The 56,315-nt window shown below is 60.8% G+C and carries 54 protein-coding genes (2 of these 54 cut by a window edge); 33 read left to right on the forward strand and 21 right to left on the reverse strand.

Translation table 11 applies throughout. The features are described 5' to 3' along the window. On the forward strand, window positions 1-533 hold the final stretch of the coding sequence (locus tag ACTJJ6_RS17140; RefSeq protein ID WP_028127421.1) for a pyridoxal phosphate-dependent decarboxylase family protein. The gene continues 937 nt to the left of window position 1, outside the view; the window shows 533 of its 1,470 coding nt (coding positions 938-1,470); its start codon lies off the left edge, out of view; the stop codon is at window positions 531-533. A gap of 76 nt (window positions 534-609) precedes the next feature. Here the strand turns inward: ACTJJ6_RS17140 and ACTJJ6_RS17145 are convergent, their stop codons facing one another. Together ACTJJ6_RS17145 and ACTJJ6_RS17150 are read right to left on the reverse strand one after the other, a co-directional pair. Then, the gene (locus ACTJJ6_RS17145) at window positions 610-1,137 is read right to left on the reverse strand and encodes a carboxymuconolactone decarboxylase family protein (protein ID WP_049299212.1); all 528 of its coding nucleotides are present in this window, start codon (window positions 1,135-1,137) and stop codon (window positions 610-612) included. Between the two features lie 3 nt (window positions 1,138-1,140). Beyond that, window positions 1,141-2,058, reverse strand: a complete 918-nt coding sequence (locus ACTJJ6_RS17150) for a cyclase family protein (protein WP_350024619.1) — start codon at window positions 2,056-2,058, stop codon at window positions 1,141-1,143. On the opposite strand from ACTJJ6_RS17150, the gene ACTJJ6_RS17155 reads away from it, so the two are divergent. Beyond that, window positions 2,057-2,863, forward strand: a complete 807-nt coding sequence (locus ACTJJ6_RS17155; protein ID WP_100225605.1) for a helix-turn-helix domain-containing protein — start codon at window positions 2,057-2,059, stop codon at window positions 2,861-2,863. The two genes, ACTJJ6_RS17150 and ACTJJ6_RS17155, sit on opposite strands and share 2 nt — an antisense overlap. Window positions 2,864-2,932: 69 nt before the next feature. Further along, window positions 2,933-3,865: a LysR family transcriptional regulator gene (locus ACTJJ6_RS17160; protein WP_079452142.1), complete on the forward strand. Its 933-nt coding sequence runs from the start codon at window positions 2,933-2,935 to the stop codon at window positions 3,863-3,865. Between the two features lie 7 nt (window positions 3,866-3,872). Here ACTJJ6_RS17160 and ACTJJ6_RS17165 read toward each other — a convergent pair whose 3' ends face one another. Then, the gene (locus ACTJJ6_RS17165; protein WP_193842777.1) at window positions 3,873-4,514 is read right to left on the reverse strand and encodes a TetR family transcriptional regulator; all 642 of its coding nucleotides are present in this window, start codon (window positions 4,512-4,514) and stop codon (window positions 3,873-3,875) included. A gap of 93 nt (window positions 4,515-4,607) precedes the next feature. On the opposite strand from ACTJJ6_RS17165, the gene ACTJJ6_RS17170 reads away from it, so the two are divergent. The 8 genes from ACTJJ6_RS17170 (at window position 4,608) to pqqF (ending at window position 12,056) form a co-directional block, all read left to right on the forward strand. After that, entirely contained in the window at window positions 4,608-5,270 is a 663-nt protein-coding gene (locus ACTJJ6_RS17170) for an O-methyltransferase (protein WP_016927746.1), read from the forward strand. A gap of 81 nt (window positions 5,271-5,351) precedes the next feature. After that, entirely contained in the window at window positions 5,352-6,401 is a 1,050-nt protein-coding gene (locus ACTJJ6_RS17175; protein WP_117286805.1) for a dipeptidase, read from the forward strand. Window positions 6,402-6,518: 117 nt separating this feature from the next. Then, window positions 6,519-6,596, forward strand: a complete 78-nt coding sequence (gene pqqA / locus ACTJJ6_RS17180; protein WP_004937827.1) for a pyrroloquinoline quinone precursor peptide PqqA — start codon at window positions 6,519-6,521, stop codon at window positions 6,594-6,596. A 58-nt stretch (window positions 6,597-6,654) separates the two neighbouring features. Next, window positions 6,655-7,566, forward strand: coding sequence for a pyrroloquinoline quinone biosynthesis protein PqqB (gene pqqB / locus ACTJJ6_RS17185; protein ID WP_234214254.1), 912 nt, complete (start codon window positions 6,655-6,657; stop codon window positions 7,564-7,566). Between the two features lie 9 nt (window positions 7,567-7,575). After that, window positions 7,576-8,331 carry a pyrroloquinoline-quinone synthase PqqC gene (gene pqqC, locus ACTJJ6_RS17190; RefSeq protein ID WP_015376769.1) on the forward strand — a complete coding sequence of 252 codons (756 nt, stop codon included), beginning with the start codon at window positions 7,576-7,578 and terminating at the stop codon, window positions 8,329-8,331. Then, window positions 8,331-8,609 carry a pyrroloquinoline quinone biosynthesis peptide chaperone PqqD gene (pqqD, locus tag ACTJJ6_RS17195; protein WP_016927749.1) on the forward strand — a complete coding sequence of 93 codons (279 nt, stop codon included), beginning with the start codon at window positions 8,331-8,333 and terminating at the stop codon, window positions 8,607-8,609. Before pqqC ends, pqqD begins: the two co-directional genes overlap by 1 nt. Continuing rightward, complete coding sequence (gene pqqE, locus ACTJJ6_RS17200) at window positions 8,602-9,738, forward strand: pyrroloquinoline quinone biosynthesis protein PqqE (protein ID WP_049299205.1); 1,137 nt, start codon at window positions 8,602-8,604, stop codon at window positions 9,736-9,738. Before pqqD ends, pqqE begins: the two co-directional genes overlap by 8 nt. A gap of 2 nt (window positions 9,739-9,740) precedes the next feature. Next, window positions 9,741-12,056 (forward strand): pyrroloquinoline quinone biosynthesis protein PqqF, encoded by a 2,316-nt coding sequence (gene pqqF / locus ACTJJ6_RS17205; RefSeq protein ID WP_440827415.1) that lies wholly within the window; start codon window positions 9,741-9,743, stop codon window positions 12,054-12,056. Window positions 12,057-12,196: 140 nt separating this feature from the next. On the opposite strand, the gene ACTJJ6_RS17210 is transcribed toward pqqF, so the two are convergent. Beyond that, entirely contained in the window at window positions 12,197-15,232 is a 3,036-nt protein-coding gene (locus ACTJJ6_RS17210; RefSeq protein WP_143778986.1) for an autotransporter domain-containing protein, read from the reverse strand. Between the two features lie 907 nt (window positions 15,233-16,139). Here ACTJJ6_RS17210 and ACTJJ6_RS17215 point away from each other — a divergent pair. Then, window positions 16,140-18,233 (forward strand): putative bifunctional diguanylate cyclase/phosphodiesterase, encoded by a 2,094-nt coding sequence (locus ACTJJ6_RS17215; RefSeq protein WP_440802304.1) that lies wholly within the window; start codon window positions 16,140-16,142, stop codon window positions 18,231-18,233. On the opposite strand, the gene ACTJJ6_RS17220 is transcribed toward ACTJJ6_RS17215, so the two are convergent. Next, complete coding sequence (locus ACTJJ6_RS17220; RefSeq protein WP_176063187.1) at window positions 18,230-19,426, reverse strand: MFS transporter; 1,197 nt, start codon at window positions 19,424-19,426, stop codon at window positions 18,230-18,232. The two genes, ACTJJ6_RS17215 and ACTJJ6_RS17220, sit on opposite strands and share 4 nt — an antisense overlap. Before the next feature lie 149 nt (window positions 19,427-19,575). On the opposite strand from ACTJJ6_RS17220, the gene ACTJJ6_RS17225 reads away from it, so the two are divergent. After that, entirely contained in the window at window positions 19,576-20,493 is a 918-nt protein-coding gene (locus ACTJJ6_RS17225; protein ID WP_021504584.1) for an ABC transporter substrate-binding protein, read from the forward strand. 55 nt (window positions 20,494-20,548) lie between these two features. Here ACTJJ6_RS17225 and ACTJJ6_RS17230 read toward each other — a convergent pair whose 3' ends face one another. After that, window positions 20,549-22,324, reverse strand: coding sequence for a sigma-54-dependent Fis family transcriptional regulator (locus ACTJJ6_RS17230; RefSeq protein ID WP_049299201.1), 1,776 nt, complete (start codon window positions 22,322-22,324; stop codon window positions 20,549-20,551). A 277-nt stretch (window positions 22,325-22,601) separates the two neighbouring features. Here ACTJJ6_RS17230 and exaC point away from each other — a divergent pair, with 277 nt between their 5' ends. Beyond that, entirely contained in the window at window positions 22,602-24,122 is a 1,521-nt protein-coding gene (exaC, locus tag ACTJJ6_RS17235) for an acetaldehyde dehydrogenase ExaC (protein WP_049299200.1), read from the forward strand. Window positions 24,123-24,177: 55 nt separating this feature from the next. Here exaC and adhP read toward each other — a convergent pair whose 3' ends face one another. The 3 genes from adhP to ACTJJ6_RS17250 form a co-directional block, all read right to left on the reverse strand. Next, on the reverse strand, window positions 24,178-25,194 hold the full coding sequence (gene adhP / locus ACTJJ6_RS17240; protein WP_016927758.1) for an alcohol dehydrogenase AdhP: 1,017 nt from the start codon (window positions 25,192-25,194) through the stop codon (window positions 24,178-24,180). Window positions 25,195-25,391: 197 nt separating this feature from the next. Then, the gene (blh, locus tag ACTJJ6_RS17245) at window positions 25,392-26,681 is read right to left on the reverse strand and encodes a bifunctional sulfur transferase/dioxygenase Blh (protein WP_440802299.1); all 1,290 of its coding nucleotides are present in this window, start codon (window positions 26,679-26,681) and stop codon (window positions 25,392-25,394) included. Window positions 26,682-26,697: 16 nt separating this feature from the next. After that, window positions 26,698-27,483, reverse strand: a complete 786-nt coding sequence (locus tag ACTJJ6_RS17250) for a sulfite exporter TauE/SafE family protein (RefSeq protein ID WP_033640363.1) — start codon at window positions 27,481-27,483, stop codon at window positions 26,698-26,700. 191 nt (window positions 27,484-27,674) lie between these two features. On the opposite strand from ACTJJ6_RS17250, the gene ACTJJ6_RS17255 reads away from it, so the two are divergent. Both ACTJJ6_RS17255 and ACTJJ6_RS17260 read left to right on the forward strand, forming a co-directional pair. Further along, complete coding sequence (locus ACTJJ6_RS17255) at window positions 27,675-28,910, forward strand: NAD(P)/FAD-dependent oxidoreductase (RefSeq protein WP_049299198.1); 1,236 nt, start codon at window positions 27,675-27,677, stop codon at window positions 28,908-28,910. A gap of 127 nt (window positions 28,911-29,037) precedes the next feature. Next, window positions 29,038-29,331 carry a SelT/SelW/SelH family protein gene (locus ACTJJ6_RS17260; protein WP_004928553.1) on the forward strand — a complete coding sequence of 98 codons (294 nt, stop codon included), beginning with the start codon at window positions 29,038-29,040 and terminating at the stop codon, window positions 29,329-29,331. A 6-nt stretch (window positions 29,332-29,337) separates the two neighbouring features. Here ACTJJ6_RS17260 and ACTJJ6_RS17265 read toward each other — a convergent pair whose 3' ends face one another. Continuing rightward, on the reverse strand, window positions 29,338-30,279 hold the full coding sequence (locus ACTJJ6_RS17265) for a LysR family transcriptional regulator (protein ID WP_015377850.1): 942 nt from the start codon (window positions 30,277-30,279) through the stop codon (window positions 29,338-29,340). Window positions 30,280-30,376: 97 nt separating this feature from the next. Here ACTJJ6_RS17265 and ACTJJ6_RS17270 point away from each other — a divergent pair, with 97 nt between their 5' ends. From ACTJJ6_RS17270 to ACTJJ6_RS17300, 7 genes are all read left to right on the forward strand, one after another. Further along, a complete protein-coding gene (locus tag ACTJJ6_RS17270; RefSeq protein WP_337055318.1) occupies window positions 30,377-31,576 on the forward strand; it encodes an MFS transporter in 1,200 nt (399 codons plus the stop codon). A 94-nt stretch (window positions 31,577-31,670) separates the two neighbouring features. After that, the gene (locus ACTJJ6_RS17275) at window positions 31,671-32,165 is read left to right on the forward strand and encodes a TIGR00645 family protein (protein WP_025302805.1); all 495 of its coding nucleotides are present in this window, start codon (window positions 31,671-31,673) and stop codon (window positions 32,163-32,165) included. A gap of 188 nt (window positions 32,166-32,353) precedes the next feature. Then, a complete protein-coding gene (fabZ, locus tag ACTJJ6_RS17280) occupies window positions 32,354-32,809 on the forward strand; it encodes a 3-hydroxyacyl-ACP dehydratase FabZ (RefSeq protein ID WP_004928563.1) in 456 nt (151 codons plus the stop codon). Between the two features lie 30 nt (window positions 32,810-32,839). Then, a complete protein-coding gene (locus tag ACTJJ6_RS17285) occupies window positions 32,840-33,628 on the forward strand; it encodes a spermidine synthase (protein ID WP_049299196.1) in 789 nt (262 codons plus the stop codon). An 80-nt stretch (window positions 33,629-33,708) separates the two neighbouring features. Next, window positions 33,709-33,903 (forward strand): ribbon-helix-helix protein, CopG family, encoded by a 195-nt coding sequence (locus ACTJJ6_RS17290; protein WP_004928567.1) that lies wholly within the window; start codon window positions 33,709-33,711, stop codon window positions 33,901-33,903. Window positions 33,904-34,049: 146 nt separating this feature from the next. Beyond that, the gene (locus ACTJJ6_RS17295) at window positions 34,050-34,451 is read left to right on the forward strand and encodes a VOC family protein (RefSeq protein WP_015377846.1); all 402 of its coding nucleotides are present in this window, start codon (window positions 34,050-34,052) and stop codon (window positions 34,449-34,451) included. Then, complete coding sequence (locus ACTJJ6_RS17300; protein WP_185976516.1) at window positions 34,451-34,987, forward strand: dihydrofolate reductase family protein; 537 nt, start codon at window positions 34,451-34,453, stop codon at window positions 34,985-34,987. The genes ACTJJ6_RS17295 and ACTJJ6_RS17300 overlap by 1 nt, the downstream gene beginning before the upstream one ends. Here the strand turns inward: ACTJJ6_RS17300 and ACTJJ6_RS17305 are convergent. From ACTJJ6_RS17305 to ACTJJ6_RS17315, 3 genes are all read right to left on the reverse strand, one after another. Then, window positions 34,972-36,366, reverse strand: a complete 1,395-nt coding sequence (locus ACTJJ6_RS17305; protein ID WP_016927768.1) for an MFS transporter — start codon at window positions 36,364-36,366, stop codon at window positions 34,972-34,974. The genes ACTJJ6_RS17300 and ACTJJ6_RS17305 overlap by 16 nt on opposite strands. A 113-nt stretch (window positions 36,367-36,479) precedes the next feature. Continuing rightward, window positions 36,480-37,547, reverse strand: coding sequence for an oxidoreductase (locus tag ACTJJ6_RS17310; RefSeq protein ID WP_016927769.1), 1,068 nt, complete (start codon window positions 37,545-37,547; stop codon window positions 36,480-36,482). A gap of 12 nt (window positions 37,548-37,559) precedes the next feature. Further along, window positions 37,560-38,309 (reverse strand): DeoR/GlpR family DNA-binding transcription regulator, encoded by a 750-nt coding sequence (locus tag ACTJJ6_RS17315; protein WP_440802288.1) that lies wholly within the window; start codon window positions 38,307-38,309, stop codon window positions 37,560-37,562. 149 nt (window positions 38,310-38,458) lie between these two features. Between ACTJJ6_RS17315 and ACTJJ6_RS17320 the strand changes: the two genes are divergently transcribed. Further along, entirely contained in the window at window positions 38,459-39,334 is an 876-nt protein-coding gene (locus ACTJJ6_RS17320; protein ID WP_164053824.1) for an alpha/beta hydrolase, read from the forward strand. Here ACTJJ6_RS17320 and ACTJJ6_RS17325 read toward each other — a convergent pair. Then, the gene (locus tag ACTJJ6_RS17325; protein ID WP_049299193.1) at window positions 39,261-40,478 is read right to left on the reverse strand and encodes an MFS transporter; all 1,218 of its coding nucleotides are present in this window, start codon (window positions 40,476-40,478) and stop codon (window positions 39,261-39,263) included. The two genes, ACTJJ6_RS17320 and ACTJJ6_RS17325, sit on opposite strands and share 74 nt — an antisense overlap. Beyond that, a complete protein-coding gene (locus ACTJJ6_RS17330) occupies window positions 40,469-41,635 on the reverse strand; it encodes a serine hydrolase domain-containing protein (RefSeq protein WP_440802284.1) in 1,167 nt (388 codons plus the stop codon). Before ACTJJ6_RS17330 ends, ACTJJ6_RS17325 begins: the two co-directional genes overlap by 10 nt. A gap of 121 nt (window positions 41,636-41,756) precedes the next feature. Between ACTJJ6_RS17330 and ACTJJ6_RS17335 the strand changes: the two genes are divergently transcribed. From ACTJJ6_RS17335 to ACTJJ6_RS17360, 6 genes are all read left to right on the forward strand, one after another. Continuing rightward, window positions 41,757-42,644: a LysR family transcriptional regulator gene (locus tag ACTJJ6_RS17335; RefSeq protein WP_060445175.1), complete on the forward strand. Its 888-nt coding sequence runs from the start codon at window positions 41,757-41,759 to the stop codon at window positions 42,642-42,644. Between the two features lie 225 nt (window positions 42,645-42,869). Further along, a complete protein-coding gene (locus tag ACTJJ6_RS17340) occupies window positions 42,870-44,174 on the forward strand; it encodes an MmgE/PrpD family protein (protein WP_060445176.1) in 1,305 nt (434 codons plus the stop codon). Between the two features lie 19 nt (window positions 44,175-44,193). Continuing rightward, entirely contained in the window at window positions 44,194-45,531 is a 1,338-nt protein-coding gene (locus ACTJJ6_RS17345) for an LLM class flavin-dependent oxidoreductase (protein ID WP_016927776.1), read from the forward strand. A 17-nt stretch (window positions 45,532-45,548) separates the two neighbouring features. Beyond that, window positions 45,549-46,463 (forward strand): ABC transporter substrate-binding protein, encoded by a 915-nt coding sequence (locus tag ACTJJ6_RS17350; protein WP_016927777.1) that lies wholly within the window; start codon window positions 45,549-45,551, stop codon window positions 46,461-46,463. After that, window positions 46,460-47,365: an amino acid ABC transporter permease gene (locus ACTJJ6_RS17355; RefSeq protein ID WP_049299026.1), complete on the forward strand. Its 906-nt coding sequence runs from the start codon at window positions 46,460-46,462 to the stop codon at window positions 47,363-47,365. The genes ACTJJ6_RS17350 and ACTJJ6_RS17355 overlap by 4 nt, the downstream gene beginning before the upstream one ends. After that, window positions 47,362-48,123 carry an amino acid ABC transporter ATP-binding protein gene (locus tag ACTJJ6_RS17360; protein ID WP_049299024.1) on the forward strand — a complete coding sequence of 254 codons (762 nt, stop codon included), beginning with the start codon at window positions 47,362-47,364 and terminating at the stop codon, window positions 48,121-48,123. The genes ACTJJ6_RS17355 and ACTJJ6_RS17360 overlap by 4 nt, the downstream gene beginning before the upstream one ends. A gap of 39 nt (window positions 48,124-48,162) precedes the next feature. Here ACTJJ6_RS17360 and ACTJJ6_RS17365 read toward each other — a convergent pair whose 3' ends face one another. From ACTJJ6_RS17365 to ACTJJ6_RS17375, 3 genes are all read right to left on the reverse strand, one after another. After that, the gene (locus ACTJJ6_RS17365; protein ID WP_016927779.1) at window positions 48,163-48,300 is read right to left on the reverse strand and encodes an AcrZ family multidrug efflux pump-associated protein; all 138 of its coding nucleotides are present in this window, start codon (window positions 48,298-48,300) and stop codon (window positions 48,163-48,165) included. Window positions 48,301-48,493: 193 nt separating this feature from the next. Beyond that, complete coding sequence (locus ACTJJ6_RS17370) at window positions 48,494-48,964, reverse strand: Rrf2 family transcriptional regulator (RefSeq protein WP_016927780.1); 471 nt, start codon at window positions 48,962-48,964, stop codon at window positions 48,494-48,496. Window positions 48,965-49,095: 131 nt separating this feature from the next. Next, complete coding sequence (locus ACTJJ6_RS17375; protein WP_016927781.1) at window positions 49,096-49,491, reverse strand: DUF427 domain-containing protein; 396 nt, start codon at window positions 49,489-49,491, stop codon at window positions 49,096-49,098. Between the two features lie 230 nt (window positions 49,492-49,721). Here ACTJJ6_RS17375 and osmB point away from each other — a divergent pair, with 230 nt between their 5' ends. Continuing rightward, window positions 49,722-49,934: an osmotically-inducible lipoprotein OsmB gene (osmB, locus tag ACTJJ6_RS17380; RefSeq protein WP_004940700.1), complete on the forward strand. Its 213-nt coding sequence runs from the start codon at window positions 49,722-49,724 to the stop codon at window positions 49,932-49,934. A 154-nt stretch (window positions 49,935-50,088) separates the two neighbouring features. Here the strand turns inward: osmB and ACTJJ6_RS17385 are convergent, their stop codons facing one another. Then, window positions 50,089-51,714, reverse strand: coding sequence for a methyl-accepting chemotaxis protein (locus ACTJJ6_RS17385; protein ID WP_440802278.1), 1,626 nt, complete (start codon window positions 51,712-51,714; stop codon window positions 50,089-50,091). Window positions 51,715-52,052: 338 nt separating this feature from the next. Here ACTJJ6_RS17385 and ACTJJ6_RS17390 point away from each other — a divergent pair, with 338 nt between their 5' ends. Together ACTJJ6_RS17390 and ACTJJ6_RS17395 are read left to right on the forward strand one after the other, a co-directional pair. Then, window positions 52,053-53,291, forward strand: a complete 1,239-nt coding sequence (locus ACTJJ6_RS17390) for a hypothetical protein (protein WP_440802276.1) — start codon at window positions 52,053-52,055, stop codon at window positions 53,289-53,291. A 46-nt stretch (window positions 53,292-53,337) separates the two neighbouring features. Continuing rightward, window positions 53,338-53,736, forward strand: coding sequence for a hypothetical protein (locus tag ACTJJ6_RS17395; protein WP_016927784.1), 399 nt, complete (start codon window positions 53,338-53,340; stop codon window positions 53,734-53,736). A 6-nt stretch (window positions 53,737-53,742) separates the two neighbouring features. On the opposite strand, the gene ACTJJ6_RS17400 is transcribed toward ACTJJ6_RS17395, so the two are convergent. Then, entirely contained in the window at window positions 53,743-55,461 is a 1,719-nt protein-coding gene (locus tag ACTJJ6_RS17400) for a penicillin-binding transpeptidase domain-containing protein (RefSeq protein WP_016927785.1), read from the reverse strand. A 107-nt stretch (window positions 55,462-55,568) separates the two neighbouring features. Further along, a protein-coding gene (mrdA, locus tag ACTJJ6_RS17405) for a penicillin-binding protein 2 (protein WP_049299020.1) crosses the window boundary here: on the reverse strand, window positions 55,569-56,315 show its 3' end. Its footprint extends 1,179 nt past the window's final position; 747 of the gene's 1,926 nt are visible here — the last part of the coding sequence; its start codon lies beyond the right edge, outside the window; its stop codon occupies window positions 55,569-55,571.

Raw genomic sequence — 56,315 nt, forward strand, 5'->3', positions numbered from 1 at the left:
TCAGCTGCGGCGCCTTCCTGCTGAAAGACGCGCGCCACTACGAGCTGATGCGCTATCAGGCGGCCTACCTGAACTCCGAGTTCGACGAGGCGCAAGGCGTGCCGAACCTGGTGTCCAAATCGCTGCAGACCACCCGCCGCTTCGATGCGTTGAAGCTGTGGATGGGGCTGGAAGCGCTGGGGCAGAAGCAATACGCCGAGATCATCGATCATGGCGTCACGCTGGCGCAACAGGTGGCGCGTTACATCGCCGATCAGGAATCGCTGGAACTGGTGATGCAGCCGCAGCTGGCCAGCGTGCTGTTCCGCTACCGTCCGGCGCAGCTGGCGGCGAATGGCGACGCGGCCGTCGCGCTGTTCAACCAGCGTATCGGTGACGCCTTGCTGGAATCGGGCCGCGCCAACGTCGGCGTAACCGAGTTCGATGGCGTAACCTGCCTGAAGATGACGCTGCTGAACCCGATCGTGACGCTGGAAGACATCAAGCTGTTGCTGGCGTTGGTCGAGAAAACCGCGCAGCAGCTGCCGGCGTAACCCTCCGCCACTGCGCATTAAAAGCCGATAGCCCCAGGCTATCGGCTTTTTTATCGCGCTCACGCCGTGCGCGTACTCAATCCGTTGACATGTTTTCCCAGGATGTCGCTTGTAGGTCCAGATCGATTTCCAGCGTTTCCAAAAAGCGCGCCGTCATCATGTAGTGCCCAATCATTAATGCCAGTTCAGCCAGTTGAACCTCATCATAATAGCGCCTGACCGCGTTAAACGTGTCGGCAGAAACCTTCACCTGCTGCACGCATTCATCGACAAAATGCAAGATGGCCGCTCCTCTGGCGTCGATGCCAACACCCTGCTCTATTTTCTCGATGTCGTCATCGCGCCACCCCGCAAGGATCGCCAACGGATAGTGTTGCATACGCTCATAAGCGCTGTGGCTTAACGCGCCAACCCTTAATATGATCATTTCCCGATCTTTATCACACAGTCGCCCGGCCGGAAAAGAAGCGCCCAGCGACAGATATCCCTGCGCCGAACGGCTGGTTTTCAACAGACCCAGCGTAAGATTGGCGGGAAAACGGGCATATTGTTGCTGTTGCTCAGCCGTTAATTCACTCACTGCCGGCAGTTTTATTCTGGCCATCGTTTATTCCCCCGCGCGTTCATCGATAATTGCAACCGGCCGAGCCCAGCCGGCGGATGCCTTATAAACTTTGACCGGCAGACTGATCACGTTGAATCCGCAGGGGGGCAGCAATTCAAGATTGCACAGTTTTTCAATCTGGCAATAAGGATATTTACTGCCGGCATAGTGCCCTTCCCAAATAAGCGAAATATCGCCGCTTTGTTCAAATTTGGTGCGCGTATGGCTGAATGGCGCATCCCAGCTCCAGGCATCGGTGCCAACCACTCTGACGCCGCGTTCAGTAAGATACAGCGTCGCCTCACGGCCCATGCCGCAACCGCGATGAATAAAATCTTCACTGCCGTACCGCCCACCGGCCGCCGTATTGACCAGAACAATATCGCCGACGGCGAGCGGATGATCAATCCTCGCTAATTCACGCTCAATATCACGCGCAGTGACCACATAACCGTCTGGAAAATGGCGAAAATCCAATTTGACGCCAGGGCCGATACACCATTCCAGCGGTATTTCATCAATGGTTTTTGACGCCGAACCGTCGTCCATATGCGAATGGTAGTGATAAGGGGCGTCCATATGCGTCCCCGCATGGGTGCTCATGCGGACAAATTCCACCGCCCAGCCCTCCTGACGCGGCAGCGCCAGGGGATCCAGGCCGGGAAATGATTCCGCCAGCTGCAACGCTCCGCGCTTGTTGTCAACATACTCGATTTCCGGCAGAAACCGCTCCGGATCGGAAGCGATCCCGCTCATCAGCGGCACCGAAAGATCAATGATTTTACCGTACATATTGTTACCTTTATCCAGGGGAATGACCTGCCCAGAGTAAGCTTTCCCCATAGAATAGAAATGCCGATTATCAGACAACTTATTGTTATAATAGGAAGACGCAGCCATGAACGGACAGGAAGGCGTCATGAAACCGTCAGAATTGACCGGGGAAATCCCAATATCGATTTGGTTCAGAAATAAATCCTGGCCGGCAGGAACGCAATTCCCTTTACAGGCGTTGCCATGGGGCAAACTGATGTATTCCATGAAAGGGTTGGCGGAAATAAATATTGAGGACAATATTTATTTATCCACTCCGGAATATGCCATTTGGCTCCCCGTTAATACCGAACATGAATCCGTAGCAAAGAGTGCAATTGACTATGTCATTCTTCATGTCAGCCCCCCGCTATGCCAATCCTTACCGAGCAAACCGCAAACCCTGCGGCTGAATAAGATCGTCAAAGCGGTGCTGGCCGATTTTTCAGAAAGGCGCATTGGCTATCCGCACACGCCTCAGGACCAGACGTTGGTTACCGCATTGCTTGAGCAGCTGGCGCTGTCGGAGCGTTTTGACAGCTACCTGCCGCTCGGCAGCGACGACGTGATCAAGATCATGACCGAAAAGATGAGCGCCGCGCCGCACGATTTCAACACGCTGACGCAATGGTCGGGCATGCTGGGCTTGAGCGAGCGTACGCTCTCGCGGCGATTTCTCGCCGCCACCGGCATCTCTTTCAATGAATGGAAACTGAGAAGCAAAACCCTCATGGCGATGACGCTGTTGCAGGAAGGGAGAGCCGTCAAATATGTCGCCTCTACCCTGGGGTATCACGATCCTTCCGCGTTTATCGCCATGTTCAGACGGCAAACGGGCCAGTCCCCCTCCGGTTTTTTAGCGGTAAGTCATGGCACCCCGAAAACAGGCTCAGGCATAATGCATGGCGACTGATGCAGCATTCGTACGCACAAACTGCATCGAACGCCTTCCCCCCTATTCAGCACGACAGGATGCGCACGCATGACAGACCCTGATTTCAACCTGCTGATCGCGCTCGACGCGCTGCTGACGGCGGGCAGCGTTGCCGGCGCGGCGCGCCGTCTCGGTTTAAGCCCCTCGGCGATGAGCCGTACCCTCAGCCGACTGCGCGCGGCCACCGGCGATCCCCTGCTGGTGCGCGCCGGCCGTCATATGGTGCTGACGCCCTATGCCGAAACGCTGCGCGAGCGGGCGCGGCACGCGACGTTCGAAGCCCGCGCTGTGTTGCGTCCGGCGCAGGGAGCATTGGATCCCGCCGCGCTGGATCGTACCTTCACGCTGCGCGCCAATGACGGCTTCGTCGAGGCCTTCGGCCCGGCGCTGATCGCCGCCGCCGCCGAACAGGCGCCGCGGGTGCGGTTGCGCTTTGCGCCCAAGCCGGAGAAAAGCGACCGCCCCCTGCGTGAAGGTCTGGTCGATCTGGAGATCGGCGTGTTGGGTGACATGGGCCCGGAAATCCGCCTGCAGGCGCTGTTCCGCGATCGCTTCGTTGGCGTGATGAGAACCGCACACCCGCTGGCGCAACAGCCGGAGATTGGCGTCGCCGACTACGCCGCCTGCGGCCACGTGGTGGCCTCGCGCAGCGGGCGCATCCTCGGGCCGGTAGACGCCGCGCTGGCGGAGCTGGGGCTGGCACGCCATATCGCCGCCGTGGTGCCGAGCTTTCCCGCCGCGCTGGCGGTGGCGCAGGCCTCGAATCTGTTGGCGTTGCTTCCCGCCTCTTTCCTGCAGGCTCAACCTGCCGATGGCCCGCTGCGCGTCTTCGAACTGCCGGTAAAAACGCCGCCCATCACCGTCTCGCAGATGTGGCATCCGCGCCTGGACGCCGAGGCGGATCACCGCTGGCTGCGGCAGTTGGTGCTGTCGGTTTGTCGTCGGCAGGCGCAGCTCCCGGCGAGTGACAATGTCACCTAAAAAGCGTTTACGGCCTCTGATGCCCGTTTAAATCGGCCAGATAAGCGCAGAACATATCCGCCATCGCATCGGCATAAGCCGCGATCTCGGAATCAGTTCGCGGCGTTTCGGAGAATTGCTTGCCCGCCGCCCCCAACGTGCCGACGATCAGATCGCCCGCCAACCGGCGAGTGACCTGCGGAACATCAGGCAACGCTTCGCACATGAAAACCTGCACGATATCCTTGCCGGCTGCCTTTACCGCCTGTGCCTCCGGCGCATCGCGGTAAAGCGGCGCCGCATCATTCAACGCTACGCGCATCTGCGCCTCTTCACATTCCGAACGGATAAACGCCTGCACCAACAACCGCAAGCGCGCGAACGGCGTTTTCTCGCGGTCGGCCAAAATACGGCTCAGCATATCCGTGGTCTGCCGCCATTCGTCGCTCTGCAAACGAAACAGGATCGCCGCCTTATTGGGGAAATACTGATAAAGCGACCCGACGCTGACGCCGGCACGCTCGGCCACCCTGGCGGTGGTGAAACGCGCCGCCCCCTCCTGCGCCAAAACCTGAATAGCGGCGGTCAGAATAGCGGACACCAGTTCGGCGGAGCGCGCCTGTTGCGGTTGTTTTCTCGAGGAAATTTGCTTACTGCGGCGTTCAGTCATAGCGGGCGGCCAATGCGAATAGAGGAATGCGAATAGTTCGTCATATTATAACGGCATGCGCTAACGCGCTCCATTTACGACAGGAAATTTGCCATGAGTACCCTGACCACTGCCCCCTTAGCGCCGCTGCTAAACCGCCTGTTCCAACAGGCATCCCGCCGGTCGCCGGCGCTTGCCGCCCTGTTCCGCGACGTGCCGGACGCAGAGCAAAGCCGGCTGATGCAGAGCAAAACCGAGTACCGCGAACTCTACCACCGCCTGAAGGATTTCCCGCTGGCCGTGTCGCCGGCGACCGGGGCCTTGCTCTACATGTTGGCGCGGGGTTGCCGGGCGCAAAACATCGTCGAATTCGGCACGTCGTTCGGTATTTCGACCCTGCACCTGGCCGCCGCACTGCGCGATAACGGCGGCGGCCGATTGATTACCTGCGAGTTTGAACCGAGCAAAGCGGCGCGGGCGCGCGACAACCTGACCGAAGGCGGCGTCATCGACCTGGTGGAGATCCGCGTCGGCGACGCCCTGGAAACGCTGCGCGGCGATCTGCCGGCCACGGTCGATCTGCTGCTGCTCGACGGCGCCAAGGGACTTTATCCCGATATTCTCGACCTGCTTGAGAGCCGTCTGCGGCCCGGTGCGCTGATCGTCGCGGACAACGCCGATGACAGCCCGGATTACCTGGCGCGGGTGCGCGATCCGGCGACGGGCTATCTCTCCACGCCGTTCGCGGATGACGTCGAATTGACAATTCGGCTTTAAAATCCCCATCGAGCGAGGGTTGTTCCCCCTCGCTCGATGGGAGAACATAGCGTTCACGATGCCTGACGCAGTGAAACGCCAATGACGCTTCCCCCTCTCTGGCCGGTCTTCGACGGCCATAACGACCTGCTGCTCAATCTGTGGCTGCAGCATGACGACGATCCGGTCGCCGCCTTTTATTCCCGCGTCACGCCGGGCCACCTCGATTTCTCCCGCATGCAGCGCGGCGGATTCTGCGGCGGGCTGTTCGCGGTATTTATTCCTCCGGTCGGCTATATCGCCCAGATGCGTAATCAAACGCAGGACGAGGCGCAGGCCGCCTTCGATCCGCTGGCGATCGCCGAACGGCAAATCGCCATCCTGCAGCAGCTGGAGCAGGCTTCTCAGGGGCGGCTGCGCATCTGCCGCACCGCCGCCGAGATAGAGCAGTGCCGCCTCAACCGGCAAATCGCCGCGGTGCTGCATATCGAAGGCGCCGGCATGATTGATGCGGAGCTGACGCAGTTGGAGGCCTTCTACCGGCTGGGCGTGCGCAGCATCGGGCCATTCTGGAATCTGCCTAACGCCTTCGGCACCGGCGTCAGCGGGCCGTTCCCCGGCTCACCCGATACCGGCCCCGGCCTGACGCCGGCCGGCGAGGCGCTGATCCGCGCCTGCAATCACCGACGCATCATGATCGACGTCTCGCACATGAACGAGAAAGCCTTCTGGCAAACCGCCGCGCTGAGCCGCGCGCCGCTGGTCGCCACCCACTCCAACGCCCACGCCCTCTGCCCGCAGCCGCGCAACCTCACCGACGCACAGCTGGACGCCATCGCCCAGAGCGGCGGGATGGTCGGCGTCAATTTCGGTACCGCCTTCCTGCGGGCGGACGGTAAACGTGACAGTGCAACGACAGGCTTAACAGAAATTGTTAAACACGTTGAGTATTTGATCGCTAAACTTGGTGAAGATCGCGTGGGATTTGGCTCTGATTTTGACGGAGTCAACGTACCGCAACCGTTGGAGGACGCCGCAGGCCTACCGCGCCTGACGCAAGCGCTGGCGCAGGCCGGGTTCGATAACCGGCTGCTGGAGAAGCTGACCTGGCGCAACTGGCTGAACGCGCTCGCCGCCACCTGGGGTGAATAACCCGGTTACGCTTTAAAGGTTGCGATCTTCGTCACATTTCGCCAACATTGGGCCGGCCTAATGCGAAAATTTCTCATTGGGCTCGAACTATCACGATGCATGTAAAGGAGCACCGCTATGACTACCTGGACTAAACCTGAGTTTGTTGACCTGCGTCTGGGGCTGGAAGTGACGCTGTACATTTCCAACCGTTAATCGCCTGTCTGCCCGCCTTTCGCGCGGGCATTTCTTTCCCTCTTTTTCTGGTTCAGACATGCAGATAAAAGTTCTCGGCTCGGCGGCGGGCGGCGGCTTTCCCCAGTGGAATTGCAACTGCGACAATTGCCGGGGCGTTCGCGACCACAGCATCAACGCCACGCGCCGCACCCAGTCTTCCATCGCCGTCAGCGACGACGGTAAAAACTGGGTGCTGTGCAACGTTTCCCCGGACATTTGCCATCAGCTGCTGGCCTCGCCCGAATTGAATAATCCCGACGTGCTGCGCGGCACCGGTATCGGCGCGATCGTGTTGACCGACAGCCAAATCGATCACAGCGCGGGCTTGCTCAATTTGCGCGAGGGCTGCCCGCATCACGTCTGGTGCACGCCTGAAGTGCATGACGATCTCAGCACCGGCTTCCCGGTATTTCCCATGCTCTCCCACTGGAACGGCGGGCTGATTCACCACCCGGTGACGCCCGGTGAGCCGTTCCGCACGGCGGTCTGCCCGACCGTGCGCTTTACCGCCATTCCGCTGCTCAGCAACGCGCCGCCCTATTCGCCGTACCGCGATCGCCCGCTGCCGGGCCACAACGTGGCGCTGTTTATCGAAGATACCGCGCGCGGGGCCGGTCTGCTGTACGCACCGGGCCTGGGTGAGCCGGACGAGGCGCTGATGCCGTGGCTGCGCCGCGCGGACTGCCTGCTGATCGACGGCACGCTGTGGCGCGACAACGAACTGGCCAACGCCGGCGTGGGCCGCAATACCGGCAAAGACATGGGGCACCTGGCGCTGGCGGAAGAGCACGGGCTGGCGGCCCTGCTCAGCACCTTGCCCGCCAAACGCAAGATCCTGATCCACATCAACAATACCAACCCGATCCTCAATGAAGACTCCGCGGAACGGCAGAGCCTGACCGCCGCCGGCATCGAAGTGAGCTGGGACGGCATGAATATCGAACTGTAGGGAATCGCCATGACGCAACCACGTCCCCTGACGCCGCAGGCATTTGAAGCGGCGCTGCGCGCCAAAGGCGCTTATTACCACATCCACCACCCGTATCACATCGCGATGCACAACGGCGAAGCGACGCGTGAGCAGATCCAGGGCTGGGTGGCCAACCGGTTCTACTACCAGACCAGCATTCCGATCAAGGATGCGGCGATCATGGCCAACTGCCCGCAGCCTGACACCCGTCGCAAGTGGGTGCAGCGCATTCTGGATCACGACGGCTACGGCGGCAGCGAAGGCGGCATCGAGGCCTGGCTGCGCCTCGGCGAGGCCGTCGGGCTGCAGCGCGACGCCCTGCTATCCGAGCAGTTGGTGCTGCCGGGCGTGCGCTTCGCGGTGGACGCCTACGTCAACTTCGCGCGCCGCGCCTGCTGGCAGGAAGCAGCCTGCAGCTCGCTGACCGAACTGTTCGCGCCGCAGATCCACCAGTCGCGTCTCGACAGCTGGCCGCAACACTACCCGTGGATCGACGCCGCCGGCTACGACTATTTCCGCAGCCGCCTCGGCCAGGCTAACCGCGACGTGGAACACGGCCTGGCGCTGGCGCTGGACTATTGCGATACCGTTGAAAAGCAGCAGCGCATGCTGGAGATCCTGCAGTTCAAGCTGGACATTCTGTGGAGCATGCTGGACGCCATGAGCATGGCCTACACCCTGAACCGCCCGCCTTACCACAGCGTGACCGCCGCGCGGGTATGGCACAACCAGAGGCTGGTGTAATGACGCTGAACCCTGAACACACTCCCGTCTTCCGCCGCGGTTACCGCCTGCAATGGGAGCAGGTGCAAAACAGCCATGTGATCCTCTACCCGGAAGGCATGGCCAAGCTGAACGACAGCGCCGCCGCCATTTTGCAACTGGTCGACGGCCACACTACGCTGAACGGCATCATCGCCCAGTTGAACGCCCGCTTCCCCGGCGCCGAAGGGTTGGCGGACGACGTGCTGGAATTTTTCCAGCGCGCCTACGAACAAAAATGGGTGACCTTCCGTGACTGAACCACGTGCGCCGGCGGTGAATCCGCCGCTCTGGCTGCTGGCGGAGCTGACCTACCGCTGCCCGCTGCAGTGTCCGTACTGCTCCAACCCGCTCGATTTTGCCGCGCAGGAAAAAGAGCTGACTACCGCGCAGTGGATAGAGGTGTTCCGCCAGGCGCGGGCGATGGGCAGCGTGCAGCTCGGCTTCTCCGGCGGCGAGCCGCTGGTGCGTAAAGACCTGCCCGAACTGATCGCCGCCGCCCGCGATCTCGGGTTTTACACCAACCTGATCACCTCCGGCATCGGCCTGACCGAGAAGAAACTGCAAACCTTCGCCGACGCCGGGCTGGATCATATTCAGATCAGTTTTCAGGCCAGCGACGAAACGTTGAACGCCGCGCTGGCGGGCTCCGCCAAGGCATTTCAGCAGAAGCTGGCGATGGCCAAGGCGGTCAAGGCGCTCGGCTATCCGATGGTGCTCAACTTCGTGTTGCATCGCCATAATATCGGCCAGATCGACCGCATCATCGAACTGGCGATCCAGCTGGATGCCGACGACGTCGAGCTGGCGACCTGCCAGTTTTACGGCTGGGCGCACCTGAACCGCGAAGGGCTGCTGCCGACCCGCGAACAGATCGCCGAGGCAGAAGCCGTGGTGAAACGCTATCGCGAGCGCATGGCCGCCGACGGCAAACTGGCCAACCTGCTGTTCGTCACGCCGGATTACTACGAGGAGCGGCCTAAAGGCTGCATGGGCGGTTGGGGCGCCATCTTCATGAGCGTGACGCCGGAAGGCATGGCATTACCCTGCCACAGCGCCCGTCAGTTACCGATTACGTTTCCGTCGGTGCTGGAGCACGATCTGCAGCATATCTGGTACCACTCCTTCGGCTTTAACCGCTATCGCGGCTATGACTGGATGCCGGAGCCCTGCCGGTCCTGTTCGGAGAAAGAGCAAGACTACGGCGGCTGCCGCTGCCAGGCGTTCATGCTGACCGGCAACGCCGACAACGCCGACCCGGTGTGCGGCAAATCGCCGCATCACGGCACCATCCTGGCGGCGCGGGAAGCGGCGAACCGTTCGCAGATCGGTATCGATCAGCTGCGTTTTCGCAATCAGACCAACTCCCGTCTGATCTTCAAGGGTTGACGATGGCACCCGCCGCCGCTTCGTGGCAGCTCGATAACGGTTTGGCCGTCAAAGCGATAAGCGACCCTGCCGCCGACGCCGCCGCCGCGCTGGTGCGCATCGAAGCGGGCAGCTTTCAGGCGCCTGCCGCCTGGCCCGGCCTGGCGCATCTGCTGGAGCATATGCTGTTTCGCGGCAGCGCGAACTTCAGCGCGCAAGATGGGCTGATGGGCTGGACCCAGGCGGCCGGTGGCCGGTTAAACGCCACCACCCAGGCCAAGCAAACCGCGTTTTTCTTTGAGGTGGGCGCCGCCCATCTGGCGGATGGGTTGGCGCGGCTGAGCGATATGCTCGCCGCTCCGCAGCTGGCGACTGAGGCGATCGCCCAGGAGATCGAGGTCATCGACGCCGAATACCGCCTGCTGCGCGCCGATGTTGAAACCCGCTGCGAAGCCGCGCAGCGGCAGATGTTCAGCGGATTTGACGCGCTGCATCGCTTTCATATCGGCAGCCGCGCCGCTTTCGGCAGCGATATTTCCGCGTTGCAGCAGGCGTTGCGGCAGTTTCACCACCATTATTACCGCGCACCGAACATGACGCTGTGGCTGCAAGGCCCGCAATCGCTTGAGCAACTGCATGCGCTGGCACAGCGCTACGGTGGCGGCTTGCCGTCGGGCAGCGCCGCGCCGCCCGAGACATTGCCGCCGCTGGCCGCCGGGCAAGATTACACGCTGTCTCTTCCCGGCGCGCCGCAGCTGCGGCTGGTGTTTGCCCTGCCGCACTGCCGTTCACGCGGCTGGCTGCGACGGCTTGAGCGTTTATTGCTGGACGACGCCCCTGGCGGGCTGCTGGCACGGCTGCGCGCGCACGCGTGGGGCGACGCCGTTCGGCTGGATTATGCCCGCTGCGGCGAAAACAGCGCCCTGTTGAGTTTTATTTTCACCGTCAATCACGGCTCGGCGTCTGAGGCCGCCCATATCGAAAGCGCCTTGCTGGCATGGCTGCAGGCGTTGAACGCGCTGACACCAGGCCAGCTCGAGCATTTCGGGCAACTGGCGAACCGCGATTTTCACCGTCTGGCGCCGCTCGATCAGCTGCGGGCCAGAGCGTTTGGGCTGCCGCCGACGGAACAGCATGACGACTGGACGCGGCAACTCGCTATGCTGATGGCGGCGCCGCGCCGCCGCCTGGCCGTGCAGCCCGAGGGGGGCGGTGAAACGCGCGAAATCCAAGGGCTGCCGCTGACCCTGCGCCCCTTCGCCGGCGCCGCGCTGGCGCCTACAGCGGAACCTTTCCGCTTTTTCTCAGCCTCAGCGGCGCTGCCGATCCCGCCCTTGCCGGCCTGCCAGGCGCCGCTGCGGCATCTGCGTTCCGGCGAGGCGCAGCCGGTGCTGTTGCTGCGCCCAGCGTCGCATGGCGCGCTCAGCGAAGAACAGGCCTGTGGCTTGCAGGCGGCGCTGCGCCCTGGCGCGGCGGAGCTGGCGCATCGGGAGGGACATTTAAGCGTCGAACGCCACCAGGGCGTGTGGCTGCTGCAGCTGGCGGGCAGCCACGGGCTGATCTGCCACGGCCTGAACGTCGTGAACCGGGCTCTGGCGGCGCAGCCGCCGGCCGTCATCAACGAGGCGGCGAGAAACCTGCGCCACGCGCAGTTAAAACAACGAAACGATATCGCCATTCGCCGCCTGTTGGCCCAATTGCCGGCGGCGCTGAACGTCTCTACGACAACGGCGCCACACTGGCATGCCACCCTGGTCGGCGGCGATGGCGAGTTAAAACGGCGACTGTCACATTTGCTGTATGACTTCCCCTACGCCATAACGGCTGAGCCGCAAACGCCGCCGCGTTTACATCCCCCTATCACGCTGACGGAAAGCGGCGCCGAACACGCCTTGCTGCAGTTTTACCCGCTGCAAAACGATGAAGCCGAAGGCCGCTGGGCGCTGCGCGTGCTGGCCCGGCTTTACGCGCCGCGCTATTTTCAGCGGCTGCGCGTGGAACGCAACGTGGGCTACGTGGTGCAATGTGCCTTCCACCGCTGCACCCATGCCGAAGGCCTGCTGTTCGCGCTGCAATCCCCGACGTTCACCGCAGAACAGCTGCGGCAGTTAAACGATGAATTCTTGCTGCAGATGCATCATGAGCTGACGCACGTTAGCGTTGGAGAGCTGGAGCAAACGCAACAGGCGCTGCAACAAAACTTGCAAGGCCTCAGCGCCGAGCCGTTGCAACGTGCGCGGGAGATTGCGTTGGAAAATCGCGCGGCCATTGCCGCCGCTGCGCCGATCACGCTGACGCAATTGCGCTATTGGCAGCAGCGTTTGTTTTCCTCTGATTGATTTACCCGGCGGCGAACACCGGCCGGGGGAATAGGTCGCGGAGAAAGTATCGCTCATGCCGCAGAAGGCCGGCTGGCCGCGAAAAAAAAAGCCCCCATCGTCTCAATGAGGGCTGAATAAAGCGAAGCATGCAACCGCGATCAGAAGCGCCAGGTCAGACCGGCGTTGACGCTGTTGTCCTGGTGGTTGGACGACAGCTGCCCGCCGTAGCCAAGGGACAGGACGGCGTTTTTGTTAATCGATACATCGACGCCCGCTTTCAGAATCGCGCCATCGCGAGAAACAGGCACGCTGTTCACGTCGAACGCCGCATCAGTGCGTTTGAACATCAGCTGCGTTTTACGCTCCAGCTTGCCGTACTGATGCTGCCAACCCAGCTCGCCGCGCAGCGCGATCGCCACGCTGTCGGTTTGCCACTCGGTGTCGGCGCGCAGACCCAACGTCGAGGCGGTGGCGGACTGACTTTGTTTGTCGCCGCGCAGCGCCGCTGCCCCGCCTTGCTCGTTGATCTCCTCGTTACGGTAATGGGTATACGCCAGGTTGGCGAACGGCTCAAGGTTGACCGCATCGCTCGTCCAATCGTAGCCGCTTTCGATGAACAGCTGACCGGTGCGCGCGTTATACTTGGCCTTCTCGCGATCCGACTGCGCGCCGTAGTTCACCGAGCGCGAGGTGTCGATGCGATGCCAGGTATAGGTGCCGCCCGCTCGCAGCGCCAACGCGCCGAAGCGTTTGTCGCCGTACAGCCCCAGATGGTAGTTGTCGCTGTGAGCATCTGACTGATAACCTCCATCCAGCGAAGTGCGGGTATACCCGGTCATCATGCCAAGCCGGCCGTCGCCAAACAGTTCGCTGTCCAGACCTAACAGCACGCCATAGGTGGAGGTCTGGTAACCGGTGGCGTTGTCGTTGCCGGAAGCATGCCCCCAGCTACCCAGCAGTTTCGCCCAGGCGCCGTTGTCATCCGCTTTAATGTCGGTAGCGGTGCGGCGGCCTTCCGCCTGGCGCAAGCGCTCGGTGGCGGTATCGCGCAGGTAACGGCTTTCGTTGATCTGGGCGGAAGCCATATCCGCGTGGATCTGGCCGGACAGTTGACGGGTCGCCTGTTGCAATTCTCTGGCCGAGGTGAAGCCGAGGAAGCTTTCATAGACCGGATGGCCCGCCACGATGCTCGCCTCTTCGTTCACGGCTTGCGCCTCGCCCCCATCGCTTTGCAGCAGGTTGGCCTCTTCGGCCGCCGGGATCGCCACGCTGCGTTTGGCCGTTTCCGTGACCGGTTCCGTCGCGTTGAGCGTCTCCACCGCACGAGCTACCGCTTTCTCGTTCTCAGTGCTGGCCAGGCTGTCAAAGCTGGCGTCGGTGCGCGTGATGCCAAGGCCGACGTCATTGCCCCGATAATCCAGCGCGACTTTAACAAACGGATACGATGGGTTGGCGTTTTCGAATCTACCGGTAACGCCGTCCGTCGTGGTCAGGATGGTGTACTTGTTGCCCAGCAGACTCTGCGCCTCATTCTGCGACAGCAGGTTTTGGCTGCGTTCCAGGCTGACATTCACACTGCCGCCGTTGAGGAAAGCGCGCCGCGCGGCGATCTTATCGCTGCGGCCATTGTCCGCCACTTCCACGTTATACTGCGAACCGCGATCAAAAATGGCATCGTGCAACACATGCAGCGTGCCGATGCCGTTGCCCGGCGCGACGCTGCCGCTCCGAGCCGCTCTGAAGGCGCCTACGGTGCCCTCGCCGGACAATGTGCCGCTATTTTCGATATAGACGTTGGATGCCACCGAACCGTCGATCGCCAACACGCCCTGTTTCACCCAGGTATCACCGCGATAGGTGTTATTACCCAACAGCGCCAGCGTACCGGCGCCCGTTTTGGTCAAGCCGCCGTGCCCGCTGATGTCGTTACTCCACGAATCGAAATCGCATTCGCTCGACGTGCAGCGCCGCTCAACCGGCGTGCCGGGTTCGACGATATTTCCCAGGCCGGGGATATTCACCACAAACTGTTTCTCACTGTAGGAACCCGGCACATAATATTCCTGCGGGATATCCTCTTTGGTAATAAACATTTTCGGGCCGTTGATCGCATCGCGTAAATTGACGCGCCCCCAGCCGAATAAATTATCAATGCCGGCAACGCCTAAATCGGTGGCGGTGGTTTTAATGACTGCAGATATTTGATCGGCGCTCATATATGGGAAGCGCTGCATCAATACGGCGGCGACGCCGGTCACATGCGGCGCCGCCATTGAGGTGCCGGATTTGTTGCCGTAACCAGGATTAAGCGACAGCTCGCCCTTATTATAAGCTTCGCGATTCACGGCGCCGCCGGTATTGGACTCCAGCCGGCCGACGGTGCTGTAAATATCAGAACCCGGCGCGGAAACACAATAGCTGGCCGTTTGCCCGCAGCTGGTCGAGGAAACGCTTAACTGATTTTCGTCACTCAGGTTGGTCACAATCAGGTAATTATTCAGTACGTCCGGGAAAGCGTAAGGCAGTGACTTTTGCGCTTCCGGAATATTGTAATTGTTGTAATTGCCCGCCGAGAAGACGATCAGCTTGCCGTGCCTGGCCGCCCGCAGCAGCGTCGACATGGCGCTGTGCCCGCCGGTGGGCACCGGTTGTTCGCTGCCCCATTCCACGCTGGATTTGCTGCGCATCATCTCGGCGATCACTTCGCTTTTTACGAATGCCACGTAGTCCGGCCTGCCGTTCGGCAACCAGATGATATCGCCTTTGGCGTCTCGCCGTATATCCGGCGCGATCCCCCAGCTGTTATTGATGACGCGAGCCGCGCTCTGAATCAGCTCTTCACGGCCGTTGCGATTACCGTAATCATTCAATTTGGTGCCGATAATATCCGCGTCGAAAGCGACGCCGTGCATGCCTGCGCCATCTCTTTTAGCCGCAGCGATACCGGCTACGTGCGTGCCGTGATCGCCGAAAGACATATTATCTTGTTTATCATACGAGAAATTATAACTGCCGTTATCCAGGCGCGTCAGTTTACCGGAGAATTCAGAATGGGAAAGAATAGCGTTATCGATAACGCCGATGGTTATACCTTTTCCGGTATAGCCTCTGGCATAGGCGAATTCGGCGGAAATAGCTTCAAGCCCCCATTGGCGATTAAACTCCGCGGTTTTCCAACTGTCAGGCGCGCCCAATCGACCGGGATCCTGATAAGCGGCAAGAGAAGAATGAATGGATAAGCCATAACAACCCAGAAAAACGCAATACGCTAACTTCAATCTTTTATTAAGTATCATTTTACGCTCCATGTTTATTTATACCCAGAAGAAAACTTACGTTTTAACCGCGCTGAAACCTCCTATGATCGTGAAACGACGGATAACACATGCGGACCCGGCGCGGGCCGCACGAACAGACATGCTGAGAGATGCAAATGGGCGCGGACAGACAAAGGGATGTCATCGCGCCGGGCGCCTATGGCGCAGGCGTCTGGAGAGGAGGCGAATGTACGTTTGCCGGCGCCGTTGCGCCGGAATGACCCGACCATCGGGACCGGGCGTAAGGATCAGGCTGTGGGTACATTTCGCTTCATCATCCAGTTTTGCTAATGATTTTCATTCGCGAGGCTATCTTATACGTAAGCAAAGTGTCAACAGATGAAACAAAACATTTCTTGATTTGTATCATGACTTTTCTCTAAGCGCCGAGCGACGGTGCTGCGATAACCGCTGAAGAGTGCATGAAATGACGGCTATTGCCGCCATAAGTGAGATTTTTATCAGTGAATACGCATAGCGGCGACAGTGCAGACGATGGAAGAGCATGAAAACACCTGAATATTTCATCAAATAGAAACATCAGATTGATTAATTTTTATGGCAATAGCCCACCGTGGTCGGAGCACTTATTTTTCGATGCAATATAAGAGGAGCTTATAAATAACAGGAGTATTCCTAATGCGTTCTTGTGTAATCTATTTCATGCTACCAGGCCGGTTTTTAGCCGCGTCCGCTGGCTATTCCTAATTTCATTGGCAAGACTATATTGAAAGAGGCTCTGCTATAGAGCACGAATATGGGTAATTTTCCGAGGAAATACCGCATGACCCTGTTGCCCAAGCAGAGCAATAACAAAAATCCGATTGATCTCTATAGCGAAATCGTAGACGACTTGCCGGGTCTGATTTGCTTCGGCAACCGCCTTGGCGGTTACTTCAATAAGCAGTGGCGCGACTATACCGGCGCCATCGCCGGTGAGCACGCCGCCGCAGACTGGCTCGATGCACTGCATCCCGACGATCGCGATCGCCTGGCCGCGCAATGGCGCCAGGCGATCGTTGCCCTCTCCTCGTTCGCCGGCGAAGCCCGTCTGCGCGAGCGCAGCGGCGCCTACCGGTGGTTTATGCTGGCGTTTAACGCCCGTCAGGACGGCATGGCGCAGGAGCCCAGCTGGTACCTCACCGCCACCGACATCCATCCGCAAATGCTGCAACGCCAGCAAAACGTTCAGGCGCTCTCTATCCAGCAAGACATGCTGGACGCCAGCGTCGACTGCATCAAAGTGATCAATCACGACGGCACGCTGCGCCACATGAATCGCTCCGGCAGCCTGGCGCTCGGTCTTGATCCGGCGCAGAAAGAGTTTGGCATGCCCTGGCTGGGGCTCCTGTCCCCCGAGATCCGTCGCCGCGGCAGCAAGGCGCTGCGCAGCGTCAGAGCCGGAAAAAATGCGCGCTTCGCGGGATTGAGCGTGACGCCGCAGGGTAAAAAACAGCACTGGGACAACATTCTCACACCGGTCAGCGACGAACACGGCGCCGTGGCCGAGATTTTGTGCGTCTCGCGCGACGTGACGTCGCAACGCGTGATGGAACAGCGTCTGTTGCTCGCCAGCGAATATGACGAATTGACCGGCCTGCCCAACCGACGCTTATTCAAGAAAAAGCTGAAGCAAGAGATGAAGCGCGCCCTGCACGGCAAAAAGTCGCTTGGGCTGATGCTGCTGGATCTTGACCACTTCAAGCTGGTGAACGACACGCTGGGCCACGCGGCGGGCGACCATCTGCTGCGGGTCTTGGGTAAAAGGCTCAGCGCCTGCATGAATGCGCATTCGTTCGTCTCCCGCCTCGGCGGCGACGAGTTCGCCGTGGTGATCAGCGACGTCGAAAACGAGCAGGATATTTTCCGCATCGCCAACAAGTTTCTGCTGCAGTTGGAGACACCGATCACCCACGGCGGCAAGACGCTGCATTGCGGCATGAGCATCGGCGGCGCCATCTATCCCAAAGACGCTCGCGACGCTTCGGAGCTGATGAAATGCGCCGATACCGCGCTGTATGAACTGAAAGACGGCGGCCGCGGCGGCGTCTACATGTTCGATCGCAAGATGATGGACAAAGCCCGCGCCCGCGCCAGCCAGCTCAACTACGCGCGCCAGATCGTGCGCGACAACTGCATCCGCCCCAGCTACCAACCGAAGGTCTGCCTGATCGACGGCAGCATCGTCGGCTTTGAAGCGCTGCTGCGCTGGCACTGCCCACAAAACGGCGTACAGCTGCCGGCGACGGTAAGCGAGGCGTTCAACGACTACGAATTGGCAACCAAGATCAGCGAAGCCATGCAGCTGAAAGTCTTCGCCGATATCGCCCGCTGGCGCGCGGCCGGCGTGGCGGTGCGGCCTATCTCGCTGAATGTGTCGCCGATCGAGTTTTTACGCGACAACTACGCCGAAACCTTCCTGCAACGCCTGCTGAAGTTCCGTATTCCCCATCACCTGATCGAACTGGAAGTGACCGAACACGCGTTCAACAAGCACGGTTCGAAATACGTACTGCGCGCGCTGCAAATGCTCAAAGAGATGGGTATCCGCATCGCGCTGGACGACTTCGGCACCGGCCACTCCTCGTTCAGCCATATCATGGACTACCCGCTGGACTGCATTAAGCTGGACTGCGACTTTATTCAACGCATGAACACCGAACCGGCGATCCTGGCGATCGTGGAAAGCATCGGCATTCTCGGTCAAAAGCTGTCGATCGATATCATCGCCGAAGGCGTGGAAACCGAGCAGCAGCGCCAAACGCTGTGCGAAGCCGGTTTCCATATCGGCCAGGGTTTTCTGTTCAGCCGGGCGGTCGAGTCCCAGCAGGTGCCCGAGCTGCTGCAGGCGATGCCGCAATCTGTCGAGGGCCGCTAAGCGCCCTGCCGTTCGCCGAACGGCGCCAGTTTCATGCCGACCAGCGTCACCACGCAAATGACCGCCCCGGCGTAAAAGGTGGACGCGGAACCGAACAGCTCCCACAGGGTTCCGGCCCCGAGACTCGCCAGCAGCAATGCCACGCCGCTGATCAGATTGAACATGCCGAACGCGGTGCCGCGCAGATGCGCCGGCGCGGTGTGCGCCACCATCGCCGCCAACAGCCCCTGCGTCATGCCCATGTGCACGCCCCACAGCGCGACGCCAAAAAGCACCCCGCCCCAATGATCGCTCAGCGCCAATACCAGGTCGGCAGCGATCAGCACCAGCAACCCGGCTTTCAGCAATCCTTCATGGCTCATGCGGTCGGACAGTTTTCCGAACGGATAGGCCGAGCAGGCGTAGACCAGATTCATGGCGACCATCACCAGCGGGATCAGCGCCAGCGGCGTGCCGCCCTGCTGCGCCTTCAAGACCAGGAACGCTTCACTGAAACGCGCCAGCGTAAAGATCGCGCCGATGCTCACCACCCACCAATAGCTGCGCCCCAACAGCCGCAGGTTGGCGCGGGTAATCGGGTTGGTGCGCTTGTGGGTTATCGCGGCGGCCGGCTCTTTCAGACCGAAAAACAGCAGCGCAATCGCCAGCGCCGCCGGGATCGCCGCCACCCAGAAGATGGCGCGAAAATCGTTGTGCCACAGCAGCATCAGGCCGACGGCCAGCAGCGGCCCTAAAAAGGCGCCGACGGTATCCAGCGACTGGCGCAGCCCGAAAGCCGCGCCGCGGATCTCCGGCGGCGTCACGTCGGCCACCAGGGCATCGCGCGGCGCCCCGCGGATGCCTTTGCCCACGCGATCCAGCAGGCGCGCGCTCATCACCATGCCGGACGACGACGCGATGGCGAAAAAGGGTTTGCTGATGGCGCCCAGCCCGTAGCCCAGCAGCGCCAGCCCCTTGCGTTTGCCGAGGTAATCGCTGAGCACGCCGGAGAACACCTTGACGATCAACGCCGTCGCCTCCGCCAGCCCTTCGATCAACCCGATGACGATCACGCTGGCACCGAGCGTCGTCGCCATAAACAGCGGCAACAGGCTATGGATCATCTCCGAGGAAACGTCCATCAGCAGGCTCACGCCACCCAATACCCACACGCCGCGCGGTATGCGGCCCAACGTAGCGAAACGCGACGACATGGTGCATCCTCGATCGATTCAGCGCCGCCAGAGGCGCCTCATGATTTTTCCAAGATTGGTTAGTTGATTTTGTTCGTTCACAGATCTGCCGCCTTTAGAGATAGTGCAACGACCGTGTGACACCCATAATAATGAAGGTAATTAACATAATGATATATAGCAAAAAGATGATAGTGATTGCGGCGCTGCTGAGTTTTTCCGCCGCCGCCGCACCAGGCGTGGATCTCGTCGCCAACGAAACGCCGATCCACACGGTGAAGAGCGCCGAAGCCGTGGCCAAAATCCCCGCCGGCTTCCGGTTCGTGGAACCCGGCACGCTGACGGTCGCCATTTCTCTGCTGGGCAGCGGCCCGCCGTTCGGCCTGTACGCCCGCGACAATAAAACGGTGATTGGCAGCGAGGCGGACATCGCGCGCCTGGTGGCCGACGGTTTGGGGTTGAAACTCAAGCTGGTGCCCACCTCGTGGGAAGACTGGCCGCTGGGGGTGGCCTCCGGCAAATATGACGCCGCGGTTTACAACATCACCGTGACCAACGAACGCAAGACCAAATTCGATTTCGCCACCTATCGGCAGGATACGCTGGGTTTCTACGTCAAGTCCGACAGTAAAATCACCCAGATCAAAACCGCGCCGGATATCGCCGGTAAAAAGATCATCGTCGATTCCGGCACCAATCAGGAAGCGGTGCTGCTGGCTTGGGACAAAGAGAACCGCGCCAAGGGGCTCGCGCCGCTGCAGCCGGTGTATGTCACCGACAAGGCCGCCTCCACGCTGGCTATTCAGTCCGGCCGCGCCGACGCCACCTTCGGGCCCAACGTTTCCGGCGCTTATCAGGCGCGGCTGACCGGCAAAACCCGGCTGGTGGGCATCGTGCCCGGCGGCTGGCCGAAGACCGCCAACATCGCCGTCACGCTGAAGAAAGGCAACGGCCTGGTGGATGCGGTGCAGGCTTCGCTCAACAGCGCCATCGCCAACGGCAGCTATCTGCAGGTGCTGGATCGCTGGGCGGAGAGCGACGAGAAGATTGCCCATTCCGAGATTAACCCGCCGGGGCTGGGGGACTAGAGTATGAACCGGCCCCGCATCGAGGGGCCGGTTATTGATGAGCAATCATGCCGCCTCATTCCGCCGCCGTTTTCTGCCTTCCCAGCTTGCGGTACAGCGTGCTGCGCGAAACGCCGAGCGCCTTCGCCGCCCGGCTGAGATTGCCGCCCGCCCTGTCGATCGCCGCCTGCAGCGCCCCCTGATCGGTATCGGCGTTCTCTTGCCGCGGCGCCAGCACCGCGATGGACTGAGGAAGATCGTCCAGGGTAAGCACCGCATGATCGTCCGCCAGCGCCAGCAGCACCTTGAGCGTGCTCAACAGTTGCCGCACGTTGCCGGGCCACGGATAGCGCGCCAGCATCGCCAGCGCCTCCGGCAACAGACGAATGTCGCGCCGCTCGCCGCCCAGCTCTCGCCATAGCTGCAAAATGAAGGCCTCCAGCTGCGCCCGCTCTCTGAGCGGCGGGATGCGCAGGCTGTATTCCTGTATGCGGTACAGCAAATCCTCGCGAAACGCCCCCGCCTCTACCTGCCGATGCAGATCGTGGTGCGTGGCGCAGACCAGCGCGAATTCGACCGGATAAGCGCTGCGGCTGCCAAGGGGCGTGACCGTTTTTTCCTGTAACACCCGCAGCAGGCGCGTTTGCAGGCCCGCCGGCATGTCGCCGATTTCATCGAGAAACAGCACGCCGCCGTCCGCCTCGCGGATCTTGCCGATGTAGCCTTTCGGATTGGCGCCGGTAAACGCCCCCGGCGCATAACCAAACAGTTCGGATTCGATCAGCGGCTCAGGCAGCGCCGCGCAGTTGATCGCCACAAAGTTGCCGTTGCGCCAGCGGCTCTCTTGAAACAGGCTGCGGCTGAAATGCTCTTTACCGCAGCCGGTTTCGCCGGTCACGCACAGCGAAAGGCCGGCGTTGAGAATACGCAGCGCTTTCTGATGCTGCTCGTCGTGCCGTTCCGCCGGCGGCGCAGAACGCAGAGCGCTGACGCGGCGCTGCGGCGCCTCAAGCAACGAATAATAGTGCTGTTGATTGCCGGCCAGCGTCTGGCGCGGTGCGCCGGAAGGCTGTCGCAACAGGTCGGGAAACAGTTGGGTGAACTCAACGGAGCCGAATGAGGCCGACGAAAGCCGGAACTCCATCATCGCCAGTCGATTGGCGGCGATCAGCACTTCGTCGTGAAACACCAGCAGCAGCTCTTGCGCGCTGCCCAGGCAGCGGGCATCGGCGTGCAGGCGCAGCGTCCAGTGGCGATCGGCGATCGCGCTTCTGACCCAGCGGTGTTCGATATGCCGCACCGCCTGCATGATCAGGCGCTGTGCATCGCGGTACGGGCGCTGCGCGGGGGCGGAGAGATCCAGTATGCCGGCAATGCGGCCATCCGGACGATAGATCGGCGCGGCGGTGCAGTTCAATCCGGCATTTTGGTTGAGAAAATGCTGGCCGCCGCGCACTTCGCAGAATGCGCCCAGCGCCAGCGCGGTGCCGATGGCGTTGGTGCCCCGCTCCGCTTCTCCCCACTGGTTACCCGGCGCCAGCGCAAAGCGCGACGCCTTATGCAGAAAGTCGGTATTGCCGCGGGTTTCCAGCACCAGCCCGCCGGCGTCGGCGATCACCACAATGGCGGGCTGGCGCGTAATTTGCGCACCCAGCTGCTCGATCAACGGCTGTACCCGCTGCGGCACCCAATCGTTGCGGCTGCGCAGCTCTTCAAGCAATCCGGCTTTGATAAACGGGATATGTTGATCGGTGCGCGTCAAACCATAACCCTGGCTGCGTTGCCAGGATTCCGCCAACGGCTGGGTCAGCACGCTGGCGCCCTCTGCGGGCAAGCGGTCGTCAGACAACATGCGTTTCTCCCCCCCGTTCGCGAGTGTTGCAAATGTGTATCATAAATGTGTACCAGGCGTTGCGACACGGGACACAAAAAATCATCGGCGGCCGCGGCACCGCTCGATTGCCTTACCCCTGTCAATGCCTAACATTTTAATAAATAGCCATTTTTTTACTAATGCTACGTCCATCGCTAATCTGGCACGGGGCGTGCTTCTCTGTGCTGCGGCGACAGGCCGCACTCACAGGCGCAGCGCAATAGCGCCGGTTATCATCTGCAGAGAGGTGCTTCACATGAAATATGTTCACCCCGGTTTGCCTGGCTCGCTGGTTTCGTTCCGTAAACGCTATGGCAACTACATTGGCGGCAAATTTGTCGAACCGGTATCCGGCAACTACTTCACCAACACCTCGCCGGTGACCGGCCAGCCGATCGCCGAATTCCCGCGTTCCGACGCCAAAGACATCGAGCTGGCGCTTGACGCGGCGCATGCGGCGGCGGACGCCTGGGGCAAAACCAGCGTGCAGGAGCGTTCCAACGTGCTGCTGGCGATCGCCGATCGCATCGAATCGCGGCTGGAGATGCTGGCGCTGACCGAAACCTGGGACAACGGCAAACCGATCCGCGAAACCCTGAATGCCGATCTGCCGTTGGCGGTCGACCATTTCCGTTACTTCGCCGGCTGCCTGCGCGCGCAGGAAGGCACCGCGGCGGAGATCGACCAGAACACCGTGGCTTACCATATCTATGAACCGCTGGGCGTGGTCGGCCAGATCATTCCGTGGAACTTCCCGCTGCTGATGGCCGCCTGGAAACTGGCGCCAGCGCTGGCGGGCGGTAACTGCGTGGTGCTGAAGCCGGCGGAACAAACGCCGCTCGGCATCAGCGTGCTGATGGAAGAGATCGGCGATCTGCTGCCGCCGGGCGTGCTCAACGTGGTGCAAGGTTTCGGCGGCGAGGCCGGCGAAGCGCTGGCGCGCAGCAAACGCATCGAAAAAATCGCCTTCACCGGTTCCACGCCGGTCGGCCGCCACATCCTCGCCTGTGCGGCGGAGAACATCATCCCCAGCACCGTCGAGCTGGGCGGAAAATCGCCGAATATTTATTTTGAAGACATCATGCAGGCGGAACCGGAGTTTATCGACAAAGCGATTGAGGGGCTGGTGCTCGGCTTCTTCAATCAGGGGGAGGTGTGCACCTGCCCTTCACGCGCGCTGATCCAGGAATCCATCTACCCGCAGTTTATGGAGAAAGTGCTGGCGCGTATCGCTACCATCCGCCAGGGCGATCCCTTCGACACCGAGACCATGATCGGCGCCCAGGCGTCAAAACAGCAGTACGACAAGATCCTGTCCTACATCGACATCGCTAAAAACGAGGGGGGCAAAATTGTTGCGGGCGGCGAGCCCGCCCAGCGCGGCGACGAAGTGCAAAACGGTTTCTACCTGCAGCCGACGCTGATTACCGGCAACAACAGCATGCGTTTCTTCCGCGAGGAGATCTTCGGGCCGGTGATTGGCGTCACCACCTTCAAGGATGAGGCCGAAGCCCTGGCGCTGGCCAACGACACCGAGTTCGGGCTGGGCGCCGGGCTGTGGACCCGCGACATCAACCGCGCTTACCGCATGGGCCGCGCGATCAAGGCCGGGCGCGTATGGACCAACTGCTACCACCTGTACCCGGCGCACGCCGCGTTCGGCGGCTACAAGAACTCCGGCATCGGGCGCGAGACCCACAAGGCGGCGCTGTCGCACTATCAACAGGTGAAAAACCTGCTGGTCAGCTACGACGCCAAGCCGCTGGGCCTGTTCTGAACCCGGCGTAATGACAAGAAGGCCACCCGCAGGTGGCCTTCTTTTTGCGCGTGGCCTACTTCGCCATGCCGAGATCGATCACCATGCGACCGCGAATGGTGCCCGCCTTCATCTCGTCGAAGATGGCGTTGATATCCCTCAGCGGCCGCTTGGTCACTTTCGGCGTCACCTTGCCTTCGGCGGCGAACTGGAACGCCTCCTTCAGATCTTCGCGCGTGCCCACCAGCGAACCCACCACCTGAATGCCGTCCAGCACCAGGCGCGGAATGCTCAGATCCATGCTCTCCGGCGGCAGCCCCACGGCCACCACTTTACCGCCGGCGCGCACCGCATTCACCGCCGAGTTGAAGGCGGCTTTCGCCACCGCCGTCACCACCGCCGCGTGAGCGCCGCCGGTTTGCTGTTGAATGATCTCCTCCGCGTTTTGCGTTTTGGAGTTGATGGTCAGATCGGCGCCGATCTGTTTGGCGAACTCCAGCTGACCGTCGTTGACGTCGATGGCGATCACTTTGGCGTTAAACACGTTCTTGGCGTACTGCAACGCCAGGTTGCCCAGCCCGCCAAGGCCATAAATGGCGATCCACTGCCCCGGTTTGATATCGGAAATCTTCACCGCCTTGTAGGTGGTGACGCCGGCGCAGGTGATGCTGCTGGCGGCGAAAGAATCGAGCCCATCCGGCACTTTCACCGCGTAGTCCGCCACCACGATGCACTCTTCCGCCATACCGCCGTCAACGCTGTAGCCGGCGTTTTTCACCGAGCGGCACAGGGTCTCGTTGCCGCTGACGCAGTATTCGCAATGGCCGCAACCCTGGTAAAACCAGGCGACGCTGGCGCGGTCACCCACTTTTAACGAGGTGACGCCCTCACCGACGGCGGAGACCACGCCGATGCCCTCATGCCCCAACGTAATGCCCGGCACCTCGCCGAAATCGCCGTTTTTCACGTGCAAATCGGTGTGGCACACCCCGCAACACTCCATTTTCAACGCCGCTTCGCCGTGCTTCAGCGGGCGCAGCACTTTATCCTGAATGTCTACGGTATGGTTTTTCGTCACTACGGCAGCTTTCATGGTGTTTTCCTTAGCAGTGTGGGAAGTACAGTTGTTAATGTAGTGACTGTATTCGGCGAGGGCAAGCGCCGCGTGTTTTGTGTAAAAACAAATAATTAAATATGAATCAGTCTGCTTATTTCATAAAAAACCATTAACAGACGGCGCGATCGCCTTGAGATTGGCAGCCGTGAACGATCGCGCCTCTCTGGCTTGATTTACCCCTTGAAGCGATTAACAGGAATTTTGAGGTAGTGCCGCCCATCATCTTCGCAATCAGGCAGTACGCCGCCGCGAATGTTGACCTGCAGCGCCATCAGCATCAATTCCGGATGCGGCAACGTGGCGTCTCGCTGCTTTCTTTGCGCGATAAATTGAGCTTTATCCATGTTGGCCACCCAGGGGTTGTTCTCGCGCTGCTCTCTCACTGTGCTTTCCCAGCGGGCCTCACGCCCCTCCGGGCGGTAATCATGGCCGGTAAACAGGCGGGTATCCGCAGGCAGGCTCAAGATCCGCTGCAACGAATCCCACAGGGCTTCCGCATTTCCGCCGGGGAAATCGGCCCTTGCGGTGCCGCTGTCCGGCATGAAAAACGTATCGTGAATAAACGCCGCATCGGCAATGTGATACGTGACGGAAGCCAGGGTGTGGCCAGGAGACAGCAAGACTTCAGCGCGCAGGTTGCCGATAAAAAAGACGTCCCCATCCGCAAACAGCGCATCCCACACGGTCTCGGCGGGAGGCAGTTCCTTCAAATTATAGATGTCTTGCCACAGCCCCTGCACGGCGGTAATTTTTTCGCCTATGCCGGTAAGGGCGCCGGTTTTCTGCGCCAGCCAGGTGGCGGCAGAAAAATGGTCGGCATGCGGGTGCGTATCCAGCACCCAGGCCACACCCCACCCTCGCTGCTGGATAAAACTTAAAATGGTGCGGGCCTGCTGATGCGAGACCGTGCCCGATCGGCGATCAAAATCCAGCACCGGATCGATGATGGCGCAGCGACGCGCCTTGGGATCGGCGACGACATACTGCAGGCTGCCGCTTTCCGACTCATAAAACGCATGCACTTGCGCATGAGACTGAACGGGCTGATGCCGGCGATACCAACTGAGCGCCTTATCGGCATCCGCGCCATATTCTTCGCATTGGCTGCGGAATTGCGCTTCATCGATCCGCCCTTCGCGCAGCGCATACAGCAGAGTGAGGCAAGCCGAGCGCGCCCCGCTCCTGCAATGCGCCAGGGTCTTCTTGCCTTGCCGCAACAGAAACTGGAAGGTGTAAACGGTCTCCCAGGTCAGCGTATCGAACGTATAAGGGAGATAGACGTAACGCATCCCCCCTTGTTCAGCCAACGCTTTCTCTTGCTGATGGTCAAGATACTCTCCCGGCTCTTCGTCCGGCCGGTTGTTGACGATAAGCCGGTAGCCTTGTTGATGCAGGGTAGCGAAATCACTCGCTGCGGGCGCCCCCGAAAAGGAGAGCTGATGATGGTATGTACGGATGCGCATATTTTTTCCTTCTGTCTTATAAGCTTTTAAAAAGCATATAAAGGGCCAGCACCAAGAGCATGGCGGCGTAGAGCACACGGATAATGTCCTCGCGTTTCTTCAGGCGCTCGGTGAGCGCAACCCCCACGACGCCCCCCAGAACACCGCCGACGATCAGCCAGCACGTGATGACGAGCGACACCTTGCCGGACAAGGCGTAGCTTGCGCTCGTCGATAAACCCATGGCAGAAACCACCACCAGCGAGGTGGCCACCGCTTCAAGCAGCGAAAAGCGGAAAAACCAGAGCAGCGCCGGCACCACTAAAAATCCGCCGCCGATCCCCAGAAAGCCGGCCACCGCGCCCAGCGCCAACACGCAGGGCCACACGATGGCGGGATGAAAGGCCGCATCAGGAGAAGCCAATCCGTTGCCGGCCCGGTGATTTTTTTTCAGCGTTAATCCGGCGACAATCAGCATCAGCAAAGCGAAAGGCAGGGTTAGATAGCGCCCGTCCGTGATTTTTCCCATTTGTGAACCTGCCAGCGTGCCGGCCACCGCGACCAGCGACACGACAATGCCGGTTCGCCACCGGACGTTTCCTTTGGCGGCGTGCGCAAAAAGGTTGAGCAGCGCGCTGACGGCGACGGACATGGCGCTGGTGCCTATCACCAAATGCGTATCCGGGATTTGCACCATATACAGCAGCAGCGGCACACAAACGATGGAGCCGCCTCCGCCTGTCAGGGCCAAGAGAAATCCGACTATTCCTCCGGTTATCACCAATAACATCAGGGTATAAAAAGTAAAATGGAAAAAATCCAATGGGTTAATTCCTGAACGGTGTTTGTGGTATTTATTAACGATCAGTTCGCATTGATTGTCAAATAACTTATTACATTTAGCTATTACATATAGCTAAATCGAATATGTGATTTTTAATATAACCATAAGTTCTATGAATTCCCTTTTAATCTGGGCATTAACCCCCTACTTTCTTATGAAAGGAGGCCTGCATGAAACCGGAAAAAATAAACACCAAGAAGAAAGTTGTTGTTATTGGCGGTGGTTCATCTGGAATAAGCGTCGTGGCAAGCATAAGGAAGCGAGTTAAAGGCATTGATATAACGGTAATTGAACCTAGCGACTGCCATTATTATCAACCGGCATGGACCCTGGTGGGCGGCGGGCTGTTTGATATCAATAAAACACGGCGTTCTATGCGCGCCGTCATCCCCCCAGGAACCGCATGGATTCAGGATAGTGTGGTCAGGGTGGAGCCCGGCAAAAAATATGTCGAGACCCGCCAAGGGCAGAAAATAAACTACGACTTTCTTATTGTTGCCTGCGGCCTCGTTTTACGTTGGGATAAAATAGAGGGTCTTGAAGAAACGTTGGGAATGAATGGCGTCACCTCTAATTATCGTTTTGATCTTGCGGAATACACCTGGAAACTGGTTCGTGAAATGCAAGGCGGCGAGGCGATATTTTCTCAACCGCCGGTTCCGATAAAATGCGCCGGCGCGCCGCAAAAAGCCTTATACCTTTCATGCGATCACTGGCGGCGACAAGGTGTCCTTAATAATATTAACGTCAATTTCTGCCTGGCGGGCGCGGCGGTATTCGGCGTGCCGCAATTTGTTCCTCCGCTGACCGATTACTTGAAGAAATACCACGCACAGGTCAACTTCCGGCATAATTTAGTTCGCGTTGATGGGCTGCGTCGGCAAGCAACCTTTTCTCTGGACGGTGATGAAGAAGGCAAACGCGAAGTGACACTGCCCTTCGATATGCTGCACGTAGTGCCGCCGCAATCTGCGCCGGCGTTCATTTCGCAAAGTGGGTTGTCTGACGAGTCAGGTTGGTGCGACGTGGATAAATTCACCCTACGGCATAAGCAGTGGCAGACGATTTTTGCGGTTGGCGACTGTTGCGCCACGCCAAATGCCAAAACCCTGGCGGCGGCTCGCAAACAGGTGGTAGTGGTGGCAGAGAACATCGCGGCCCGGCTTAACGGCGCTCCTGATGCGGCACGGTATGATGGTTATGGTTCCTGCCCATTGACGGTAGAGAAAGGCAAGGTTGTTCTGGCGGAGTTTGGTTACGACAGTAAATTACTCCCCACCTTTCCTCTGTTCGACAACACGCATCCCAGCCGTATGGCCTGGTGGCTGAAGGCCTGGTTTTTACCCAAATTTTACTGGGCGGGCATGTTGCGCGGGGTCGAATGGTTTGCCAAAAGCAAGCCATAGCGACCGTCATCGTTATCCGCGCCTCGCGGCTTCCGCAGGCGCTTGACTATTTGGCGATACACAGCCACCATCGCTTGCGAGCCCGCAGGCTGATTGCAAGCCGTCACCACTAACCGGTCGATCAACGATGAAAAACGCACCCGCCGTTACGATTCACTACTGTTCACAATGCAACTGGCTGCTGCGCGCCGGCTGGATGGCGCAAGAGCTGCTGAACACCTTCGGCGACGATCTCGCCTCCGTCACCCTGATGCCGGGCACCGGCGGGGTCTACCAAATCAGCGTCGATGGAGTGATGATTTGGGATCGCAAGATTGACGGCGGCTTCCCCGATGCGGCGCAGTTAAAGCAGCGGCTGCGCGATCACAGCTTCCCCGATCGTTCTCTCGGCCACAGCGACGGAAAAAAAGCCAGACACTGAAGGCCGTCAGCGCCCCGTCGGCGGCTGCGCGCCGAGAATGCGCGGCATCGTTTCTTTCATCATTTCCATGAATTTGCGTAAACGCGCGGGATAATAGCTGGCATAGGGATACAACAGGTAAATAGGCAGTGGCTCAGCTCGCCACAGGGGTAACAGCGTCTGCAGAGCGCCTTGCGCCAATTCTTCTTTCACCACCCAAGACGACACGATCGCGACGCCCAGCCCTTCCAGCGCCGCCTTGCGCGCCGCATAAAGGCTGTCGGTGCTCAACCTCGGCGCGATGTCGAAACGCCGCTGTTCACCGCTGGTCGCGTGAGTCAAGACGACCTCATTACGATAAAAACTGTTTACCGCCAACCACGGCAATGAGGCCAAATCGTCGAGATCGACGATCGCCGGTCGTTCAGCCAACAGCGCCGGTGACGCCACCGTGCTGCGCGGCACCTCCGCCAGCAACACCGCCACGACCGACGGATCGGTCACCGCCCCGACGTGAATGGCGCAATCCACCCCCTCGGGAATAAAGTCCGGAGAATGGTCGTTCAGCGTCCACTCAACGTAAGTTTGCGGATAGCGCCGCAAATACTCGCCCAACGGACCGATCAGCTGATCTTGACCGAATGCGTGCGGCGCCCGCACGCGCAACACGCCGACCGGTTCGTCGCGCGCGCCACCAAGCCCTTCTTCCAGGCTTTGCCATTGTTCGATCAGCCCCCGCGCCTGGCGGTAACAGCGCTCGCCGTCGTCGGTCAGTTTGAGGGCGTGGGTCGTCCGCTGGATCAGTTTGGCGCCCAGCAGCTGTTCCAATGCCTGCAGACGCCGGCTGATTGTCGGCTGCGAGGTGCCCAGCTGCTGCGCCGCGGCCGACAAGCTGCCGCTTTCGACGATGCGCACCAGCGTATGCAGCAAAGTTATGCGGTCGCCGTTAGGTAAGTTAATTTTATTCATACGTTAAGTGTATAACAGTTTTACCTGCGAGGGGGCTACAGCGGAATGAAGCAAGCGGTAAAAATGGCCGCACATTCACCTTGCAGGAATTTTTGCCATGAGCACCGCCACCACCCACGCCGCACCGTCCGCCAACGTCGTATTTCTGCTGGCCGCCGGCGCCGGCCTCAGCGTCGCGTCAATCTATTACAGTCAGCCCATGCTTGGCATGATGGGCGCCGATTTCCACGCCGGCGTCGCCGATGCCGGCATGGTGCCGACGCTGACCCAGTTAGGTTATGCGCTGGGCATTTTACTGTTGGCGCCGCTCGGCGACCGGTACGATCGCCGGCGGATCATTCTGGTAAAAGGCGCGCTGCTGGCGCTGACGCTGTTACTCTGCGCTTTTGCCGCCTCGTTCCCGCTGTTGTTGCTCAGCAGCCTGGCGATAGGCCTGACCGCCACCGTCGCGCAGGACATTATCCCCGCCGCCGCCACGCTGGCGCCAGAGGCCAGCCGCGGCAAAACCGTCGGCGCGGTGATGACCGGGCTATTGGCCGGCATTTTGCTGTCGCGCGTGTTCAGCGGCGCGCTCGCCGAGTTCGCCGGCTGGCGCAGCGTCTACGCGCTCGCGGCGCTGGGCGTTTTGCCGATCACGCTGGCGATCTGGCGCATGTTGCCGCGTCTTCGCCCCCATAACGCGCTGAGTTACCCCGCGCTGCTGCGCTCACTGGGACATCTGTGGGCCGAGTATCCCGCGCTGCGGCGCGCGACGCTGGCGCAAGGCTTTCTGTCATTGGGCTTCAGCGCTTTCTGGTCAACGCTGGCGTTGATGCTGGCGGAGCGCTACCAGATCGGCAGCGCGGCCGCCGGCGCGTTTGGCCTGGCGGGGGCGGCGGGGGCGCTGGCGGCGCCGTTGGCGGGAAGTCTGGCCGATCGGCACGGCCCTGACGTCGTGACCCGTATCGGCGCGGGACTGGTTCTGGCCTCCTTCGCCTTGATGTTTTTGCTGCCGCTGTTGCCGCTCCCGGCGCAGCTGGCGCTCATTGCGCTGAGCGCCATCGGATTCGACCTGGGCATCCAGGCTACGCTGATCGCGCATCAAACCATCGTTTACGGTCTCGATCCGGCAGCTCGCAGCCGATTGAACGCCCTCTTGTTCACCGGCGTATTCATCGGTATGGCGACCGGCGCCGCCCTCGGCAGCCGCATTCTGGCAAGCGCGGGCTGGCCGGGTGTCGTGGCGCTAGCGACGGCGGCGGGGGCCGTGGCGCTGTGGATCCGCAGCGGGCGCAAAACGGCGCGCGTAGCGGCCTGATATCGCCCTCTACTGGCGCAAGCGGTTGATTTTACCCAGGCCTCTTGCGCTATACTGAGCGCCCTTTTTGCTACGCATTTAAAACAATTTTATGATGGAACGCTTGCTAGAAAACGCGATGTACGCCTCCCGCTGGCTGCTCGCGCCGGTTTATTTCGGCCTTTCACTGGCCCTGGTCGCCCTGTCTATCAAATTTTTTCAGGAGATCCTGCACGTCCTGCCCAACATTTTCTCCGTCGCTGAAGCCGATCTGATCCTGACCCTGTTGTCGTTGGTCGACATGGCGCTGGTCGGCGGGCTGCTGGTGATGGTGATGTTCTCCGGATACGAAAATTTCGTCTCGCAATTGGATATCACCGAAGGAAAAGAAAAACTGAGCTGGCTGGGCAAAATGGACGCCACCTCGCTGAAAAACAAGGTCGCCGCATCTATCGTCGCCATCTCCTCCATTCACCTGCTGCGGGTGTTTATGGACGCCAAGAACGTGCCCGACAACAAGCTGATGTGGTATGTGATCATCCACCTCACCTTCGTGCTCTCCGCCTTCGTGATGGGTTATTTGGACAAGGTGACCCGCTCCAAGCATTAAACGCGCCGCCACGCCCGATCGTCAGGATCGGGTGTCATCCCCTCCTTCGCTATTCCCCAACCGTCGCCGCCGTCATGTCTTTCATCTGGCACATCTGATGATAATTTTATTATAATGTCATTACACTCATTATGGACCGAACGCCGGCCACCGCACCGGATTCGCCGCAGACAGGATCACGCACCTCCATGCCATTAAACGGTCACCCCCTGCAATTCAACGATATTCAGGCGATTCTGCCTCATCGTTATCCCTGCCTGTTGGTCGATCGCGTGCTGCCCGCCGGCACCTGCATTGCCGAAGGGCGGCTGAGCGCCATCAAGAACATCACCGCCAATGAGCCGACGTTCTGGAACGGCCATGCGCACTTCGCCGGTTTTCCCGGCGTGCTGTTGGTGGAAGCGCTGGCGCAAAGCACCGGGCTGCTGGCGCACTATTATCTCGGGGCGTTGAACGAAGGGGAACATTACTACTTCGCTTCCATTCAGCGGGCGCGGTTTTATCGCGCTGCCCGTCCCGGCGACCAGGTGTTGATGGAGGTCGCCTTTGTACGCCGGCGTGGCGCGATCGCCCGCTTCACCGGCCGCGCCAGCATCGATGGCCGGCGCATTTGCACCGCCGATTTCATGTGCGCCCGTAAATAGGCCGCTTGCCAAAGGAACCCTGCGAATACCATGTCTCTGGTTGACAGCTTACTCAGAACCCTCGATTTCTCCCCGCGCGGCCAGGTGATCGCTCGCGAAGCCGACGCCTGGGGCGAAATCATCGTTTCCGATCACAAGGACTACCGCACGCTGCGGTTTGACGGCATCTGCGAGCAAAGCAAGATGAGCCTCAGCAACCCCGCACAGCCGATCCACAACTACATCAAAGCGATGCTGATGGTGGTGGCCTGGCAGCCGCCGAGTTCGGCGTTGATCCTGGGGTTAGGCGGCGGCAGCCTGCTGCGTGCGCTGCACGCGCTCGATCCGGCCATGCGTCTGGACGTGGTTGAACTGCGCGCCGCAGTGATCGCCGTCGCGCGCCGCTATTTTACGCTGCCGGCCACCGACACCATCAGCCTGCGTACCGCCGACGCCATGGACTTTGTGCGCCCGCCTGCCGAGACGCGTTACGATCTGATTTTCTCCGATCTCTATTCGGCGTTCGCCATGGATCCGCAGCAAGGCACCCAGACATTCCTGGAAAACTGCGCCGCGCGGCTGAACGACGGGGGCTGGCTGGTGCTCAATTACCACGATCTGCCCGATGAGAACAGCCTGCTGTACCACAGCCTGCACCGGATATTCGGCACCGTATTGTTTTGCGTCGCCCCCAGCGGCAACGTGATCATTTACGCCACGCCGGCCCAGGTGACGTTGCCGCTCAGCACGCTTCGCACGCTGGCCGCCGGCAGCGGCGAGCTGTTCAACTGCGAACTCGGCTACCTGTCACGCAAGATAGAACGGCTGCATTTCCGCTAAGAACGAGCGGCGACGCGGTCTGGCTGGCCGCTTCGTCCACATGGTATTATCATTCAGTCATCATTCTCTGGAGGATCCTGATGGAAAAGAAAACGGCGCGGCTAACGGTGCTGATTGACCCGGACAAGAAGAAAGCCCTGGAAGAGCTGTGCCTGCAGCAGGACGTCACCCCTTCCCAGGTGGTGCGTCAGCTGATCCGCGATTATCTGCACAAGCATCAGGTGGATTATCCCAGCCAGCCGACCCACGCCAATCCGCGAGTCGAGAGCAATTGAACGGCGGCCTGCCCCGCAAACCGTGAAGCGCGCTTCCCCCTGCGCGCGTCCCTAATCCGAATCCTCCACGGCGGTCTGTCCATCCTGCAATATCGCTGCTACTGTTTTAGGCGTTCATTATTCTCTCTTGGGAAAGGAAACGCGCCATGTTCAGCCATATTACCGTCGGCGTCAGCGATCTGGATGCCGCCGCCGCGTTCTACGACGCCATTCTGTTGCCATTGGGTTTACAACGGCGGGAAGTGACGCCGGACGGCGGCCCCGCCGCCCGCTGCTGGGTGATGCCAGGCCAAACGCTGCCGCGTTTTTACGCCTACCAACCCTTCGACAGACAGCCCGCCAGCGCCGGCAACGGCAGCATGCTGGCCTTTCTCGCCGCCGACGAGCTGGCGGTTAAACGCGCCTACGCCGCCGGTCTGCTGGCGGGCGGCAGCAGTGAAGGCGAACCCGGCGAGCGCGCGCACTACGGCAAAGGCTATTTCGGCGCTTACCTGCGCGATCCCGACGGCAACAAGGTGCATGTGGTTTATCGGGGAGATCTCGCCTGATGAAATGCTCGGTTTACATCGCCACCAGCGTAGACGGATTCATTGCCGGCCCGGATGGCGACATTGACTGGCTGCTGCGGCCCGAATACGCGGTTTCGCTGCTCAATGGGTTGAGTTTTGAAGCGTTTGTCGCCGACATCGACGCGCTGGTGATGGGTCGCCATACCTATGAAAAAGTCCGCGCCTTTCCCGAGTGGCCCTATGGCGCACTGCCGGTGGTGGTGCTGTCGACGCAGCCCGCACCGCACGGCGCAGAACCTGTCCGCTGGATGAGCGGCGAACCGGCCAGCGTCGTGGCGCGGTTGGCCGAGGTCGGCTGCCGTCACCTGTATATCGACGGCGGCCAGACCGTGCAGCGCTTCCTGCAGGCCGGCTTGATCGACGAACTGACGATTACGCGCGTGCCGCTGCTGCTGGGCGGCGGTATCCCCTTATTCGGCACCGACGGCCCGGAGCAGCGCCTGCGCCTGCTTGCCGTCACCTCATCGGACAACGGTTTCGTGCAAGAACGCTACGCGGTTCAGCGCGCGCCGTAACGCAGCATCAGGCGGCGGCCACCGAAGGCGATGAGCAACGCCGCCAGTGCCAACAGCGCCGCCACGCCGTAGGTCACCCGCATGCCGTAAGCCGCAGCGGCCGCAGTGCCCGCGACCTGCTGCGAAGCCAGATAAAACAGCGCCCCCATCGCCGACGCGCCGGTGATCGCCCCGAGATTGCGCGACAGGTTCACCATGCCGGCGATCAGCCCGCGCCGTTCAGGAAACAGATCTTTCATCAGCATGGTGTTGTTGGCCACCTGAAACAGCGCATAGCCGGCGGTCAGCAGCGCGATGGGGGCGATATAGCCGAGCACGCCCCAACGGTTAAGCAGCGACAGCAGCGCCGCGCCGGCGGCCACCGCCATCAGCCCAAGCAGGGCAATGCGCTGCGATCCAAAACGATCCACCAGATAGCCGGCCGGTATGCCGGTCAAGATCGCCACCGCCGGTCCCGCCGACATCACCAGCCCCACCTGCGCGGCGCTTAACTCCAGCGCGCGTGACAGATAGAACGGCCCGACCACCAGCGTGGCGGTCATGACCGTCATCACCAGCGCGCTGGCCGCCAGCCCCGCCGTCAGGGCCGGATGACGGAACATCGACGGCGCAAGCAGCGGCGATGCGGCGCCGCGCTCCACGCGGATAAACAGCGCCCCCGCCAACAGCGCCCCCAGCATCAACGCCAGATTGAGTGCGCCGAAGTCGCCGCGCCCGAGGGTCATCGCCAGCGAATAGCAGAGCAATGCGCCGCCCAGCAGCAACGTGCCGGCGCGATCGAACGGTTCCGCGCGCACTGCCGCGCGCGGCCCATTCGGCAAGTATCGCCAGGCGAGCCACAGCGCCAGCAGGCCCAGCGGCAGGTTGATCAGGAACATCGCCCGCCAGCCGAAACCGGCGATCAGCGCGCCGCCCAACGACGGCCCCAGCGCGGTGCCCACGGCCGACATCGTGCCGAGCAGCCCCATCGCGCGGCCGATTTTTTCCGTCCCCAGCGCCTCGCCCGCCAGCGCCATGGCGATCGACATCATGACTGCGCCCCCCAGCCCCTGCGCCAGGCGCGCCGCCAGCAACAGCCACAGTTGCGGAGCCAGCGTGCAAACCAGCGAAGCGGCGGTAAACAGCGCGATGCCCGCCAGCAGCAGGCGGCGGCGATTGAGGCTGTCGCCCAAACGGCCGATGCCGATGATGCAAGTGGTGACGGCCAGCAAATAGCAGAGCAACACCCACTGCACCGCCTGGAACGAGGCATGGAACGCGGTGGCGAGCGCCGGCAGCCCGACGTTGGCAATGCTGATGCCAAGCGATGACAGCAGCATGCTCAGAGAAAGAGCGGCCAGTATGCCGCGGACGCCTTGCGGCGAAGGATGGGATAACATGATGAACACTCCTGACATTGACTGCGGGTAAGCCTATGTCAGGGGGCAGGATGGCGGAAGACGCATGGCATGCACTGTATCCATGCGCCTGACGCCTTATCTGACGCGAGCCGTCACCAGGCGGCGATTTCCGCCTCGGTGAGCGGGAGAGTTTGGGTGACGCCGGTTTCCGCCGCCAGGGTGGCCGCTTCCAGCACCGCCATCACCGCCAACGCCTGCGCAGCGGTGACCGGGTTGGCGCCTGCGCCGCGCAACGCATCGCGCACCTGGAAGTAATACTGGCGTTGATCGCCATCCGGTGTCGGCAGCGTACGCATCGGCTCCGTGCCGATAAACAGGCTCATCGCATCGTCGTCTTTGCCCCACTCCGCCGATCCCGGCGTCACGCCGGCCAGCAGTTGGCTTTCCTGCCCGTCGGCGCGCGCTTTGACCACGCTGCCTTTCTCGCCGTGCACGGTAAAGCGTGAGACGCCCCCCGCCACCAGCATGCTGCCATGCAGGATCACGCGGTGCGTCGGGTAGTTGAGCACCACGTGAGCCCAGTCGTTAATCTGCGCGTTGGGGCGCAGCGTGGCGATGTTGGCCTGCACGCTGTGCGGCAAGCCGAACAGCTGCAGCGCCTGATCGACCATGTGCGGCCCCAGATCGAACCACAGTCCGCTGCCAGGGAGGTTTTGTTCACGCCAGCGCACCCGCACTTCTGGGCGGTAACGATCGATGTGCGACTCAAAGTGCGTCACCTTGCCAATCAGCCCCTGTTCGATCACCTGCTTCACGCCCAGGAAATCGCTGTCCCAGCGACGGTTCTGGAACACCGACAGCAGGCGGTCGTGCTTCTCCGCCGCCGCAATCAGCGCGCGCGCCTGCGCCAAATCCAGCGTAAACGGCTTATCCACCACCACGTGCTTGCCCGCCTCCAGCGCGGCCAGCGCCAGCGGCGCATGGGTGGCGTTAGGCGATGCGATCACCACCAAATCCACCTCCGGCCGGCGGATGGCCTCCAGCGGATCGGCGATCACCTGCGCGTGCGGCAGATCGGCATGCACCTTGGCGGCATCGCGCGAAGCCACCACGCTCAGTTCCAACCCCGGCACCGCGTTAATCAGCGGCGCGTGAAACGCCTTGCCGACAAAGCCGTAGCCAATCAGCGCCACCTGCAACGGTCGAGCGGTATCGTTCATCAGTGTTCTCCTCTAGCGGTCGTCGGCGACGACACAAAGTTCAATCAATGACTGTTCGTCCAGGTTGTCCCACGGGCGATCGGTAAACAGGCGTTGGATCTGCGCCAGATCCGCCACGTGATGCGGTTCGCAGCGATCCAGCTTCATATGGTCGGCCACCAGCCAGCGCTCGCCGCTGTTAGCCAGCATGGCGCGCTTGACCTCTGCATCGGCCTCTTCGCCGGCGCTCAGTCCCAGCTGAGGATGCACCGCGCAGGCGCCCAGCAAGGCGATATCCGCGCGGTAGCGCGCCAGCAACGTCAGCGTGGCGCTGCCGGCGAACAGCCGCTGGCGCGCATCCCACTGGCCGCCAAGCAGGATCAGGTTGATCTCCGGCCTGTCGCTCAGGCACTGCGCGATATCCAGCGAAGCGGTGATCACCGTCGCCGGGCCGCGCAACGCCTGCGCCACCGCCAACAGCGTACTGCCCGCATCCAGCATCAGGGTGCTGCCGGGCGGGATCTGCGCAGCCACCGCGCGACCGAGCCGCTGCTTGATCTGCGGCAACAGCGCCGCGCGCGCCTGACGTGGCATGCCGGACGGTTCGAGCGCGATCGCGCCGCCGTGATGTTTCTGCGCCAACCCTTGCCGCTCGAGATCGGCCAGATCGCGGCGCACGGTATCGACCGAAACGCCGATGGCGGTGGCCAATTCCGCCACCGCCGCCTGTCCGCGTTCGCTGAGCAAATCCAGTAAATGGCGCTGCCTTGCCGCTTTGTGCATGGGCTTATTCCGCAGTAAAAAGCATAAAACAGCAATATACAGCAGATAACAGCAATGGAGAAGTCGCAATTGTGCGCACCTGCGATCAAACATCTTTTCGCCTGCGGGACGATGATGAAGGCATAACACATAACAATCCGGAGAAAGGCATGAACATCGATCTGACGTTTGAAGACCTGAGCGCACGCGCCGTGCAATACAACGCCCGCGCTTCGGTGGAGGATTTTGACGCCTGCATGGCGGAATACGCCGCGCTGGCCCAGCGAGCCAAGGCGCAGACGCCCGGCATTTACGACCTGCGCTACGGCATGAGCGCCGCCGAGCGCCTCGATCTGTTCCCGGCCAGCGCACAACCCGCCCCGCTGCTGATCTTTATTCATGGCGGCTATTGGCATTCACAGCGCAAAGAGGAAGCCTGTTCGATGGCCGCCGCGTTTGCTCGCCGCGGTGTGGCGACCGCCACGCTGGAATACACGCTGGCGCCGGAAGCGACGCTGGCGGAGATCGTACATGAGGTACGCAGCGCCGTCGCCTGGCTTTATCATCACGGGGCGCCTTTCGGCATCGATCCGGCGCGCATTTTCGTCAGCGGCAGTTCGGCCGGCGGTCACCTGTGCGGCATGCTGATCGCCGACGGCTGGCAACAACGCTATCGCCTGCCGCCCGACGCGATCAAAGGCGCGCTGGCGCTGAGCGGCCTCTACGATTTGCGACCGCTGTGCGATATCTACATCAACGACTGGCTGCACCTGACGCCCGAACAGGCGCAAACCCTCAGCCCGCTGTTTCTGCTGCCGGCGAAAGACCATGCGCCGCAGATCCTGCTCGACGTCGGCCAGCGGGAAACGCAAGGTTTCAAAAACCAGACGCAGGCCTATTATGACGCTTGCCTGGCGCATGGCCTCGACGTCCAGCTGCTGGCCGACCGTCACTGCAATCACTTTACGCTGGTCAACGAGCTGGCGGATGCGGAAAGCGCGATGTTCCGGCAGGTGATGGCGATGATCGACGCAACGCAACGGTAGCCTGCCGCTGTAACCGCAGCCTGGCGGCGATCGTAATCACCGCCAGCGCGGCGAACAAGGCTCCGCACAGCAGGCTGCCCTGTAGCCCCCACGCGGTGATAAACCCGCCGCCCGCCAGCGCCCCCACCGCCACCCCCAGATTGATAAAAGCGATATACAGCCCGGTGGCGAACGCCGGCGCTTGCGGGGCTTCGGCGGTCAGCCAAATCTGCGTGACAATCAAACCGCTGGTGTGCGCCGCTCCCCAATACAGGCAAAGCGCCGTCATCGAGCCAATATTCACGCTGCCATAGCGATACAGCAGCGCATAAGCCGCAATCAAGGCTATCGGATGCAGCAGCACCGTCACCGCACGATGGCGGCTCAGCCATCTGCCGGCCAACAGGTTGCCCACGACACCGCCCACACCGAACGCCACCAGAAGAAAGCCGATGACGCCGCGGCTGAGACCGATTTCGCGGCTGAGGTACTCGGCCGCGTAAGCATAGACGGCAAACATGGCGGCAAAGATCAGCACGCAGGTAGTGATATTCAGCCACAGCGTACCGCTGCGCAGGATTGCCAACTGTTTGCCATAGCTGAGGCGCTGTACGGCCGCATCAGGCAAACGCCACAGCAATCCCAGCGCCGCCAGAAGGTTCACCCAGGCACAGAACCTGAACGACGCTTCATAGCTGAACTGTCCGGCGAGCCATTGCGTCAGCGGTATCCCCAGCACCATGCCCATGCTGGTGCCGATGAACGCATAGGCGGTTGCTTTGGGAGCTTGATGCGGCGGATAAAGCGACGCGGCCGCCACCATGGCCAGTGAAAAATAGATCGGATGAAACAACGCCGGCACAATGCGCAGCAGCATGAGCATGGCGAAGCTGTCCACCTGTGCGGACAGCGCGCTGGCCGCCGCAAACACGGTCAACGCGATCAACAACATGCGTTTGCGATTGAATTGCGACGCCAACAGCACCAACAGCGGCCCGAGCAGCGCAATGGTCAGGGCGAAGATCCCGACCAGCCAGCCGGCCTGCGCCGTGGAGATGCCATACCGTGCAATGATCAGCGGCAAAATGCCCACCACGCCGAACTCGATGCAGTAAACGCCGAACAGCCCCAGCGCGAGGAAGAAAATCGGCGGCATCAGGCGCATTGCATCGCTCCCGTCGCGGCATAGACCGCCTGACAAATCTCGCCGACAAAGGCACCGGACATCCCTTCCAGCGCCGTGTTGGTAAACGCCACCACGCTGAGCTGCCGGGCAGGATCGACGAACCACGAGTGGCCATAGGTGCCGCCCATCCGCCAGCTGCCAACGGACTCCGGCGTGTGCGCGGCGACGGGATCTTTCAGCACGGTGATGCCCAGGCCAAACCCACGCCCCGGCCAAAACGGCATCGGCAAATCGCCGATTTGGTTGCTGGTGAACGCCGTCACCCATTCGGCCGGCAGCACCTGCCCGCCCCCCTGGCGCAACGTTTCCAGCAGGCGCAGGAAATCCTCCGCCGAACCGACCATGCCGGCGCCGCCGGAGGCGTACGCCAACGGATCCAGCGCACGCGCAGGTGACAGATGAAAACCGGCGCTGCCATCGATGAACGGTAAACGATCCGGTTGGCGCAGGCGGCGTGGCTCGCCGGGATGATCGGCGTAAGCGGCCGCCAGGCGCGCGGCGTCCACCGCCAGGAAATCGGTATCCGTCATCGCCAACGGCCCGGTCACCCATTTGTTGACCGCCTGCGCCAGCGGCAGGCCGCTCGCCTGTTCAATAACCGCGCCCAGCACATCGGTGGCGATAGAATAGCGCCACGCCGCGCCGGGCGGAGCCAGCAAAGGGGCGCAGGCAATGCGCCGCACGTTTTCCTGCAGGCTGACGGATGCGTCATCCATGCCGTCGGAGACGCCGAGCCGGGCATAGAATCCCCCTTCCGGCTGGAAAAAACGGTAGCTTAATCCGGCGGTGTGGGTCATCAAATGCCATAGCGTCAGCAACGGTTGGGTGCCGTCCGCCAGCCGCGGGCGAAAATTCGGCAGCCAACGCGTGATCGGATCGTCTAACCGCATGGCGCCTTGCGCCATCAACGCCAGCGCCGCCGTGGACACGATCGGTTTGGACACCGAGGCCAGACGAAACAGCGTATTGAGCGCCATCGGCTTGCCCGCTTCGCGATCCGCCATGCCTGCCGCGCGGCGATAAACGATCTCACCGCCCTGCGCCACCAAAACGACCGCGCCAACCAATCGTTTTTCGCGCAAGGCTTGCTCTATCGCGCCGTCAATCTCGTTGGCGGAGGATCCGTATTCATTCATCTTTATTACCTCAGATAGTCAGCCCATGCTGTCGCCACCGAGCATAGAGCGTGGCGATTAACGAAAAAACAGGCTAGATTTCCTTTCATAGCGGACACTCACGTCCGCAATGGGGCAAGCAATGGATAATCTGTCTGGGGTGAGCGTCTTTGTGCAGACCGCGGAGACGCTGAGTTTCGTTGAGGCCGGGCGCGTGCTCGGCATTTCCGCTTCCGCGGTGGGGAAAAGCATCGCCCGCCTGGAAAACCGGCTGGGCACGCGCCTGTTTCACCGCAGCACACGCAGCATGACGCTGACCGCCGAAGGCCGGCTGTTTCTGCACCGCTGCCAGCGCATTCTCGGGGAATTGGCGGCGGCGGAACGGGAAATCAGCGATACGCACAGCGCGCCGCGCGGCAAGCTGCGTGTCAGTTTGCCGCTGGTGGGCGGCCTGCTGAATCCGGTGCTGGCGGAATTTGTTCGGCGTTACCCGGAGATTGAACTGGAAACCGATTTTTCCGACCGTCGAGTCGCGGTGATCGAAGAAGGGTTCGATGCGGTGATCCGCGTGGGCGATACCGAGGACTCTCGCTTAATGAGCCGCCAACTGGGCACGTTTCACCTACAGCTGGTGGCGGCGCCGGACTATCTGCGCCGGGCGGGAATACCCCGCCAGCCGGCAGAACTGCGCGATCACGCCTGCCTGTTATACAGATTCCCCACCACCGGCAAAGTCGAGACCTGGCCGGTGGCGGGCGGAGATAAACTGCTCGACGAAGGCCTGGGCAAGCGCACGGTATGCAATACCGTCGACACGCTGATTTACCTGGCGGAACAGGGCCTGGGCATCGCCTGCCTGCCCGATTTCGCGGTACGGGAGGCGCTGGAGCAGCAGCGGCTCCAACCCGTGCTTGGCGACCAATGCCGACACAGTGGCAGTCTCAAAATTCTCTGGCCTTCCAGCAAACATCTTACACCGCGTCTCAGGGCATTTATCGACATCATGAGCGTTCGCCTTTTCTCGGCCTAAGTCCTCTACCGCGTTAGAACAAATTCAGCTTTGCTTTGCACAAAAATAGCTAAAGTGCAGCCTGCCGCGCCTGCCAGCAGCCCTGACGGCGGCGCAGTGCCGTCGTGATATTCCATTCAGCGATATGGAAGCGCCGTTCGTTCTTTCGGGACAAAGAAAACCGCCACACAATACCTTTCACCCCGCACTCGTGCATAACCATCTATAAATTCAGGTGTTAACGCCTTGTCATTATCGATAACCGCCCAATTCGCTCATCTGATATTGAACAGCCAGCCGGATCAAACCGCTCTGTCAGCCGCTCGCCGCGGCGTGAAAGATTACTTCGCCTGCGCATTGCCGATTGCCCGCGGGGCGTTGAGCGATGCCGGTCTGGCAGCGATCGGCACGACGTTTCCGCCGAACGGCAGTGAGAACCGCGCACTGCGCTATGGCTATGTCAGCCACTCGTTGGACTTCGATGATTACCATCCTGCGCTGCGTGGCCATCCGAGCACCGTAGTGCTCTCCGCCCTGCTGGCGCTGAACGGTGAGAGTGACAATGTCACTGAACTGTTAACCGCCTATGTCATCGGCGTAGAGGCCGCTGGCCGGCTGGGATTGGCCGCTGGCACGCAACATTACGTGCTGGGTTTTCACAGCACCGCCACCCTGGGCGCGGTCGCCGCCTGCGCCGCCGTGGCGCGTTATCTGCAGCTTGACCAGCGGCAAACGCAGATTGCTCTCGGCCTGGCGGCCACCCAGGCGGCGGGCCTGCGCAGCCAGTTCGGTTCGGCGGCCAAACCGCTGCACGCCGGCCTGGCGGCACGCAACGCGGTCAACGCCGCCCTGCTGGCTCAGGCCGGTTTCATCGGCCAACCGGAGGGCGTGCTGGACAGCCTGCTGGCTTCCCACGGCGACGGCCGGCAAAAACCGGAATGCCTGACCGCCGGCTGGGGCGCGCCCTGGCGCATCCTGCAGCCGGGGCTGGAGTTCAAGCGCTACCCGACCTGCGGTGGCACTCACAGCGCGGCCGAGGCGGCGCTCGCCCTGCGCGAGCGGCTGCTGGAACAAGGCGACGCCCTTGCAGAGATCGCCCTGGTTGAGGTCAGTTTTCCGCCCGGCGCAGATACCGCGCCCTATATTCGCCAACCGGCCACCGGTGTGGAAGCGCGCTTTAGCCTCGAATACGTCATCGCCGATGCGCTATACCACGGCGAGGTCGCGCTGACGCATTACGGCGAACAGCCGGTCGATGCGGCTATCGCCGCCCTGGCGGCAAAAGTTGAGCGCCATGCCGATCCTGCGGCCCCGCCGGACGCGCTCGATCCGGAGATGCGCTTCCATCGCCTGACCCTGACGCTGCAGGACGGAAGGCAAATAAGTGACATAGTCACAAGAAAGCAAACCGCCGCCCGGCCGACAGACCTCGACGCCAAGCTGCGCGCCATTTTGCAGCTGCTTCCGGGCCTCGAAGGCGAGAGCGTTATCCGCGACTGTGCGCTTATGTCCCCTGGCGCGCTGCCGCGACTGATTGCATTGTTAAATTAATAATAAAACAGGAATAACTATGAGTACTTCACCTTCAACACCATCGCGCCAACTCCGTCTCGGCCTGTTCGTTCAGGCGCTGGGGCACCACATCGGAGGGTGGCGCGCAGAAGGCGCCAGCGGTTCACCGACCGATATCGACTGGTTCACCTGGATCGCAAAAAAAGCCGAAGAAGGCACCTTCGATATGTTCTTCGTCGGCGACGCGCTGGCGACCAGCGTGCACCGCCTGCCCTCGACGATGTCACGCCTGGAGCCGCTGACGCTGCTCGCGGCGCTGGCGGTCAATACCCGCCATATCGGGCTGGCGGCGACCGCCTCCACCACTTTCGATCAACCTTTCCACCTGGCGCGCGCCATGGCCTCCATCGACCATATCAGCCACGGCCGCGCCGCATGGAACGTGGTGACCTCATTCTCCAGCGATGCGGCGCGCAACTTCAGCCGTGAAGATCTGCCGTCGCACGCCGAACGCTATGAAGTGGCGCGGGAATTCCTCGAGGCCAGCTACAAACTGTGGGACGGCTGGGAAAAAGACGCCATCGTGCGCGACAAGCAAAATGGCGTGTACGCCATCGACGAGAAAATCCACGCCGCCAACCATAAGGGCAAGCATTTCTCGGTGCAGGGCCCGCTGAACATTTCCCGCTCGCCGCAGGGGCGGCCAGTGATCATTGAGGCCGGCTCTTCCCCGGCCGGCCAACAGCTGGCGGCGGAAACCGCCGAAGTGGTGTTCACCGCCGCCGCCAGCCTGGAAGAAGGACAGGCTTTCTACCGCAGTCAGAAAAAATACGTGGCCGACGCCGGCCGCAACCCGGACCACCTGCTGATCCTGCCAGGTGTGATGCCGATTGTCGGCCGAACCAAAGAAGAAGCGCGAGAAACCTGGTATCAGCTGAATCAACTGGTGGATATCGATAACGGCATTGAGCAGCTGTCGGCACGCTTTGGTTTCGATTTGAGCGATTACCCGCTGGACGGCCCGGTGCCGAATGTGGGCGCCACCGAAGGCGGCCAAAGCCGCGTGAAACTGCTGACCGATCTGGCCGCGCGGGAAAACCTGACGCTGCGCGAGCTGGCGGCCGTCGCGGCCGGTTCGCGCGGCCACCGCGTGGTGGTAGGCACCGCCGAAGAGATCGCTGACGACTTCCAGCTGTGGCTAGAACAGCAAGGCGCAGACGGCTTCAACATCATGCCGGCGGTGTTGCCTAACCAGCTGGAACTGTTCGTCGAGCTGGTGATCCCGGAGCTGCGCCGCCGTGGCCTGTTCCGTGAAGAGTATCAGCATGCAACCCTGCGTGAAAACCTGGGTCTGCCGGAACCGGCAATCAACTTCGCTAACGTAAAATCGGCTTAATCCGCAGGGAAATCATGATGAAAACCACATTCAAACGCACCGTACTGTCCCTGCTGTTGGCTTCCTCCACGCTGGCGCCGTTGGCCGCAGCTCATGCCGCTGAAGGCGATGTTCCCTTCAAGGCGGCGGTGAAAGCTGCCGCCGATCCGGCGCTGCATGACAGCCTGCCTGAAGCTATCAAAAAGGCCGGCTATATCGTTGCCGGCACCAACCCGAACACCCCGCCGACCACCTTTTACCAGGCGGACAACAAAACGCTGGCCGGGCGTGAAATCGACGTGATGAGCGCGATTGCCGATCGCCTGGGCGTGGCGATCCACTGGAAGGACACCGGCGGTTTCGACAACATCATCCCCGGCCTGAAGTCCGGCCGTTATGACGTCGCGCTGGCCAACATTGACGCCAACAAAAAGCGCTTCCAGCAAGTGGACTTCGTCGGCTATTACAACGCTTCCAAGCTGGCCTTGATCGCCCGCAAAGACGCTGCGCTTGGCCCTTACACCGAGCTGGCCCAGCTGTGCGGCCAGACCGTCGGCGCCGGCGCAGGCACCTCGCAGATCACCCGCCTGCAGCAGGCCAGCGATCAATGCGTCGCCGCCGGCAAGCCGGCCATCACCATGCCGATCTTCCCGGACCGCCCGGCCGGGGTGCAGGCGGTGATCAGCGGCCGCGTGCCGATGTTTTTCGGCCCGTATGAAGGGTTGCGCTACCAGGCCACCCACGTTAAACCGCTGACGCTGGCCGGTGATATCAACATCGACGGCACCACGGTGGCCATCGCCCTGCCGAAAGGCTCCGAACTGGTGAAACCGGTGCAGGCGGCGCTGAATTCTCTGATCGCCGACGGCAGCTACCAGAAAATCCTCGACGGCTGGGATATCGGTTTTGGTGCCGTGAAAACCGCCGGCATCAATGAAGAGATCGCAAAATGAGTGGGCAACACCCTGTCGACGACGCGGAACTGAGCATCGTCGGCCACCGGCATTACGGGCGCTGGCTCAGCGCCCTGGTTGTGCTGCTGATCGTCGGCGTTATCATCAATTCCATGCTGCACAACCCGCGCTTTGAATGGTCGGTGGTGGCGGAAAATCTGACCGAGGCGTCCATCCTCAACGGCGTGCTCATGACGCTGAAGCTGACGGTGATTTCGGTGGTGTTCGGCTTCGCCGGCGGCGTGCTGCTGGCGCTGATGCGCCTGTCGGCCAATCCGGTATTGGTTGCGGTAAGCTGGTTCTACACCTGGTTCTTCCGTGCGGTGCCGATGCTGGTGCAGCTGTTTCTGTGGTACAACATCGCCGCGCTTTATCCGCGCATCAGCTTGTGGATCCCGTTTCTGGGCGAAGTCGCCAGCGCGCCGACCAATACCCTTATCAGCACCTTCAGCGCGGCGGTGATCGCGCTGGTGATGCATCAGTCGGCCTATGCGGCGGAGATCGTGCGCGCAGGCGTCCAAAGCGTCGGCAGCGGCCAGCTGGAAGCCGCCAAAGCGCTGGGTTACCGTCGTGGGCAAATCCTGTGGCGCGTGGTATTGCCGCAGGCGATGCGCACCATCCTGCCGCCGGCGGGCAATGAGGTGATCGGGCAGTTGAAAACCACCGCGGTGGTGTCGGTGATTGCCCTGCAGGACGTGCTGTATTCGGCGCAGATCATTTACCAACGCACCTACGAGGTCATCCCGCTGCTGCTGGTCGCCACCCTGTGGTATCTGGCCATGACTTCGATTCTGTCGATTGGCCAATACTACGTGGAGCGCTATTTTGGCCGCGGCACGCAGGCAACGCGAAGCGGCGGGTTCTTCCTCAACCGCAAAGCCCCTCAGGGAGGTGAACAATGAGCGCATCCATCCACATCAACCGGGTGCGGAAATCCTTTTCCGGCACCGAAGTGTTGAAAAACATCAGCCTGACCATTCCGGCGGGTTCAGTGACGGTGATCCTCGGCCCTTCCGGCTCCGGCAAATCCACCCTGTTGCGCTGCATCAACCACCTGGAAAAGCTGGACGGCGGCACCATTCGCGTTGGCGAACAGCTGATCGGCTATCGTCAAAAAGGCCGGCATCTGTACGAGCTGAAAGAAGCCGAGGTGGCCGAACAGCGTAAAAGCATCGGCATGGTATTTCAGCAGTTCAACTTGTTTGCGCACCGCACCGTGTTGCAAAACGTCAGCGACGCGCCGCAGCGGGTGAAAAAGGAAAAAAAAACCGAGGCGCAGGAACGGGCGAAGCAGTTGCTGGCCCGCGTCGGGTTGGAACATCGCATCAACGCCTGGCCGCGTGAACTGTCCGGCGGCCAGCAGCAACGCGTCGCCATCGCCCGCGCGCTGGCGATGAACCCGCAGGTGTTGCTGTTTGATGAACCGACTTCCGCCCTCGATCCTGAATTGGTTGGCGAAGTGCTGCAGGTGATGAAAGACTTGGCGCATTCGGGCATGACGATGGTGGTGGTCACGCATGAAATCGGCTTCGCCCGCGAAGTGGCCGACCAGATTGTCTTTATGGATCAGGGAAAGGTGGTTGAAACAGGCAGCGTGCAGCAGGTTCTGGATGCACCGGGACATGAGAGGACGCGCAACTTCCTGGCGACAGTATTGTAACCCTACGTCAGGGGGCGTTGCGTCCCCTGACGTTCAAATTCAGCCGTTATTTTTTCGGCCGATAGCGGAAAAGACGTTGAACACTTCACCCAGACCGTAAATCGCGCCGAGCAAGACGGCCACCATTACCGGCACCAGGACCACCACGGTGGCCAAGCTTTCAATCATTTCTAACATCGTTCTCTCCTGGTTTATAAGCACAGCGAATCTGCGCCGGAAGAAAAGGTTTCCGGCCAATCGATCGATTATCGTGGGGAGGCAGTCTAAAACGTGAGCCACATCACACTTGATGCGAGCTAATGTAACTTACACAATTACATTAACGCAATGCAAAAAATGCTCTGCGGGAAGACGGAATTGGCGTGGATTTTTATTGCGTATCCGCTTGATACTGCGATGAACAAGGGACGAAAGGATAGCCGGCTTGCCGCTCGACCTGCCCGGCCATTTCGGCGATGCTGGTTTGCGCCAGGCTGGCTTCCAGCGCGTGACCAACGCGCGCAAACTCTTGCTCCAGCACAGGGGTAATAGCGTGGCCGATATAACACGCATCGTTAGGCCGGGCGCGGTGCAGCATGAAATAAGGTTGATCCTCCACCGCGCGATACACGTCCAGCAGCGAGATCGCTTCTGCCGGCCGCGCCAGCAGCGCCCCGCCGCCTTGCCCCATCTGCGAATAGGTCAGCCCGGCCTCCGCCAGCGCGCCGAGGATTCGCCGCACCACCGTCGGATTGGTGTTGACGCTGCGCGCGATATCTTCGGAACGCACCGTCTGGCCACGACACAGCGTGATGTTGGTCAGAATATGGATGGCAACGGCAAATCGCGTAGAGGTAGACACCTTGGCACCTGCTCAGAGTTTCGTTTATGTCGGATTAAAACATAAGGAAAGCGTATCAGTTTCCAGTAATACACATAATGAGTAGGGATAAGCGGAATGTCAACCTGCCCCCGCCCGGCGGCGGCGGCAGGTCAGGCTTCAGTACTGATTTCTGTCACTTTATCGGGATAAAATGCCAGATGATCCTTGATCGCCACCACGGCGTTGTAAGGCATTTCATAGCTCCAGGCCGTATTGGCCCCCTGCCCGCCGTTCAGCGCGAAGGTGAAATAACTGCAGTCGCCCTTATACGGGCAGTAGCTGACGTGCTCGTTTTTCTGCAACAGCGCCATATTCACGTCCTCACGCGGAAAGTAAAACACCGGCGGATAGGTGGCTTCCTGCAGGATGAGCGCATTGCGACTGTCGGCCAGGATTTTCCCGGCAGCACGCACCACGACTCGCGTCGGATGACGGGTCAAGGTGATCGGGTGATCCGGGCCGGGGATTTTCACCGGTTTGCCGGATGCGGAAACGAGATCGGACATGGCGGCCTCCAGAGTGTGTGCCCCGCCCCCGCGAGGCGTCTTCCCAGTATAGACCAGCGGTTTTGTCGGCGGCCGCACATTCGGCGAGCAATCGCTTTTCACCGCCGCAAAATTAAGAATTTTTACCTGTTCGATTTTCTTTCTGAGGAATACATTCATCCCAACTTCTACCGGCGGGTTAATCGGATTATTTTTAATCCATTAATCAGCCAATTTACCAGGAACTCATTATGAATATTAAACGTGCCGCAGGTGTGTTGGTGGTGGTGATGGCGACGCTTTCCGTTACCGCATGTGGGCATATGTCCAATCGCGATCGCAACACGGCGATCGGCGCGGGCGTCGGCGCGGTCGGCGGCGCCGTGCTGACCGACGGCAGCACGCTGGGCACCCTCGGCGGCGCAGCGCTGGGCGGCATTATCGGCCACCAGACCAGCCGTTAATCCTCCCGTTAAAATAATTCTCTGCAGGCCGGCGCTTTTTTCATCCATAAGCGCCGGCCTGTTTTTATTTATCGAAATAACGTCCCTCAGGGCGGGGAAATAATGAATAACATTAAGCGCAGCTTTATTATTCATTAACCCGCGCCAGGGTTATTTATTGCACAGGCAGCCTGAAACGCGCCATCGCTTTTTCCAAGCGTTCCGATTCGCCCTGCAGCGACTGCGAAGCCTCGGTCACCGCGCTCACCACGTCGCCGGTTTGCTGCGCCACCTGATTCAGCGTCGCAATGCGCGCCGTCACGGCCTGAATGCTCTCCCCTTGATTGAACGACGCCAACGAGATTTCCCTCATCAGCGCGCTGCATTTGTTCACCAGATCGATAATCTGGCGCAGATTGCCCGTCAGAAGTTCGACCGCCTGCGAACCTTGATCGATTTGCAGCAGCGAACGGTTGATCAACTGCTGGATATCGCGCGTCGAATGGCTGCTTTTTTGCGCCAGCAGGCCCACCTCTTTGGCTACGATGGCAAAGCCGCGGCCGTGAACGCCGGCATGCGCGGCCTCGATCGCCGCATTCAGCGCCAGAATATGGGTCTGGAACGCCACGCTGTCGATCAGCGCGACAATGCCGCGCATCTCGGCCGATTGGTTGACGATCCCGTGCATCGAAACGTTGACAGTTTGCATCATCTGCTCACCGGCGCCGGCGCACTGCCGGGCCAATTCGGTTCGTTGGCTGGCCTGCTGGGCGTATTGGCCGTTTTCTTCCACCCGCGCCGCCAGCTGCTGCACGTGCTCGGTCGCCAACTGCAATTCCCCGTCCTGCTTCGCCGACTGCGCCGTCAACTGTCGATTGCCGTCCGCCAGCCGCTCGACGCCGTTCAGGATCCCGCTCGCCGCATCGCGCACCTCGCTTACCAGGCGCTGCAAGCCGCTTTGCATATGGCCAATGCTGGTCTGCAGCTGACGCATCTCGCGGTTCAACGCCCGCTCAGGCGGCAGCGGCCGCGAAAGATCGCCGGCGGCCAGCACGTTGAGGTGGACAATCGCCCGCTGCAGCGGTGCTATCACCCAGCGGGCGACGCCGAACCACACCCCCACGGCGATCAGCGCCAGCGCGGCCAATGCGCCAAGCGCAAAGGTCTTGGCCTGCTCCAGCGCCGCCAATTGCCGCACGTTGACGTCATCGCCACGCTGTTCGTTCAGCGCCTGATACGCGAGGTACTTTTCGTTGAAATCCGCCTGAAACGCCTGGATCGGCACGGCGAAAAACGCATCGATGCTGGCGCTGTTTTGCAACCCTTGCGCCTGTTCCTTCAGGCCGTCATAGAACAGGCGATAACTGTCTTTCAGGGCGCCCGTTGCTTCGGGCGCAGCCGCGCTCAAGCGCTCGAACCGGGCAAAGGCCTGCTTTGAAGCCGCCAACGCCGCCAACGATTCATCCAGCAGGCTATGCCAACTGCCGTCGGAGCCGGTGACTTTGTCCTGCAGATAATAGATGCCCGCGCGGTTCAGGCTGTCGCTGGCCGTCAGCAGCGACAGTCTGGCGCGATCCATCGTCGCCTGCTGGCGATGCAACCCGTCGCCCGTCACCAGGTTAACCTTGGCGTCGCGCAGAATATTGGAAATAAATACGGTGGAAAACAATTGCAGCAGAGAAAATAGCGCAATAACGCAAATTATGCCGCCTAATAAGCCCATGCTCTTGCCGATGCCAAATGCGTGCGGCAGCGCTGCCGCAGGTTTTACCCGGCGGCCAAGTGTCAGTTTTATGTTCATGATTTTTAGTCAGTCATACCAGGATGCCGCGAGTCTAACGGGCATTGATGACACCACTATTTCAGCTTGCTTTGTGTCGCCCACCGCAAACCAGGGCGACCCAATAATCGGAATTTCTCGTCAACGCTCATTTTTATTTCTTGACTTGTCTAATGCCGGATTTATAGTTTTTCCATTAAACAAGAAACAAAGTTTCATATATTAATCGACAGCGAATTTAATATATGAAACGCACATATAAAATCGTCTCAAATATAAAACTGATGAGCAAAACCACCCTATTCACAGGTGGAATTCGCTCGCCTTAATAAACCGTCTACTTTCACCAGGGGCCAGGCATGCGCAAGATCACGCTTTGTTTTTTTCTTGTTTCACCAGTAAGTTACGCGACCACTGTCGCATTGCCCAGCGACACTGCTGCCACCATGGCGCCGGTAAAAAAAAGCCGTCCGGCATTTCCGCATATTCATTGGCAAAGCGAGGATAATAAAAAGAATATTGATATCGGCGGCGCGCTGCGCGCCAATTATCGCTATGAAGACTGGCGCAGCAGCAATTATCGAAATCCTCCGCATTTACGCTTTGACGCCTTTCGCATTGATACCGCCGGCCAGGTCAACGACGCGTTTTTCGATAGCGGATTCTGGTTTCAGGATCGGCGCAAATACGCCATCGACCGCGCCTATATCGGCTACCGCCTGTCTGAGCGCTCCACCGTGCAACTGGGCGCGCCGTTCAAACCGTTCGGCCTGATGCCCTACCCGCAGTTCGGCTGGTCGTACGGCATTCCGTTTTACCTCGGCTTTGGCGTCAACACCGGACTCGGCGCCAAATACCAATACCAGCATGACGATTGGGCCTTCGACGCCGCCTACTACCCGCGCATGATGCCGACCGGCGTGCGTTACGCCCCCGACGTCGCCAGCTACGGCGATCTGAAAAACACCAACTATGCGTCACAGCACCTGCAGCGCAACGAAAAACGCGATCAGATAAACCTGCGGCTGACGCGCGCTTTCCACCAGGGCAGCTGGGACAATGAGCTCGGCGGTTCGCTGGCGGCCTCGCGGCTCTACAACCAGGCGACCGGCGATAACGGCAGCTTCTGGGCGGCGGGCCTGCATACGCTGGTGAATAACGATCCCTGGCATCTGTCCGGCCAGGTGATCCGCTACGGTTACGACGCCAAAGGCCCGGCCGGGGCCAATAATTCGGTGATCCTGATGGGCGGCAACGGCCTGACGCCGGCCTATCTGATCCCGTCGCAGGCCACCACCGCCGCCATCAACCTGGCGCGCGACGTCGACGTACCCTGGGGGCCGGTGAAAAAGCTGCGCTTCTACAACGACTACAGCGTGCTCTGGAAGGATAAGCACGGCGGTTCCGACTCCAAAATGAATACGCTCGGGGTGCAGGTGTTCGCCATGCCGGTGATGCTGTGGGTGGATCTGACCTGGGCGCAGAACGCCAACCCGTGGGGCGGCGTGGAAAACGCCACCGGCTGGACCGGCGCCCAGTCCTCCGGCAGCAATAAATGGTATTTTCGCACCAACGTAAACATCGGTTACTACTTCTGAGCGCGGCGGGATCTACACTGAAGTATCGCCGTCAATCGGAGAAATCATGATGCTGAGCGCGCAAACGCTGCATATTGCCATTAACCGCCCCTGTGACGAGGTGTACGCCTTTCTCAGCCAGCCGGAAAATTTCCCCTTGTGGGCCAGAGGGTTAGCCAACAGCTTACGGCGGGAAGGGGAAGATTGGGTGGCAAACACCCCACAAGGGCCGATCCGCATTCGCTTCAGCGCGCCGAATGCCTTCGGCGTGCTGGATCATTGGGTGACGCTGCCGGATGGCGGCGTGGTCTACGTGCCGCTGCGCGCGCTCGCCAACCGGCGCGGCACCGAGGTGATCTTCACCCTGTTCCGCCAGCCGGAGATGGACGACGCGTTGTTCGCCCGCGACGTCGGGCTGGTGAACGCCGATCTGCAGGCGCTGAAGCGCCTGCTGGAATCGCGCTAATCCCCCTTACCCCTTGACCGACGACACCACGTTAAGCGGCTGGGCGTCCGGCAGAATATTCATGTGCTCCAGCACCTGGGCCATGATCTTGCCGAACACCGGCCCGGCCACCGAACCGCCGAAGTGCTTGCCGGCTTTCGGGTTGTTGACCATCACCACCAGCGCCACCTGCGGATCGCTGGCGGGCGCCACGCCGGCGGTGTAGTTGATGTAGCCGCCGTCGTATTTGCCGCTGGGGCCCATTTTCTCGGCGGTACCGGTTTTGATCGCCAGCCGATAGCCCGGCACCGCGGCGCTCACCCCGCTGCCGCCCGGCAAGGCGTCGCTCTCCATCATATGCACCACGGATCGTACCGTATCCGCCGGCAGAATACGTTGCCCCATTACCGGCGGCGTCACCTTGGTGATCGACAGCGGCCGATAAATGCCGAAGGAACCGATAGCGGCATATTCGCGCGCCATCTGCAGCGGCGTCACGCGCAGCCCATAGCCGAAGGAGAAGGTAGCGCGTTCGATATCGGCCCAGCGTTCACGGTGCTGCGGCAGATAGCCGCTGCTCTCGTTGCCGATGCCGAGCTCGGTCGGCCGCCCCAGGCCAAAGCTGCGGTAGACCGCCGGCAGCACCGTGGCCGGCAGCGCCAGCGCAATATGCGATACCGCGATGTCGCTCGATTTTTGCAGCACGCCGGTGATGGTCAGTTTCGACCAGTGGCCGACGTCTTTGATCAGGTGACCGTTCACCCGATACGGCGTGGTGTCCAACACGGTATCCGGCCGGATCAGCTTATGTTCCAACCCCACCATCACCACCACCGGTTTCACCGTCGAACCCGGTTCGAAGCTGTCGCTGCTGCACACGTTGCGGATATCTTTCGCCGGCGTGCTGCCATAGTTGTTCGGGTTGAACGATGGATAGCTGGCCATGCCGAGGATTTCGCCGGTGTCGATCTTGACCAGCACCGCGCAGCCTGAGTCGGCCTGGTTAGCCACCACGCCGTCGCGGATCTGCGCATAGAGCACGTACTGGATAAATTTGTCGATGCTGAGCGTCACGTTCGGCGGCGGCACCGGATCCACGCTTTTGAGCACGCCGATCACCGCGCCGCTGCCATCCTTCTGATAGACCCGCAGGCCGTTTTTTCCCTGCAACAGCGGGTTGAACCCCAGCTCAATGCCCTCCAGCCCCTGATTGTCCTGGCCGACGATGCCGATCAGCCCGGCGGCATCCTGGCCCATCGGATAAAAGCGGCTGAAATCCTGCTCGGCGCTGACGCCGGTCAGGTGCAGTTTGCTGATGTAGGCGGCGTTGTCGTCCTCCACCTTGCGCGCCAGGTAGACAAAACGTTTGTGCGCGTTGCTCTGGATCAGATGCTGGATGTCCGCCAGCGGGATCTTCAGCACGTTGGCCATGCTCTGCCAGCGTTCGTTGCCGGTATCGGTCTGGGTATCGAGAATATGCTTCGGATCCAGCACGATGTCTTTGGACGACACGCTGACCGCCAGCGCCTCATCGTTGCGATCGGTGATCATGGCGCGGTTGGTCGGCACCACCTGGGTGCGGATCGAACGCTGGTCAGCCTGATTGGCCAACTGCTGGTGTTCCAGCAGTTGCAGGTAGCCGACCCTGAACGCCAACAGAAAAAAACAGACCAGCATGCCGGCGCAAATCCAGCCGAAACGAACTGTGGAATAGGTTTTACCGCTCTTTTTGGTCGATGGCGCCACTGTTGTGTTAACCCTGCGTTTTTATTCAGTTTATGGTGTTATTTCAGTCTACCTTGCCGGAAATGGTCAGGAGATTGCAGTTTGTAAGAAAGTAAAAACAAACCGCATCACCGTTGCACATCCGCGCTGTCGTTTAACTGCGGTTTACTTTGCAGCGTATCGCCGGGCTGTGGCGCGTTGGCCGGGTCAAAAATGTGGTCGAGGATCGCGCGCGCGGTCGGCCCCGCCACCACGCCATCGCCGCCGCCGTTTTCCAGGATCAGCGCCATCGCCACCCGGGGATTTTTGTAGGGCGCAAACAGCGTATAAAAGATGTGATCGCGCAGCCGCACCGGGATCATTTTGGCGTTGTAAGTCTGGTTTTGCTTCAGGCTGAACACTTGCGAGGTGCCGGATTTGGCGGCGATCTGATACGGCGCGGTATGGAACAGCTTGTAACCGGTGCCGTTCGGCAAGTTGGCCATGCCGTACATGCCGTTGCGCACGATGCCCCAGTAAGGCGAGTTGGGATCGCCGATCTGCGCCGCTTGCGCCGGCGGCTGGTAGCGCGTCACCCGGTTGCCCTGCTGCAGCGAATACAGCAGGTGCGGCGTTTTCACCTTGCCGTTGTTGAGCAGCGTGGTCAACGCTTTCACCATCTGGATCGGCGTCGCCACCCAATACCCCTGGCCGATGCCCACCGAGACCGTATCCCCCTGATACCAGCCCTTTTTGTGCACCTTCAGTTTCCAGTCGCGGCTTGGCAGCACGCCGCGGTACTCTTCGTTCAGATCGATGCCGGTCGACTGACCGTAGCCGAATTGGCTCAGCCAATGGTGAATGCGATCGATGCCCATCTCATACGCCACCTGATA

The sequence above is a fragment of the Serratia sp. 22278 genome, assembly GCF_052045405.1.
In the GTDB taxonomy this organism is placed as follows: domain Bacteria; phylum Pseudomonadota; class Gammaproteobacteria; order Enterobacterales; family Enterobacteriaceae; genus Serratia; species Serratia marcescens.

Bases quoted from the DNA above. Each gene is read 5' to 3' on its own strand.
- ACTJJ6_RS17305 (WP_016927768.1), bottom strand. From the start codon at position 36,366: ATGTTATCCCATCCTTCGCCGCAAGGCGTCCGCGGCATACTGGCCGCT.
- ACTJJ6_RS17260 (WP_004928553.1), top strand. From the start codon at position 29,038: ATGAAAAACGCACCCGCCGTTACGATTCACTACTGTTCACAATGCAAC.
- ACTJJ6_RS17330 (WP_440802284.1), bottom strand. From the start codon at position 41,635: ATGAATGAATACGGATCCTCCGCCAACGAGATTGACGGCGCGATAGAG.
- ACTJJ6_RS17385 (WP_440802278.1), bottom strand. From the start codon at position 51,714: ATGAACATAAAACTGACACTTGGCCGCCGGGTAAAACCTGCGGCAGCG.
- ACTJJ6_RS17215 (WP_440802304.1), top strand. From the start codon at position 16,140: ATGACCCTGTTGCCCAAGCAGAGCAATAACAAAAATCCGATTGATCTC.
- exaC (WP_049299200.1), top strand. From the start codon at position 22,602: ATGAAATATGTTCACCCCGGTTTGCCTGGCTCGCTGGTTTCGTTCCGT.
- ACTJJ6_RS17225 (WP_021504584.1), top strand. From the start codon at position 19,576: ATGATATATAGCAAAAAGATGATAGTGATTGCGGCGCTGCTGAGTTTT.
- ACTJJ6_RS17285 (WP_049299196.1), top strand. From the start codon at position 32,840: ATGTCTCTGGTTGACAGCTTACTCAGAACCCTCGATTTCTCCCCGCGC.
- ACTJJ6_RS17220 (WP_176063187.1), bottom strand. From the start codon at position 19,426: ATGTCGTCGCGTTTCGCTACGTTGGGCCGCATACCGCGCGGCGTGTGG.
- ACTJJ6_RS17350 (WP_016927777.1), top strand. From the start codon at position 45,549: ATGAAAACCACATTCAAACGCACCGTACTGTCCCTGCTGTTGGCTTCC.
- ACTJJ6_RS17145 (WP_049299212.1), bottom strand. From the start codon at position 1,137: ATGGCCAGAATAAAACTGCCGGCAGTGAGTGAATTAACGGCTGAGCAA.
- ACTJJ6_RS17295 (WP_015377846.1), top strand. From the start codon at position 34,050: ATGTTCAGCCATATTACCGTCGGCGTCAGCGATCTGGATGCCGCCGCC.
- ACTJJ6_RS17375 (WP_016927781.1), bottom strand. From the start codon at position 49,491: ATGTCCGATCTCGTTTCCGCATCCGGCAAACCGGTGAAAATCCCCGGC.
- ACTJJ6_RS17170 (WP_016927746.1), top strand. From the start codon at position 4,608: ATGAGTACCCTGACCACTGCCCCCTTAGCGCCGCTGCTAAACCGCCTG.
- fabZ (WP_004928563.1), top strand. From the start codon at position 32,354: ATGCCATTAAACGGTCACCCCCTGCAATTCAACGATATTCAGGCGATT.
- ACTJJ6_RS17175 (WP_117286805.1), top strand. From the start codon at position 5,352: ATGACGCTTCCCCCTCTCTGGCCGGTCTTCGACGGCCATAACGACCTG.
- ACTJJ6_RS17360 (WP_049299024.1), top strand. From the start codon at position 47,362: ATGAGCGCATCCATCCACATCAACCGGGTGCGGAAATCCTTTTCCGGC.
- ACTJJ6_RS17310 (WP_016927769.1), bottom strand. From the start codon at position 37,547: ATGAACGATACCGCTCGACCGTTGCAGGTGGCGCTGATTGGCTACGGC.
- blh (WP_440802299.1), bottom strand. From the start codon at position 26,681: ATGCGCATCCGTACATACCATCATCAGCTCTCCTTTTCGGGGGCGCCC.
- osmB (WP_004940700.1), top strand. From the start codon at position 49,722: ATGAATATTAAACGTGCCGCAGGTGTGTTGGTGGTGGTGATGGCGACG.
- ACTJJ6_RS17265 (WP_015377850.1), bottom strand. From the start codon at position 30,279: ATGAATAAAATTAACTTACCTAACGGCGACCGCATAACTTTGCTGCAT.
- ACTJJ6_RS17325 (WP_049299193.1), bottom strand. From the start codon at position 40,478: ATGCGCCTGATGCCGCCGATTTTCTTCCTCGCGCTGGGGCTGTTCGGC.
- pqqA (WP_004937827.1), top strand. From the start codon at position 6,519: ATGACTACCTGGACTAAACCTGAGTTTGTTGACCTGCGTCTGGGGCTG.
- ACTJJ6_RS17150 (WP_350024619.1), bottom strand. From the start codon at position 2,058: ATGACGCCTTCCTGTCCGTTCATGGCTGCGTCTTCCTATTATAACAAT.
- ACTJJ6_RS17165 (WP_193842777.1), bottom strand. From the start codon at position 4,514: ATGACTGAACGCCGCAGTAAGCAAATTTCCTCGAGAAAACAACCGCAA.
- ACTJJ6_RS17320 (WP_164053824.1), top strand. From the start codon at position 38,459: ATGAACATCGATCTGACGTTTGAAGACCTGAGCGCACGCGCCGTGCAA.
- ACTJJ6_RS17335 (WP_060445175.1), top strand. From the start codon at position 41,757: ATGGATAATCTGTCTGGGGTGAGCGTCTTTGTGCAGACCGCGGAGACG.
- pqqF (WP_440827415.1), top strand. From the start codon at position 9,741: ATGGCACCCGCCGCCGCTTCGTGGCAGCTCGATAACGGTTTGGCCGTC.
- ACTJJ6_RS17270 (WP_337055318.1), top strand. From the start codon at position 30,377: ATGAGCACCGCCACCACCCACGCCGCACCGTCCGCCAACGTCGTATTT.
- ACTJJ6_RS17230 (WP_049299201.1), bottom strand. From the start codon at position 22,324: ATGTTGTCTGACGACCGCTTGCCCGCAGAGGGCGCCAGCGTGCTGACC.
- ACTJJ6_RS17255 (WP_049299198.1), top strand. From the start codon at position 27,675: ATGAAACCGGAAAAAATAAACACCAAGAAGAAAGTTGTTGTTATTGGC.
- pqqC (WP_015376769.1), top strand. From the start codon at position 7,576: ATGACGCAACCACGTCCCCTGACGCCGCAGGCATTTGAAGCGGCGCTG.
- ACTJJ6_RS17315 (WP_440802288.1), bottom strand. From the start codon at position 38,309: ATGCACAAAGCGGCAAGGCAGCGCCATTTACTGGATTTGCTCAGCGAA.
- ACTJJ6_RS17275 (WP_025302805.1), top strand. From the start codon at position 31,671: ATGGAACGCTTGCTAGAAAACGCGATGTACGCCTCCCGCTGGCTGCTC.
- adhP (WP_016927758.1), bottom strand. From the start codon at position 25,194: ATGAAAGCTGCCGTAGTGACGAAAAACCATACCGTAGACATTCAGGAT.
- ACTJJ6_RS17290 (WP_004928567.1), top strand. From the start codon at position 33,709: ATGGAAAAGAAAACGGCGCGGCTAACGGTGCTGATTGACCCGGACAAG.
- ACTJJ6_RS17155 (WP_100225605.1), top strand. From the start codon at position 2,057: ATGAAACCGTCAGAATTGACCGGGGAAATCCCAATATCGATTTGGTTC.
- ACTJJ6_RS17390 (WP_440802276.1), top strand. From the start codon at position 52,053: ATGCGCAAGATCACGCTTTGTTTTTTTCTTGTTTCACCAGTAAGTTAC.
- ACTJJ6_RS17300 (WP_185976516.1), top strand. From the start codon at position 34,451: ATGAAATGCTCGGTTTACATCGCCACCAGCGTAGACGGATTCATTGCC.
- ACTJJ6_RS17365 (WP_016927779.1), bottom strand. From the start codon at position 48,300: ATGTTAGAAATGATTGAAAGCTTGGCCACCGTGGTGGTCCTGGTGCCG.
- ACTJJ6_RS17395 (WP_016927784.1), top strand. From the start codon at position 53,338: ATGATGCTGAGCGCGCAAACGCTGCATATTGCCATTAACCGCCCCTGT.
- ACTJJ6_RS17160 (WP_079452142.1), top strand. From the start codon at position 2,933: ATGACAGACCCTGATTTCAACCTGCTGATCGCGCTCGACGCGCTGCTG.
- ACTJJ6_RS17355 (WP_049299026.1), top strand. From the start codon at position 46,460: ATGAGTGGGCAACACCCTGTCGACGACGCGGAACTGAGCATCGTCGGC.
- pqqB (WP_234214254.1), top strand. From the start codon at position 6,655: ATGCAGATAAAAGTTCTCGGCTCGGCGGCGGGCGGCGGCTTTCCCCAG.
- pqqD (WP_016927749.1), top strand. From the start codon at position 8,331: ATGACGCTGAACCCTGAACACACTCCCGTCTTCCGCCGCGGTTACCGC.
- ACTJJ6_RS17345 (WP_016927776.1), top strand. From the start codon at position 44,194: ATGAGTACTTCACCTTCAACACCATCGCGCCAACTCCGTCTCGGCCTG.